A 49823-nucleotide genomic window follows, 5' to 3' on the forward strand; every position below is an offset into this window, starting at 1 on the left:
GGGGCAGCATGTGCGCCGGGTGGCGGAAAGCTCCCGATTGCTGTCTCCTCGGAAAACTATCCTCACTTGAGGCCATGCCTTGCGGAGCCGTGAAACCAACCACTTCAGCATGGCACCAGCATGTTTGGCTGCGTCGATGTTGGCCGGGCGCAAGTAGGACACCAAAGGTTGGTCGCCACAAAAAACGTACAGAGGCAAAAAGCAATAATGGTCGTAATAGCCGTGAAAAAACCGACGATCCTGTTTCCCGTGAACAGGGTCGTCGGTGGCATCAAAATCCAGAACCAACTCTTTGGGAGATTCTTTGAATGAGGAAATAAACTGATCCGCCATCACGTTGTGAAAGGCCCAAAATATCTCCCGGTCCGCTTTGTTTTCCCAGCGGCACAAGGTCGAACTGCTGGCCAATCGTTCATCCCGGTCAACCCCAGTCTGAAATCCAGGATCATCACGAAGGGTCAGATGATCATTCAAATCCTCGTAACCCAAAGCAATTCCAAAAACCCTTTGCCGAACCAAATCATGAACGGTGTGAATGACCTTGTCAGGATCCCGATAATCTTTCAAACAACTGGCTACGGCAGCCGTCAAACCCAAAAGCCGATCCGTTTGCCTCAAAAGCAAAACCCCACCATCGCTGGTGACATCTCCTCCACTAAATTCACCCTCCACCTTGCGCCGTTTGCAGGCTGGAAATCCAAACAATTGTCCGGTACGATCTGTCATGGTGAAACCTCCCCTTTGATATGGTGTAAGCAACTAAATTATAAGGGATTATACGAGGTTTCACCACTTTTATAATGCAATATCCGGGCTAGTTCTTTCCGGGTGGGAGAGGGCGTTTTGTGGATTCTTTTTTTGGCAGGTACTATATGATTGAATGTTTTTTAGATAAAGCGGAGCGATCCGGCAGGCAGTTCATCTGGTTGCGCTGATCCTCTCCCTGGTTGTTGGTTACAGCGACCCCTTGATTTGGCGGATGGGAACATCATCCTGACCAGATGTTACCAAACGTATGAGCTGTTTATTGTGGTCCAGAGGTGTCTCTTTTTGTTGGATCTTTTTTTCCCCCACACCTGTAAGAAGAGATGCCCCCACTCTTCCCGGGTCGGATCGACCAAGCCCTTTTTTGTGAGATGGCCATTTCCGCGTAGAGGTTGAACGGTTGCCCTTCAAACCCCATCCATCAGCTGTTTCCAGGCGTAGAAAACCCGGGTACCGCCGCGCCTTCTGGCAGCTGTCGGTGGGGTTGCTCTGTCTGTTGGTGGCAGGAGAAGCTTTCCCCCGGGACGAGCGTCAGGTGGCTTATGCCGTCAAGGCAGCCCTCATCTTCAAGCTGGCCAAATTTATCGACTGGCCAAAAAACGTGGTTCAGAGTGAGACCCTCCATTTTTGCCTGGTCGGACCTGATCGTTTCGGCACCTCTCTTAAAACCTTGGTACGTAAGCCGGTTAAGGGGATGCAGGTGATCAATCTGGGGGGGCGGGGGGAGGAAACGGGTCTGGATGGTTGCCAGATTGTTTTTTTCAGTGACGATAATCCAGAGAAGCAGCAGACGTTGCTTTTACAATATGGTCGCCACCCCATGATGACCATCAGTGATCAGCCCGGTTTTTTGCAACGGGGGGGGATGCTCTATCTGGGCCGTAAAGGCAAAAAAATGGCCATCACCATTAATCGATCCGCCGTGCAAAGATCCGGCCTGCAAGTGAGTGCTCTGCTGTTTCAGTTGTCCCTGGTGGTGACGGATGATCTGCCGGGGAGAGACCGATGAGATGGGGGCGTAAGGGGATGTTTAAAAGCTATTCACAGCTCTCTTTGGCGGACAAACTGCGCGCTCTGGTGTTGATCACCACCACCAACGCATTGCTCTTTTCTTCCCTCATTCTGGTTTCAGTGGAAGTCTATTCTTTTGTGAAAGAGTCCCGGGAGCAAACGGCGGCACTCTCCCGGATTATCGGCCAGAATACCAGCGCCGCTTTGACCTTTGACGATGGGACGTTGGCGATCTCGGTTTTGGATAGCCTGGATGCGGTCCCCGGCATTCTTTCAGCCCGACTCTTTAACGCCCAGGGGGAGATTTTTGCCGATTATCTGCGGCCCGGTTCCTCCAGAGCCCCACTCAACCAACCTTATCAAGGGTGGAAACCCCTGAAGGGAGAGAAGGGGCGGCAGGCCTACTATCGCTATCAACTGGACAGAATGTTTATCGAAAGTCCGGTGGTTTTTGATGGGGAGGTCATCGGCCATCTTTCCCTGAGTGCGGATTTGACCCCGCTCTTTAGCAATGTACTGATTTATCTGGCCATCGTTTTTACCGTGGTGTTGATCACCCTGTGGCTGGCAGCTTTTCTTTCCCGCCGACAGCAAAATCGCATGATCGAACCCATCCTGGTTTTGTCCAAGGGGATGGCGGATGTCTCCACCCGAAAGGATTTTTCCATTCGGGTGGAGCACGATGCCCAGGATGAACTGGGGGGGTTGATTACCGGCTTTAACTTTATGCTGGAGACCATCAGCGAGCGTGATCAGGAACTGGAACGTTACCGCTCGGAGTTGGAACTCCAGGTGGACAAGCGCACCCGGGAGTTGACCAATCTCAACCTGGATCTCAAGGAGGCGGTCGCCCAGGCGCTACAGAGCAAGGAGCAGGCTGAAACGGCCAACCAGGCTAAAAGCGACTTTTTGGCCAAAGTGAGTCATGAGGTCCGCACCCCCATGAATGCCATCATCGGCATGGCTGAATTGATGATGACCCAACGGCAGGATTTGACGGAAAAGCATCAGCATTATGTGAAAACCGTCCTGCGTTCCGGCCGGTTGCTGCTGATTATCATCAACGATATTTTGGACTTTTCCAAGATTGAAGCAGGCCGCTTGACCCTGGACCGGCAGGCCTTTGATCTCAAGCTGTTGCTGGCGGATCTGGCCGATCTGTTCCGGGAGCGCATCGAAAGTTTGGGGCTCCAGTTTGAATTGACCACCGACAACGCCCTTCCCAGCCACTATTGGGGCGATCCCAACCGTTTAAGCCAGATTTTGATCAATCTTTTGGGCAACGCCCTTAAATTTACCGAAGAGGGGTCCATTATTTTGCGGGTGGGGGTGATGCGTCCCAGCACCACCACCCCGATGATCCGTTTTGAGGTTCAGGATACCGGTATCGGCATCTCCGGGGAGGTCAAGGAGAGCATATTCGGCGCTTTCAGGCAGGCGGACGACTCCATCAATCGGCGCTTCGGCGGCACCGGGCTGGGCTTGGCCATCTGTAGCGGTCTGGTGGAGCAGATGCATGGTCGCATCGGTGTTGAAAGCGAAGAGGGGGAAGGGGCGCGTTTTTGGTTTACCGTGCCCCTGGAACGCTCTACCCGGGAGCAACTCCCCCAGGAACGCCGGACCACCCCCACCGCTTCTGCCGATGATCTGGAAGCGTTTGCCCAATACAGCGCCAAAGTGCTCCTGGTCGAAGACAACATGGTCAATCAGGAGGTGGCCAAGGGGACTTTTACCCTTTATGGCTGCCAGGTGGTGACCGCCAACGATGGTCGCCAAGGGTTGGAGGCCTTTGGCAAGGAGTCCTTCGATCTGGTTTTTATGGATTGCGGCATGCCGGTGATGGATGGTTTTGAGGCAACGCGACAGATGCGCGCCTTGGAAGAGAAGAGCGGGCGCACGCGCACTCCCATCATCGCCCTCACCGCCCATGCGGTGCAGGGTACCCGGGAATCCTGCACCCGGGCGGGTATGGATGATTTTGTCACCAAGCCTTTCCATCTGGGTCAAATTCGTGCGGTATTGGATCACTGGCTGCCCGACTCCACCCACAGGCCTCCCCTGCCTCCGGCATCCCTGGCCACCTCTGACCAAACCGGCCTCCCGGCGGCCTCTTCCCAAGAGAGCCCGGCCCCTGAGCTGGATTTGGAAATCATTCAGCGTTTGCGCGCCATGGGAGAGCGGACCGGCAGCGATATTCTCGGCAAGATGATCCAGCTGTTTATCGATCAAGTGCCCAGCCAGATGGAAAAGATCCAGCTGGCCTCAGCGGAAAAAAATTGGGAAGTGGTTTGGACCACGGCCCACAGCTTGAAATCAGCCAGTGGGAATTTGGGGGCGGGGGGGCTGTCGGACCTTTTCCGCCAGTTGGAGCACGATGCCAAGGGGGAAAAAGAGGTGGAAAATCTCCTGCAACGCATCACCGAGCAGATCCCGGGGGTGGTGGCGGCGTTGAAAACGCAACGTGAGACCTGATTCATTCAGGCCGTTTTTTTTAATATATGGATGTTTTTCCGACAGAACGAATGGAATACCCAAAGGTTGGTCCCATGACAAACAGACCCAAGCCCCTTTCAGGCTCCCGCATTTTGATTGTGGATGACGAGTTTGCCGAGCGACTCCCCATGCGCGCCACCCTGGAAGGGGAAGGATTTGAGATCGAGGAGGTTGAAAACGGGCAGCAGGCCTTGGATATACTGGAAAAAGAACATTTCGATGGCATTGTGCTCGATGTGGTGATGCCCGGCATGAACGGTTTTGAGGTGTGCCAACGGATCCGCCGGTTAGCTACGTGTCGCCTGCTGCCGATCCTCATGGTGACCGGTCTGGATGATCACGGCTCCATCAATCAAGCCTATCAGGCGGGGGCGACCGATTTTTTGACCAAGCCGGTCAACTGGGATCTGGTAGGGCATCGGGTACGCTACCTCCTGCGTTCCAGCCGCGCCGCCCGGGAGTTGGACGATAGCCGGCGGGATCTGGAGGAAAAACAGAAACTGATCGACTCCTTTGTTGAAAATTCACCCTCTGCCATCAGCATCAAGGGGTTGGACAGGGTCTACCAGATGGTTAACCCGGAGTTCGAGCGCTCCTGTGTCAAGTCGGTTGCAAGTGTCCCGGGAAGTGTGGATGGGGAACTGTTCCACGCTGAGTATGCTGAAATAATTCAGAAAAATGACCAGACAGTCCTGGAAAAAGAGAGCCCCATGCGTTTTGAGGAGTTCTGCCGCAAGGGGGGCTGCGACAAAATTCAACTCTCGGTGCGCTTTCCCATCGTCGGCTCCAATGGCCAACCCACCGGCATCGGTTGCATCTCCACCGACATTACCGAACTCAAAAGAGCCCGGGAAAGTTTGCTTTTGGCCAGAAATGTGATCGAAAGCACCCATGAAGCCATTGTCATTACCGATGAAAATGCCAATGTTCTGGATGTTAACAGCGCCTTTGTAACCATGCACGGCTACTCCCGGGAAGAGGTGCTGGGCAAAAATCCGAAAATGTTGCAGTCCGGTCGCCACGACGAGACCTTTTTTCAGGAGATGTGGCAGGGGCTGGCCAAGGAGGGCCTCTGGTCGGGGGAGGTGTGGGACCGGCGGAAAAACGGCGAGATTTTTCCCAAACAGCTGACCATCTCTTCCGTGGCCAATCGCCAGGGTCAAATCCAATATTATGTCGGCATCTCCAGGGATATTACCCGACAAAAGGCCACCGAGGAAAAACTCCATCAGTTGGCTTTTTACGATCCACTGACCAACCTGCCCAACCGCACGCTGTTTCGGGATCGATTGATGCACGAAATCGACCTGGCCGCCCGGCGGGGAGATGAGTTTGCGGTGCTCTTCATCGATCTGGATCGTTTCAAAAACGTCAACGATTCCCTGGGCCATGAGGTGGGGGATGAGCTGTTGGTTCAGGTGGCCCAGCGTATCCAGAGCTGTCTGCGCAAGAGTGATACTGTCGCGCGTATAGGCGGGGATGAATTTACGGTGATTCTGGCCACGGAAATGGGCTCCCACGGCTATGGCCAGGTGGCGGACAAGATTATTCAAAAGCTGCGTGAGCCTTTCATGTTGCGGGATCGGCAGTTTTTTATCGGTGCCAGTATCGGCATCGTGCTCTTTCCGGGGGATGCCGATAGCTTTGAGCTGCTCACCCGCCATGCCGACACCGCCATGTATCGCGCCAAGGCCTCCGGTGGGGGCAATTATCGCTATTTTTCGCCGGAGATGGATGCAGAAAACATGTTTCGGCTCTCCCTGGAGGAGGAGTTGCACCAGGCTTTGGAAAAAAACCAGTTGGCGCTTCACTATCAACCCAAGATCGATCTTGCCTCCAATCGGGTGGCGGGGGTAGAGGCGCTGGTGCGTTGGCAGCATCCCGAGCGGGGCATGATCTCCCCCGCTGATTTTATTCCCCTGGCTGAAGAGACCGGTTTGATCGTGCCTATGGGAATTTGGGTTCTCAAGACCGCCTGCCAACAAGCCAAGGCCTGGATCGACCAGGGATTTGAAAATATTCGGGTGGCGGTTAATCTATCCGGTCGCCAATTTCAGGACCCGGAACTGTTGGCCAAAATCCGTAATCTCCTGGAAATTCATCAGCTGCCTCCCGGAGCCATTGAGCTGGAAGTGACCGAGAGTGTGGCCATGGATGATGTGGAAAAAACCGTGGCCATTCTGGATGATTTTCGTAAGCTGGGGCTGCACATTTCAGTGGATGATTTTGGCACCGGCTACTCTTCGTTGAGCTATCTGAAGCGGCTGCCTCTGGACAGCCTCAAGGTGGACCAATCCTTTGTTCGGGATTTGACCCGCAACTCCGACGATGCCGCCATTGTCGACTCCATCATCTCCCTGGCTCGGGCCATGGATCTCAAGGTGGTGGCCGAAGGGGTGGAAACAGCCCTGCAATTGGAATTTTTACGGGAAAAACTGTGCAGTGAGATCCAGGGGTTTTATTTTTCCCGTCCCCTGCCGGCACAGGATGTGAGTCTATTGTTTGATCAATTGTTCGATAGCGGGAGTTGATCTGATCTTGGGCATGAAGCGGCTGAAACAGATTTGGCCATAAAGTCTGTTCAACGGGTAGGGTGATCCAAAAGCCGGTAACCTTACCGGCGTTGGAGAGCGAGGGGAAAGTAGACCATGGCGCAAGCCGAAAAGCCGCGTATTTTGATTGTCGATGACATGGTCATCAACATCAAAGTGCTGTCGGACCATTTGAAACCCCACTATCAGGTTCAGGTAGCCACCAACGGCCCCAAAGCCCTGGAGATTGCGGCGGAGGAGCCCCGGCCCGACATGATCCTCCTGGATATCATGATGCCTCAGATGGATGGCTATACTGTTTTGACCCGTTTGCAGGCCGATCCCGGTACTCGAGACATTCCAGTGATTTTTTTGACCGCCAAGGATGCCGAGGAGGATGAAACCCGGGGGTTGGCCATGGGGGCGGTGGATTATATCACCAAGCCCTTCTCTCCCCCCATCGTCAAAGCCCGAATCAAAACCCACCTCTCTTTGCAGCAGAGCATCCGGGAGATGATGCGGGCCCAGCTGAAAGCCCAATCCCTGCAAAAGCAGGTGGGGGCGCTCAACAGCAACCTGGTGAAGGAAGCGCTGAAAAACCCGGAGGCTTTTGCTGAAATCGTCACCATCAGTCCCCAGATGCGGACCATTTTTCACTACATGGAGGCGATTTGCGATTCCGGGGAGCCGGTGTTGGTGACGGGGGAGACCGGAGCAGGCAAGGAGTTGATCGCCCGGGGGTTGCACCGTCTGGGAGGAAGAGCTGGCAAGCTGGTCTCGGTGAATCTGGCTGGCCTTGATGACGAAACCTTTTCCGATACCCTGTTCGGCCACACCAAGGGGGCCTTTACCGGGGCCAATCAGGATCGCAAGGGGTTTATCAGCCAGGCCGAGGGGGGAACGCTTTTTCTGGATGAAATCGGCGATCTGCTACCCGCCTCCCAAATCAAGCTGTTGCGACTTTTGCAGGAAAAACTCTACTACCCGTTGGGGGCGGATACCCCCAGCCGAATGGACGTGCAGATCATTGCCGCCACCCACCGGGATCTTCAGGCCCGGATGAATGAAGGCCATTTTCGTCAGGATCTCTTTTTTCGACTTTCAGCGCATCATATTCGCATACCGGCTCTGCGGGATCGTCGGGAGGATATTCCACCTCTCACCTTTCATTTTTTGGAGGAGGCGGGCAAAGCCATGGATCGTCCCCCTCTGGACCCCCCACCGGAGCTGCTCCAGCTGTTGGAGACCTACCATTTTCCCGGCAATGTGCGGGAGTTGCGCGCCATCGTTTTTGATGCCGTGGCCCAGCATCGAACGGGGGCGATCCTCTCCATGAAAAGCATCCAAAAAACCATCGAGGAGCGCCGCTCTGGTCACCATGGCGCCACTCGGTCGATCTTGAGCAGCACGCCCGATCACTCCTCTTTCCAGATTGAAGGCTCTCTACCCACCCTGGAGGAGGCTGAAAATGTGTTGGTGAGCGAAGCGATGCGCCAAGCCAAAAACAATCAGGGGATTGCCGCCTCCCTCCTGGGGATCTCCCGTTCCGCTTTGAACCGCCGTTTGAATCGTCGTCTGAGGCATCTGCTCGATACCCAAGAGTGACCCGAATCCTCTCTTCCCCCACCCGCCCCTTGAGGCTTCTGTTCGACACCCACAATCCAATCCAGTCCCTTCGGGAGCGCTCCCTTTCAGGGGGGTGCACCAAAGTGAACCTGTGCACACGCTGTGGTTGACCTGAATGATTGTCGTAACTTGATGAAAATCAAATCTATTTGATCATCTGTCCCTATTTCTGGCAGGCCCCCCCTGTGCAAAATGGTCTACCCATTTCCGGGGTCGGAATCACTTCTTTGGTGAAGGATATCTGGCTGTTTTGTAAGGTTATCTTCAGGTTTGTGTGGGTTTGGTCCGGTTCTTGTTCTGTAAGGGGCAGGGGAAGAGAGCCCATCCGGGGTGTTCCAAGCCTGGATCCGGGTAACCTCTGGCACTTGGAAAGTGGGTCTATCTCGATGGTGGGTAAGGAGACGATGCTCAGGCAGGCCTGTTTTTACATTTTAAGAGTGTTTTTGTTGCATGGATAAAATATGGCAGAGAAAACAAAAAACGTGATACCGTGGAGAATTAGGCGTTAAATGCCACATTTCGCTCATAGGTTCCTTCCAGGTCAATTTGCCAAGCCGGTTTGAGTGCGGTTTGAGAGGCTTGCTTCACTTCTGCTGAAGGGCAATCGATCTGATCTTTTCAGTTTCAGGTTTGCCCAAGCAGGGGTTCCACTGGATGGTACAGCTGGATACAAAAATAACGGTACGAAGGGGAGGATCATGAATCAAGTTGGCAGGAAGAGTAGCAAAGGTTGGATCCCGAAGGGCGTTTTGGGGCTGTTGGCGGGCTTTTCCCTGATCGCCAGCGCCCAGGCCGAAACCTTCGACGATGTGTCGAGTGATCGCTGGGGGTATGAATATATTGAAACCCTGGCTGAAAATGCCATCACCAGCGGCTGTGACAGCTCCAACTATTGCCCGGACAGTGATCTGCAACGGGCGGAGATGGCGATTTTTCTGCTGCGGGCGCAATATGGCTCGGACTATTCTCCTGATACTGCCACCGGCAGTGAATTTGACGATGTCTCTTCAAGTTTTTGGGCGGCCAGCTATGTGGAGCGGCTGGCGGAACTGGGTATCACCGCTGGTTGTGACGACAGCAACTTTTGCCCCAGCCGGGACATCACCCGCTCGGAGATGGCGATCTTTCTGCTGCGCACCAAATATGGCTCGGATTATTCCCCCCCCACAGCCACCGGGACTGTTTTTGGGGATATCTCTTCGGACTATTGGGCGGCTTCATTTATCGAGCAGCTGGAGACCGAAGGGTGGGCGGACGACACCCTGGATACCACCCGGGAGTGCGACGACGGTGATTTTTGCCCCAGCCTCACCATCAACCGCGCTGAAATGGCGGTTTTTTTGGTTCGGGTCTTTGAGCTGACCGGCAGCAGTGATACCGGCTCCGGCTCCGATGTTGAATTCAGCGCCTCCCCCACTTCCGCCGCCATGGCTGCGGATGGCACCTCCCAGCAGGCGTTTGTCCTCTCCGGTGGTGACGAGGACCGCACCTACACCTTCACAGTTGCCAATTCCGGCGGTGGTTTTGCTTCCACCGACAACAGCACCGACACCATCACCTATACCGCCGGTTCCAGCAGCCAGACCAGCGACATTCTCACCGTCACCTGGATCGATGATCAGAATGCCACCGGCACCGTTTCCATTCCCATCTATCTGGGTGAGGAGGCGGGAGCGGGCAGTGGCAACTCCGTGATCTATGTCGATGACTCCGCCACCGGCAACAACAGCGGTGTCGCCTGGGCCCACGCTTTTACCGACCTCTCCGATGCCTTGGACAGCGCCTCATCCGGTGATCAAATCTGGGTGGCAGCGGGTACTTATACCCCGTCCAGCATTCCTTCCACCGTTCCGGATGAGGGGACGGGCAGTCGTTACTACGCCTTTGAGATGAAGGAGGGGGTTTCCATTTATGGTGGTTTTGCTGGCAGCGAAATTTCCCGGGAGGCCCGGGATTGGGAGGCCAATGAGACCATTTTGAGTGGGGATCTGGGTACCCTGGATGACACCAGCGACAATGCCCATCATGTGGTTTACGGTGCCACGGATGCCCTGCTTGATGGCTTCATCATTGAGGATGGCTACGCGATCCTGGAGGATGGCGAAGTGAGTGTGGGCGGCCCGGAAGAGATTTTCGGGCTCAGTTCCGATGAGTATACCCTGCTGCGCATCCTGAATGGGGTCTGGAGCGTCGCCGGTGGCGGCATGCTCAACATCCAGGTGGATCCCACGGTCCGCAACGCCACCTTCCGCAACAACACCGCTCAGAAGGGCGGGGCAGCCTACAACATGGTGCGGGATGTCTATCCCGACACACCTGGTGATGACCTTCAAGCACCGCGTTTTGAAAACGTCCTCTGGGAGGATAACTATGGCACAACCCGGGGTGGCGCCATCAACAACGACTTCAACACCGACAGCGTTCATGTCAACAACATTTTCCGTGGCAACGAATGTCCGGCCAAGGGTGGGGCGATCTACTCGGATGCAGGCAACCAACCCGAGATCGTCAACTCCCTCTTCTACGACAACGACTCTGAGCGGGGGGGCGGGATTGTCAACGACGGCACCACCTCCAGCAAGATGATCTACGTCACCATCGCCGAAAACAATTCCGACGATATCGGTGCCGCTCTCTATCAGGGAACCTATTCCGCCGGGGGATCCACCAACGATCCCCAAGCGGTGGAGAGCTTGATTCTCGGCAACACCACCGGCTCCTCGCCATCCTCCATCAGCAACTGGCACGATGATGCGGTGATCAACACCGACTCCATCATCGAAGAGACCGATGGCACCTACACCCTGACCGAGGTGTTTAACGATCCGGACAACGACGATTATGAGCCCATCGGCGACTATGCCGACAAGGGATGGAGCTTTACCCGGGTGGTGGATGGGGCTTTCGATACGCTGGATAACTTGACCAGCCGCGAATCCTCTGTCGATGCCGGTAACGATGCTTTTGACTCCTTATATCCCACCTTTGCGCCGGAGGCTGGGCCGAATGATTCAGCGGTGCTCCATGTAGACGCGGGTGTCTCTGCCAGTGGCGATGGCTCCAGTTGGGATTCTGCCTACCAGGGGCTGGATGAAGCGTTGGAAAATGCCCGGGAAGGTCAGGAGATCTGGGTGGCTGAGGGAACCTATAAACCCACCAGCGACAGCGACCGTTCCGCCGCATTTGTGATGTTGGAGGATATCAACGTCTATGGTGGTTTCTGCGGCACCGAGAGCAGCACCGATGAGCGGGGCGACAGCTGTCCGTCCGTGCTCTCCGGTGATATCGGCACCGAGGATGACAGCAGCGACAACTCCTACCATGTGGTGGTGGCTGCTCCTTCGGGTACATTGGATGGTTTCACCATTGAGGAGGGTAAAGCTGACGGTGACTATTGGCACGCCAGAGGGGCCGGGATGTTGGTCTATTTTGGCAGCTCGCCCACCTTGAACGACATCACCTTCCAGAACAACGAAGCCATCGAAGGGGCCGGGCTCGCCGCTTATGACGATGCCATGCCGACTTTGACCGACGTTGTTTTTATCGACAACACCGCTGAACGGGCGGGTGGGGCGCTCCTTCGGGATGGTTCAAATGCGACGCTTACCAACGTTACCTTCACCGATAACACCGCCACCGACCGGGGTGGGGCGCTCTATATCGACTATGGCGCAAGTCCCACGGTGACCTCCTCCACCTTCACCGGCAATGTCAGTACGGGCAATGGCGGCGCAGTCTATATCGACGACAACGCCTCCCAGGTGGGGAGCACTTCCCCTTCCTTTGATAGTTGCACCTTCAGCAACAACGTCACCTCCATCCGGGGCGGAGCCATGGCGGTTTATAACGAAGTGACCGAAGTGACCCTTGTCGACTCCACCTTCACCGGCAACCAAGCGGTCTCCGGCGGTGGCGCGATCTCCATGGACTATTCCGCGACGCTCTACTACGAAAACAACACCTTCACCTCCAACACCTCTACGACAGGTGAGGCGGATGTGGATGTGAGTGATGATTCCACCTACGCCGAATCCGGTTCTGAAGGGACCGGTGATGGGCCTCCGGATGGCGAAGGGCCTCCGGATGGTGAGCCGCCCACCAAATCATAAACCCCTCCTGGTTGGCTGCGTTGGTTGGATCGGCGCAGCCAGCCAGTTTTTTCCCTTGATCGTGAGTTCCTGGTCATACCGGCCTTTCTGCTAAGCTGAAGAGTATGATCAAAGGCTTTTCAACGATCATCTTGCACACCTGAAATTTTAATTCACTTCAAAATCAAGGTTTTCCAGAAAAATTGGGTATAGGAGACATGGCGATGAAGATCAGGATCAACAACACCTTTACAGCGTTTCTTCTGGCGGGTGCACTGGTCAGCCTGGCCAGCGCCAGTGAAACCCACGCGGCACAATATGTCGCTGTCGATACCGGCCAAACCGACTGCTACAGCATGCAGGGGGAAGTGATCACCTGTCGTGCTGAAGGTGAAATGCTTTATGGTCAAGATGCCCAATACGATACCAATGCCCCCAGCTTTACGCTGACGGATGATGAACTCGTCACCGACAACAATACCGGGCTCATGTGGCAGAAGGCCCACAACGAAACCAGACTCAACTATGACGCTGCTACCACCGCCTGTAGCGAGTTGGTGTTGGGGGGCTACAGCGATTGGCGGCTGCCCAACATCAAGGAGTTGATGACCATCGTCGATTTTTCCGGTACGGTTTCTGATAATGATGCGACTGAGCCGGATGATCCCTATGTTTTTGAGGACTATTTCGACATCGGTTATGACGAAACCCTGGCGCTGGATGGTACCCACGTCACCCAGATGATGGGGCAAACCTGGTCTTCTACAGCCAGGCCGGACCTCTCCACCTATAACTATTTTTACAATTTTCTGGATGGCCACCTGAAGAGCGACTCCAATTCCGATGAACTCGCCACCATGTTCTACCGCTGCGTGCGGGGGGATGAGATCGGCACGACTGGAGATTATACCGATAACGGCGACGCCACCATCACCGACAACAACACCGGAATGATGTGGCAGGAGTCCAATGGTGAGGAGTCGGATGGGGATTATCAGTTTACCTGGGCCAATGCCCTGGATTATTGCGAGAATCTGGAGCTGGCCGGGCACACCGATTGGCGACTGCCCAACGTCAAAACCCTGCACACCATCGTCGATTATACCAACGCTGATGAAGCCATCGACACCGACACTTTTATCCATAATGTGGATACCCAGAACACCGGTCCCTTTTTCTGGTCCAGCACCAACGATGAATATTTTGTCGACTATGCCAACTATATCTGCTTCGGGCCGTGTTGGAACTACACCTTTACCATGGATGTCCACGGTCCCGGGGCGCAACGTTCCGAATATCGGCGGGATAACGGCAATCTGCCTGAATCCATGGGCGATCAGGAAGATTTGATCCAGGCCGACAACTATGTCCGCTGTGTCCGGGACGCCTCAGGGGATGATGCTGGCACCAGCAGTGGGGAAGAGACCTTCGCCGACGTATCAAGTGATCGTTGGGGGTATGAATATATCGAGATACTCGCCGCCAACAGCATCACCAGCGGTTGTGACGCGGAAAACTATTGCCCGGAGAATGAACTCCAACGCTCGGAAATGGCTATTTTCCTGCTGCGCTCCAAAAATGGCTCCAGCTATGTGCCGTCATCGGCTACGGGGACGGTGTTTGACGATGTCTCCGCTGATTATTGGGCTGGAAATTTTGTCGAGGATCTGGCCGATCAGGGGATCACCAGCGGCTGTGACGACAGCAACTTTTGTCCAAGCCGGGAGATCACCCGCTCGGAAATGGCGATCTTTCTTCTCCGGACCAAATATGGCTCCGACTATACACCCTCCACGGCGACAGGGACGGTTTATGGCGATATCTCCTCCGACTATTGGGCGGCTTCGTTCATCGAGCAGCTCTATAATGAAGGTTTCGCCACCGACACGCTGGATACCACCCGGGAGTGCGACGAAGGCAACTTTTGCCCCAGCCTCGCCATCAACCGGGCGGAGATGGCCGTCTTTTTGGTAAAGACCTTCGGGCTTGAATAAAGGGATTTTAGGGGAAAGAGGGGCTGGGGCAGCCATGACAAAACCGTTTGGTCGAAATGAGATGGATCGTCATTCAAATTTACTTCTTATGATCTGGATGTCAGAGATCAAAATAAGAAAAGGGGAAATATCATGAATCGAAAGAGTCATCGGCGCCTCACCGGGGGGATTGCCAAGGGTATTTTAGGGTTGGCCGCTGGTTTTTCCTTGATGGCCAGCGCCCAGGCGCAAACTTTCACGGATGTCGCCACCGACCGCTGGGGCTATGAATATATCGAGGTTTTGGCTGAAGCCGCGGTGACCAGCGGTTGCGGTACGGATCTTTATTGTCCGGACAGCGATCTGCAACGGGCGGAGATGGCGATCTTTCTTCTGCGCTCCCTCTATGGTTCCGACCACGCCCCGGATACCGCCTCCGGTACTGAATTTGACGATGTGTCCAGCAGCTTTTGGGCAGCCAGCTTTGTGGAGGAGTTGAGCGAACTGGGGATTACCAGCGGTTGCGACGCCAGCAACTTTTGCCCCAGCCGGGATATCACCCGCTCGGAGATGGCGATCTTTCTGTTGCGCACCAAATATGGCTCGGACTATTCCCCTCCCAGCGCAACTGGAACGGTGTTTGGCGATATCTCCTCCGACTATTGGGCGGGGGCTTTTATCGAACAGCTGGATACCGAAGGGTGGGCGGATGACACTCTGGACACCACCCGGGAGTGTGACGACGGCAATTTTTGTCCCAGCCTGTCGGTCAACCGGGCGGAGATGGCGGTTTTTCTGGTGCGGGTCTTTGAGTTGGGAGAGGTCTCCGGCGATACCAGCGGCTCTTCCGATCCTCTGGCTGACGGCATCATCGCCGTGGATGAAGATGCTTCGGGATCTGGTGACGGCTCTTCCTGGGCCGACGCTTACACCTCTCTCTCTGATGCCATCGATGCTGCCAGCAGCGGGGATGAAATCTGGATTGCAGATGGCACCTACTATCCCACCGATGGCAGCGACCGCAGCGTTTCGTTCAACATGAAGGAGGGGGTCGATATCTACGGGGGGTTCGACGGGGCCGAGTCGAGTCGGGATGAGCAGGACGCTGCCACCAACATCACCATCCTGAGTGGGGATATCGGTACTTCGGGGGATAGCAGCGACAACAGCTATCACGTGCTGGTGGCTGCGGATGATGCGATCCTGGATGGCGTTACCGTCTCCGGTGGCAACGCCGATGCTTCGGTCACCGAAGGGGATAGCGACACCAACAGCTGGGAGCCCCTCAACGGCATGGGCGGCGGGATGTACATGGAGGATTCCATCTCACCCACCCTGAACAACGTCATCTTCACCGACAATACCGCTCTCGAAGGGGGCGCGATCTACGCCTATGACTATGCCCAGCCCCTGATCAGCAACTGCACCTTCAGCGACAACACCGCCGAGCGGGGTGGGGCGATCTTAAGCCGCAAGGGCTCCAATATTTATGTGGAGAACTCGGCCTTCAGTGGCAACGCCGCTGAATATCGCGGCGGGGCGATCCACCTGGACTACGGTACTGCCACCGATGAGGATGACTATTATCAGTGGGATCTCACCATCACCGGCTCCAGCTTTAGCGGCAACACCACCAACGGCAACGGCGGGGCGATCTATGCGGACAACACCTCCACCCAGCTGAATGAAACCATGGTCAACATTTCCAGTTCGACCTTCACCAGCAACACCGCACAATATTTGGGTGGGGCCATTTCCATCTTCAACAGTGCCCGGATCTCCGCCTCTGACAATACCTTCACCACCAATACGGCGGAACTGGGGGGTGGGGCGGTTTCTCTGGATTACAATGTGACCAATGCCACTCTGAGCAGCAACACCTACACGAGCAACACCGCCACTTCGGGAGAGGGCAGCATCGATACCCGCAACGACTCCTCTTATTCCGGGAGCGATGGGATTTGAGGCGATCCAGCTAACGGCAAGGGGGGGCGCAATCAGGTTTTACCCCTCTTTGGCAATCCAAGGATCGAACCCGGCATTGGCCCTGTACGACAAGATCTATTCAGAGGAGATAGCTCCGATGATCAAGGCAAAATCAAACCACCTTGGGTGGTTTAAATGTAGTGTGTGGTTGGGGGTGGCGCTTTTTTCCGGCGCAGCCCAGGCCAGCGTGATTTATGTGGATACGGATAACAACTCCGGCACCGAGACCGGCACCTCCTGGTCCACCGCCTATACCGAGCTTTCCACGGCTCTCGCCAGCGCTGTCAATGGCGATGAGATTTGGGTGGCCCAGGGAACCTACTATCCTTCCCAGGATGACGACCGTTCCGATACCTTCCAGATGATCGAGGGGGTCGATATTTATGGCGGCTTCCAGGGCAGCGAAGCGTCGGTGGATGAGCGGGATTGGGAAACCTACGAGACCATTCTTTCCGGTGCGATTGGGGAAAGCCGTCAGGCTGACAACTCCTATCACATCTTGAAAGGCGCCAACGACGCCACCATCGATGGCTTTTTCGTCGAGTATGCCAACGCCCGGGGCGAGAGTTCTTCCAAAACCACCACCAGCACCACCCAGGCGACCACCGCCAGCACCGTGCTTGAAAGCGAGGGGCTGACCTATGGCGGGGGCATGCTCAACTTTCAGACTGCGCCCACCGTTAAAAACATGGTGTTCCGCTACAACTGGTCCATGAAGGGGGGGGCTGTCTATAACATGGCGGCGACCTCCATCCAGTCGGGGGACTATACCGCTCCCAGTTTTTATAACGTCACTTTCCAGGAAAACTATGCCGTCAGCCGGGGGGGAGGGGTGGCCAACGATCTCTACACCCACCCCTATATGGAGCGGGTCACCTTTATCGACAACTATACCGACGCCAAGGGCGGGGGCATGTATAACGACTGGGCCTGCTCTCCCACCCTGGTCAACTGCCTCTTTTCCGGTAACGATGCTTTTCGAGCCGGAGCCATGGGCAATGATGGCACCTCGTCACCGGTGATGATCAACTGCACCATCGCCGACAATACCGCCTATGAGATGGGAGCCGGGCTCTACCAGGGCTCCTTCAACCAGAACGTCAACGCGCCGGTCCTCATCAACTCCATTATCTGGAACAACACCCTGGATATCGCCGGTTACGGCAACATCAGCAACTGGCACACCAATGAACCCTTGCTGGTCAACTCCATCGTTGAAAATGGCTATTGGGGCGTGGATATGGTGGCCAGTGATGATTCCGGATTCAGCGACTCGGACAACGACGACTATTCCCTGTCGAGCGCCACCTCTCCGGCAGTGGATGGGGGGGTCTCCAGCTACACCTATGATGGCACCACCTATACCGCCCCCACCGAAGACAGGGATGGCAATCCCCGGGACAGTGTCATTGATATTGGCGCTTACGAATATCAATAGGATCTTTCGGGAGAAACAACGTGAAAAAATCAAATAATCTCCGGAAGCCTGGTCAGCCGCCGACCCAACTGGCGCGGGTGGCCACACCTGATGCAGACGGGATGGGTCTGTTCTGGGGAGCCTCCCTGGCCGCATTGGCCATGGCACTCACCCTGGGTACTAGCGGCACCGCCTGGGGGGAAAACACCGTCGGGGTGATCACCGATACCGGTTCTGCATCGGAAGGGGTGACCCTCATTGCCCCCATGGCTTCCGGTTCCACTTTCCTGATCGATAGCGCAGGCCAGGTGGTCAACTCCTGGACCAGCGACTACACCCCGGCTTTTTCCGCCTATATTCTGCCGGATGGGGATCTGCTGCGTACCGGTGAATGGGATGGGGGAACCACCGATATCAGCGCCAACGGTGCAGGGGGGATCATCGAGCGGATGGACTGGGATGGCGACGTGGTTTGGAGCTATACCCTGGCAGGCACCCTGAATGGGGCTGAATACCGTCCTCACCATGACATTGAATATATCGACTGCAATGGCTGCGAGAGTGACGGCAACGTGCTGCTCATCGCCTGGGAAAAAAAGAGCAGCGACGAAGCTGAGACCGCCGGACGCAATCCCAACCGGATGAGTGATACCGAAATCTGGTCGGAAGCGGTGCTTGAGATCGATCCGGATACCGACACGGTGGTGTGGGAGTGGCACGCCTGGGATCACCTGGTGCAGCAGTACAGCTCCAGCCAGGACAACTATGTCACCTCCACTTCCGACTATCCCCACAAGATCAATATCAACTTTGTCGGCAACTCCAACACCTACACCGGCGACGACTGGCTCCACTTTAACGCCATCGACTATAACGCCGACCTGGATCAGATCATTCTTTCCAGCCGCAACTTCAGCGAAGTGTGGATCATCGACCACTCCACCACCACCGCCCAGGCGGCTACGGGCAGTGGCGGAAATTCAGGCGCGGGTGGGGATCTCCTCTACCGCTGGGGCAATCCCAAGGCTTACGGTCAGGGGACCGACGACGATCGGGTTCTCTACGGCCAGCATGATTCCCAGTGGATTGGCTCCGGGCTCTCCGGGGAAGGGGATATCATCATGTACAATAACGGCGAGGGCCGGGATGGGGACTATAGCGACATCATACAGGTCACCACCCCCTGGAACGACGCCACCGGGGAATACACCCTCTCAAACGGTGCCTGGGAAGAGAATTCCACCATCAGCTGGAGCTACAACAGCGATGCGTCGGACGCTGACTTTTTTTCCGATTCCATCTCCGGAACCCAGCGTCTTGAGAACGGCAACACCCTGATCTGCGAGGGAGAGGATGGCCATATTTTTGAAGTGGATTCAAGCGGCAACACCGTCTGGTCCTATATCAATCCGGTATCCAACTCCGGCATTGCCGCTCAGGGTGAGACTGCAAGTGTCAACATTGTCTTTCGCGCCACCCGATACAGCTCTGATTATGAAGGCTTTGACGGCCGTGTGCTGACCGGGGACACCACCATCGAGGGTGGTCAGCCCGATAGCGGCGATATCGTCTATGTGGATGCCGACGCCAGTGGCAGCAACAACGGCAACAGCTGGACCAACGCCTACAGCAGTTTGGGGCTGGCCCTCAATAACGTGACCAGCGGTGATGAGATCTGGGTCGCAGAGGGAACCTACTATCCCGCACCAAACGGCTCCCGGACCCGTTCCTTCACGATGGTGGAGGGGGTTGGGGTTTATGGTGGTTTCGATGGTCGGGAGAGCAGCCGGGCGGAACAAAAATGGACCGCCAACGAGACCATCCTTTCCGGGGATGTGGATTTTGACGGCGTGCTCAACTCCGGCAACAGCTATCACGTGGTCAAGGGAGCCAATAACGCGATCCTGAGGGGCTTTTTTGTGGAGCAGGGATACGCTTCGGGTGAAACCGCCAGCGGCTCGTGTAGCTCCGATGGCTCCATCACCGACATTCTCTGTCAGGAAGGGGTGAATCGTGGCGGCGGCCTGCTCAACTTCCAGGTGGCACCCACCATCAACAAGGTCAACTTCCGCAATAACTACGCTGAAGTGGGCGGCGGGGTTTATAACATGGTGGCGACTTCCACCGGGGATGCCCCGGAAGGGGGGTATGACGCTCCCAGCTTTACCGATGTCACCTTCGAAGAGAATGAATCCCGGGGCGAGGGCGGGGCTGTGGTGAATGAGGTCCATACCCATTCCACTTTCACCAACGCCACATTCAGCAATAATACCGCTGCCAGCAAGGGGGGGGCGATCTTCAACGATTGGTCCAGCTCACCAGTTCTCACCAACTGTCTCATGAGCGGCAACCAAGCAGACCTGCGGGGGGGAGCCATGGCCAATGAGAGCGCTTCTCACCCGGTGCTGACCAACTGCACTATCATCGCCAACAACGCCTATGACGCAGGCGGCGGAATCTACCAGGGAGGCTACACCGACACTCCCAACCAGCCGATCCTGATCAACACCATCCTCTGGAACAACACCACGAGCCTGAATGGGGATGCCAACCAGTCCAACTGGCACGCCAGTGAGCCGTTGCTGGTCAACTCCATCGTTGGGGGGGGGGCGTTCGGGGTGGATATGGTCACCACCAGCGATATCCAGTTTGTCAGCACCACGGAGGGGAGTGAGGATTATTCTCCGGACAGCGGCTCTCTGGCTATCGATGCGGGTGTGGAGAGCTATACCGCCTATAGTGTTGAGGATCCTCTGGACGATACCGTGCAGGTCACCTACAGCGCCCCGGAGGGGGATGTGGATGGCAACAGCCGGGATGATGGCGCGGTGGATATCGGTGCGTACGAGTTTCAGGAGTGAGTGCAAAGAGAAGGTAGCTCTCGATCCATCATTTCTGAACAGAGGCCATAGGCCAACCATCAATGAGGGGCTCTGCAACAGCTGTAGAGCCCCTCATTTATAAACGCCATCCAGTACATTTTTTGCATCAGAGTTATGATTGATCGAGCATGATCTCCTCGTAGCGAAACCGACTCCACATCGCCCCATAGCCCACAGCGGTTTTGGCACCAATGCCCAGGAGATCCAGGCCGCTTTCCAAAAGTTCTTCCACCCGCTCCAGCCGCGCTTCATCCCCATCCCGACAGGCAAATCGAAACACAAATTCGCTCTTTTCCGCTACAGCGAGGAAAAAGATCGGGACCGGATTTTCATTTTCCAGGGGGTTGGGGAGAGCGTGTTTTTGATCACCCTCACTCTGGCCATAATAGTCGGGATGGTGGCAGTTCATCACCTCCACCCGTAGCCCAGGCCAGCGGGCGGGAAAGGCGTCGTAAAATATCAGCGCGCCACGACCCGTGGTAGATTCATCGGCTTTGACGGTTTCAGGGCCGAAGAGCTGTTCGATCTCCCCGGGATCCACCCCCTCCAATTTAGCCGCCTGGCGACAAACTCCCTTGATCGCGGATCCGGTGAGGTAGGGCACACCCATAACGGCATCAAAGGAAAAACCATTTTCTGTGGGGTGGGCAGCCCCCAATCCGCTCACCAGCCGCCACTGAACCACAAAGCTGGCAAGCTTGAGTCCCAACGGTTGGGTCAAGCGATCCCAGCGTTGGTGATAGTGACTCAATAGATCCTGATGGCGCTTATCTTTTTGGCGTTTGTTGAAGGCATCGGCAAACTCTTTCAGGCGGGGTTGCAGCTCCTCGACCCGTTTGGGCTTGGGTTGGGGAGGGTGGCCCCACGCCTCCCCTTCCCAGATGGGCAGGTAGCGGTCAAACACCAGCCCGGCGTGGGCCAGAGTGGGCAGGGGATGTTTAAAGAGGGGGGTGACCTGGGAGAGGCTGGGGGAAAAAACAAGTCCGTCACCCATGGTCTTTTTCCTGCTTGGGTTCTTCCGGGTTGCTGTAGAGGGCATCGGCCAAAAGCTTGACCTGGGAGGCCATGGCGATGGCTTCCCGCTGGACCACCAGATAGTCGGGCCGCTTGGCTTGAATGATGGCCTTCAGGACGGTTAATCCCTCCTCACCGTTTTTAATCTGGGTGACATAGGGTTTGAGTGGCTGCCCCGGCATCTCCTGCAACAGCCAGTTGGAGAAAAAAACCAGCAGTTTTTTATGGTGTTGCTGGCCCTGGTTGAGAAGGGTCGCCCACTGCACTGAAAGCCCCAGCCTACGCAGATTGACCGGTAGCTCCCGGGAGAGAGAGAGGGCTTCCTTTTGCCAGGGACGCTTGTTCCAGCTGAGCACTTCATCCAAGGCGGCCCGGGCTCTCAAGCGGATTAGATTGTTTTCTCCATCAGGCATCATTTGGATATCCCCCATGGATTGCCATGGAGGTTCCAAAAGCAGACCCCTTGCCCCACGGTTTCGTTGCCACCAATCTGGATTACCCGGATGAGATCACTCTCTTGCCGGAAGAGATCGAGCCCGAGAACCCTTGCCGGAGGGGACTCCCCTTGATTCCCTTCAGCCGATTTTTTTTGATTGGCGCCACACACCTGGCGGCGCTCACCAATAAAGGAGACAAAAAGCGTCTCAGCAGGCAGATGCTCCTCATACCAGAGATTGCCCGACTCGTCGGTATCACCGGTGACGGGATCTTTATAGGGGGTAGTGGTTTTGCCTTGGGTGAGTTTGATGCGGGCTGCCACCGGAACGGCCCGCTGGATCAAATCATGAAAGTCCTGGTCCGGAATCACCACCAGTCCCTTTTGTAGCCGCTCTTGGGTGGCCTTTTCGCTCCTGGGAAGCAGTGCCGCCAACCCTTGGGCCAGCTGGGTGAGTTCAGGTGAGGTGTTCACTTCTTCCTTGGCATACACCAGATCCTCCACCACCAGGCTCTCCCCGAGGAGATCCTTATCCGCCACCAGCACTTTATGACTGGAGTGGCTTATGGATGGATGGGGAAAGGGGAATCCTTTAAAACCGAGAGCCCTCATGTCCCGCTCCAGTCGCTCCAGAATCAGGGGGCAGGTGACGTGGAGAAAGGGGCGGTTGATGGCGCGGGCGGGATAGGCCACCAGACGCCCTTCGGTGAAAGCCAGTCGCCCGGCCTTCAGCCCCACTTCTGTTTCATCCTTGGATGGGTCCGGGCCGAAGAGTTCGGTCACCGGCTCCTCTTTGGGGTGGGTGGATTGAACATTTCCCTTCTCCCAGGCCTCCCTGGCGACCCCTTTCAGAGAGGTGGCCGGGAGCACCGGAAAACCGCTCCCCGCTTCTCTGGCGATGGGTAGATCGATGGCGCCCGAGGTGGAGCCGGTGCCGCAATGGGTGGGGGTGAGGGTGTAGATGGCCGAGAGGGCCACATCTTGCCAGACAGTCATAATGGCCTCATTCCTTCCAAGATGTTGGGCCGATGCCGACCACGGTGTGACCAAATCCAAAAGCCTGCTCTTGGGGGTCGCCGATCAGGTGGGCGTCGTTGAGCTGCTGCAAAACCTCCCTCCGCTCCCGATCTTCTCCCCCTTCCAGGCGAAAGAGCCAGGCGCTGCCAGCAGGGACAAACTGCCGGTTGGCGTGGCTTTGGGCTTTACTCATGTAAAATCCGCCCAACACCTGGAGTTTTCCCAGCATCGCCCCTAAAAAACGAATTCGCACCTGGGGGGAGAGGGCATCTTCGGTGAGGGGATGATTGAGATCCTGCAACCGCACGGGATTGAGCGTGAGCAGCCAAAAGGTGTGGTTTTTTTCCACCTGCCTGGGCAGATGTTGGCCGGAAAAAATCCGCTGCCAGCTGGGATGAAAGGGGGCTGGTTTTTCAAATTGTACCACCCGGTTGCGATTCCCCATCCCCCCCACCCCTTGGATCAGGGGGTGGGGTTTGATCCGGTGGTGATCCAACAGGCCGGAAAAGCTCCCCACAAAGCCGCTTTTGGAATCAAACCGCAGGGTGTTCAGGGTGTAGAGCATGCCAGGAGAAACGGTGCCGGTTTGAGAATCGATTTGGATGCCGGGGCGCACCTCCTCGTGGACAAAAGGGGGTCTTTGGGCACGCTGTTGATCGGGATCCCAGCGGTGATTGCCCTTTGGGTCCAAAGCCAAGGCCAGATTGTCAGGACCGATCCAGCCGTGGAGGGGTTTGGCATCCGGTCTGTCGGGTCTTCCCAGAGAGAGCGGTTTATCTTCCCCCCGATCATCCAGTCCAGGATGGCTGGAGGAGATGATCCGGGCTGGTTCAGGTCTGTTTTCCTGGCTACTTTGCAGCATAAACCGGGGAGCGGGCACCCACGGGGCGAGCCATTCCCGGCTTTCTCCGGAAATGTGGACTTTCTGGGCGGGATAGGGGCCTTGCAGCTGCCAGGTCTCGGGCAATTTTCCGGGAGGGCCGATCAACTTTTCCCGTTCCGCTTTGGCTGTTTTGGACCAATCATCCAGATTGAGCACCGGGTTGGTTACCGAGCGCAGCAGGTGGCTTCGTACCAGGCCCTGAAAGGTAAAGGGGGTGGGGGGAAATTGGGAGCGGCCACTGTGAGACTCACCCGCACTGAAGGAGCGGGCTTGGCCAAAATAGAGAGGCTCGATGGGTTGAATGAAAAAAGGATCCCCTTGCATCACGTCTCCTCCCTTTCCCGGGAGAGCAATCGGCAAAGGAGCAAGCCATCCACCCCCTTGTCCACTTTCTCATCATGGAGTGCCAGCCCCCTCTCCCAAAGGGTCAAAATCTGATCCAGAGCTTGCGGTTTTTTGCCATCCAGGGCCAGCTTCAACAATCCCAGCAGCAGGGGCCGACAATGATTTTGCCACTCTTTCTCCCCCACCTTGGGCATTTCCCCTCTGTTTTCATCCCGGACACGCTGGAAAAGCGCATCGATCTGGCTGGAATATCCCCGGAGCTTGTAAGGCAGCCGGTTGGGGATTTGACCATCGCCAAACCCTTTGCTGACATCCCCCATAATGTGATGGGCGTTGGGGCGCTCTTCTCCTTCACGATGCCATTTGAGGGCAAACTCGGTCTTGACGCCATTGCGGGAGTTGTGGCCCAGGGCGATGGATTTGCGTCCGGACTTATCTTTGGCCAGATCGTTGAGGAGCGATTTCGATTGTACCAGCAGGGTGGAGAGGGGGGTTTTATAGTGACCGATGGCGATTCCGGCGGAGAGGCTTTGGTGCCTGCCCAGCATCGGAATGAGCAGCCCATCCACCGGCATGTCGGGATTTAGGACCGATTCCCTGCCGACCACATGCTCTTCCAGCAGATCCACCTCTGTCACCGGCAGGCGAATGGCTGGGATGTTTTCCTCATCAGAACAGTTCTGCGGCATCTTGGGGATCTGGAACCGCTGGCGATTTTTCTTGGGATCATGGGGTTCTTTCGATCCCTGTTTGCGCCACTCCCAAAGTTCGATGTCGGGATCCGTATCGATCACCCAGGGGGCGGAAAAGAGCTGCTGCAAGCGGGCGGTCAGGGGCAGGGCATCGGCGACGGGTGCGAGGCAGAGCAGATCATCCCCACCGGCATAGATCAAACGACCGGAAAACTCCCGCTCCACCACCCAGGGAACGATGCGGTTGGCAAATTCCGCCAACGCCCGGCTGATGAAAGCGTGGAGGGAAGGCCCCATCAAACGTTGCTCCCCCAACAACTCCTTCCAGCCCGCTTTTTCCATCTGCGGATGGCCATGCACCTTTTTAACTGCTTCAGGGTGGATGATATCCTGCCAACACGCCCCGATCTTGCCCTCTTCCCCCAAAAGCAGCTTGCCCATGGAATCCCCATCCATCCGGATCACCGCAAAGCGGGTGGCAGGAGGGCGAATGTTCTGTTTGGCGGCTGCGTTTTGCAGCTTTCGGACGGCTTGTTCAAGTTTATCCAGAGAGGTCAGGGAAGGCTGATTTTTTCGGGTCTCTTCGTCAACTTTGCGCCGCGCCAATGAATCCCTCAATCCCCGCAGCGCATCGGGAAAGACCACGAGCTGGGTATCCATTTTCAGATAGTGCCGGCCATTGTCGGTGGCATTTTCCAAGGCCATGGCCAATCGGGGGAGGGCGCGGGGGAAGGTGGTGAGAGGTAGCCTGGTATCCAAATAAGCCTGACAGACCCCTGCCAGCAGGATTTCCAGATTGGGCTCCCCAACAATTTTTTCCATATACACTTGTGCAGCCACTGCCGGGGCGGGGGGAAACGGGACTCGGGGTTTGCTGCTCTCTCCCAGATCACCCAAGGTTACCTTAGAGCCTGCCCAGAGGGGGTTGAGCCCGATGAGTTTGTTTTCATGAGTCACCCCAGCTTCTACGATAAACCGCTTGACGGAACACACCCCGCAGAGCCGTTCGGAACCCGACTGATCCGGGTCGAGCAGTGGGTGGGTCCAAAATTTTCGGGTCAAAGCCCGCTGGCCATCCATGGTGCCTTCGGTTTCGTTGCGCAGCGCCTCTCGCTTGCCACAGAGCGTACACTTTTCCCCCGGCTCAGCCTCTCCCAGGGTGTAGGGGGGCGATTGATTGCGGAGTTGATGGCGCATTCGCAGTTGATGATGGGTCAGGGCATAGTCGAATCCCCGCTCACTGTGGAGCAAGGTCGAGTTGGTCTGATCAAAGACCTCGCGGTTTTTTTCATACTGGTTCCAGACCTCATCAGCCAGCCAGGGTTTGAGCCGCTCTTCCCGGGTTTGATCCAGTGGTAGCCAAGGCACCGCAACCCAGGTGGTGTGCAGGGGCATGGTTTTGAGTTGGCGCTTCCAGATCTGCTGCCAATTGCCTTCACCCTTCACCGATAGCAGCCAGTTTTCGACCAGGTTTGCCAACGCCTGCCATCGGGCCTCTACCTGTTCCCGGGATTTTTCCGCCAGCTTTTCGAGTCTCTCCAAATGTTCGCTTTCCTGATCACCCCTTGGAACCAAGACCACGAAGGCGTTGGGCAGCAGGGAGGCGAAGCTGGCGGTTTGGGCGCCTTCCGGTAAAGTTTCGGGGATTATTTCCTGCAAGCCGAAGTCCGCCCGGGGGTTGCCGTTGAGATCGGGATAGACGATGGCGTCCGGGCCATATTTTTCCACAAAGGGCTTCATGGCGTGCCAGGCGAGATCGGAGATCAAAAAGGAACCCACCCACAAATCCCGGCTGGAGCGGGCTTCTTCCAGATATTCCCCCACCGGGCCGATGGCAAACCGCAACATCCAGGGGGTGCGGGCCTCGGATGAATCCTTGCGCTTCATGAAGGAGAGCGCGGAAGTCACCTTCAAATGATCCCAGATGGTGTGATCCGGATCCCTGGAATCCGCAGGCATGTGCCGCCACATGGAGGCGTGGATTTTATCCCTGTCGCTCTGGGCGACAATATTGTTCCGATTATCGCTGTCGCTGCGGGAGACGATTTTATCCCGATAGTTTCTCCATACCTGAAAAAAAGCTGTTTTGGCTGAGATCGATTGATCCCACTCCGGGGTGGGGGAGGCGATACATTTGGCTGCTTCGTCAGCATCTTTCCACAGGGCTTCCCGGGTCGCCTTTCTCTCCTTGGCCGCTTGATTCTTGCTCTGGATTTTTTGGGAGCCAAAATCGATGGGGGCGTTATCCAGAGGGTGGGTCAGGATGGGGGAGGAGGGCCAGTGGAGATCAAAGGGTTTGGCGCCTTTTTGTTTCCAGGTATAGATGGTCAGCATGGGCCGATCAGCGCCGGTGGCGGCGACATCGGCAGCGGTATCATTCAGCTTTTTTGGCGGCTTGGCACCCTCTTTCAGACCTAAAAAGGCGGCAAAATGTTCAGCCGCCACCTTGCCGTGGCCCCCCTTGGTCTTGAGAAAAAACAGCTTGTCCGGGGAGTCGTGGAAATATTGCTGGAGCTTGCGTTGCCAAAATTCAGCTTCGGTCATTTCCAACCCCCTTTGGCAAAGGTCATGAATTGATCCAGGAGGTTATCGGAGATGGGCAGAAGGGGGGTGCCCGGTCGATCCATGGTGACCGCCACCCCCGCATCCCCCGGAACCGCCCCTCCCATGCGCAGGTAGAGAGGGTAGAGGTTGCCATTGAGCAAAATCAGCCGCAGGTGTAGCAGGGAGGCGTGCCTGCCGGATTTTTGTGGACCTGATTTTTGGCGAGTGCTCCCCGGGGATTTTTGTTCCGGGGGGAAAAATTGCAGGCGCCTGCGGTCCTTGGGAAGAGAGCTGTATTGAAAAGCCAGAGGCAAGCCAAATGCCACCCGTTCAGGAGGATGGCGCAGATTTTTGTCCCCCTCGATATGATCTTTGACATTTTGGTAATCGGGCTGGTGACGTACGCGATAATCCTGAAGCCTGCGCCCCATTTCATTTAATCCATGGGGCCAATCCTTTTGATCGAAAAATCGCTGTTTATCATTACGAAACTTCAGAGAGAGAGTGGACGTGAATTTTTCACCGATATGAGGGTGCATAGGCGTGCTGGAGTCCCATTTTTTGGGGAACCAGTTTCTAATCATCTCTCTTGTATCTTTGGAGGTTTTCCCCCACTCCCGAGGCGTTATTGCCTTGTGAAGAAGTGGCAACTCCTCAAGTTCCGGCCATTCCCCTCTGACGCCTTTCCATTCCAGGAGGGCAATGCTGCCAAAACCTCTGCGGGAACGGCTTCCCAGCCCCCCATAATGACCCAGCAGCCAAAAGGAAGCGGCAATGGCCTTCCGATATTTTTCCTGATCCCCAAACCGGGGCAAAATACAGCGCACCTTGAAACGGGTGCCGACATCAATAGCTTGGGGGGGAGGGGAGACCACCCCCTTTTTTTTGCGCATCTGAAAGGGATAGCCCAGATAGATCAAACCATTTTTCCGGTGGGTGCCGTGGCCTGCGTGAAAGCTGTTGGCGAGTCGATCATCCCAGGTAAAAAAGCGGAGGGGTTTCAGGGGTTCGATACGCAGATTAAACAGGCTCTGCCCTGAGCCCTGGTCGGCGTTGCTGGCCGTGCCAAAGAGGATCGGTTCGTTGCGGCGAAAATCGGGATCCACCGCCCGATACCAAAAACGCAAGGCCCCTTTGAGGGAGGGGGGCCTCAGGTCGGGGCTATATCGGGGTTCGCTGCCGTGGAGAAACATCGGCGTCAAAACCTGAAACGTCAGCTCCAACTCCCCGATCATCGGTTTTCACCCGGATGGTTGAGGGGGCTTGGTTGGGCTGTTATTGCTTTTTCAAGGAGGCCGGAGCTGGCGGCAGGGATGAGGAAGCCAGGAAAAAAGCTTCTCCTCTTCGATTGCAATAAATCAGGGCTGGCAAAATCAGGCATGGAGCGGATCCGATCTGAAAATGGGCGTGGGTTCCGGCCTGCGGACAAAATAAAATCTTAACTCATTCAGATCCTAGCGCATCCCCCTTTCCAACACAACCAGTTATTTCCCCCATCACCACACGTCCCCAGCAACTGTTTTTCCTGGTAGGGGCGGATGATAAATGATAGTTCTTTTTGGCTTTGATGAAAAGAAAATGGGCAAAAGGGTGGTGAGCGTTTGGGAAGGGGAGAAGATGGACGTTGATTTGACAGGGTGTCGGGGTCGATTCAGCCTGGGTGTGCACCTTGACTGAAACGTGGATTCCCCATCAGCGTTTGCAGCTGCATTTTCAAGCCCCGGAACCCATCCCCCTGTTCGGCTACAAAGGGTCGGCCTTTCGGGGGCTTTTTGGCAGGGCTTTGCGGGATCTGGTCTGCCCGGATAAATCCACCCCCTGCTCCAAATGTCTGCTTCAGCAACAGTGCCTCTATCTGACGATTTATGAATCCCCCACCCAGCCCCACACTGAAACCTATCGCAAAGGCCCCAACCACACCCCCCATCCCTTTATCCTCACCCCGCCGTTGAGCCTGGAAAAAGAGCTGCCCCCCCACGAAACTTTCAGCGCCGAGCTGATCCTCATGGGGTCAGCCCTCAAAGCTCTGCCCCATCTGGTGCTTGCTTGCGCCAAAATGGGGCAGCTGGGGCTGGGCTATCATCGGGTTCGGTTTCAACTCCATCAAGTCACGCTCCTGGTTGGGGAATCGAGTCACACCCTCTATGAGTTACAGGAAAATCGCTTGCAGCCGGTGAATAAAATCAGCGACTTTCCTAAGCCTTCCTGTGCTCCCCAACCCCTGCCAAGCCCCGTTATTCTGGAGGCCCTCACCCCTCTGCGCTTTAAGTCCCGGGGAAAGTATGTCACCACATTTTCCTTTGAAAGCTTTTTCCGCTCCCTGCTCTTTCGCCTGGACGACCTCTCCCGCCTCTACGGCCACGGCCCCCTGCCAGCAGAAATCCCCCAGCTGATCCAGCAGGCCAAGCAGATCCAGAGCTGTCACGAGGGGATGCGCTGGGTGGAATATCGCCGCTACTCCTCCCGGCAAAAAAAATATTTGATTCTGGGTGGGCTCTTCGGCACGGCTTCCTTTGACGGTGATCTGACCCCTTTTACCCCCTGGTTGCGCCTGGGAGAAATCCTCCACACAGGCAAAGCGACCGGTTTCGGCTTTGGCAAATATCGTCTTCTTTCCACGCCAACCCCACCATCTTCCGGCTCTTGATGGGGGGGGTGCTGGATTCAGGGGGAGGTGGGGGAGATCATATCGGTGTGTCGGCAGAGAATATTCCCCTTGCCATCAGCCACCAGGAGATAGTGCCCATCAAATTTCCAGGAAAAAGACCCGTGGGAGAGGGGCGAAAGAAACCCGGCTGTTTTGGCTGGGGAGGGCTGGGGGCTTCGGGGTTTACGGTTCATCACCGAGATTTCGGGGGAAGGCCCACGATTGCAGTCGGTCCAGGCGGCTGGTATCGATGACGTGGTAGTTTTTGTACTGAAACTGGGAGAGGCGTTTGAGATGGTGGGGGAGGAAAAAGCGGTGGCGGTTATCCTCTATGCGCTTTCGAATAAAATCGTTGAAGGGATTGAAATAAAAGCGCTTGCGGTCCAAAAGCTTGAAATCCTCACTATCCACCACCAGATAGTCCACCTGATATTTATCCCGAAAGGCGATGATATCGGTGAGACGGCTGGCATAGTAGGCGGCATAAAAATCTTCGGTTCGTTCTTTCACCGTGGCCCAATGGTTGACGAACCAGGGGCTCGCCAGCTCAAAATTGATCAACACCTTGCGGGCGGCAAAGAGGGGGAAATCATCCGCCAGATAAGGTTTGGCGGCAATCAGGGCATCCTTGGGCAGGGTGTGGAGATAGTCATAGAGGGGCACTTTTTCCCGATAGTCGTCATAATTCCCCCCACGCTTCAGTTGATCGCCATAATAGTGGTAGCCAAAAAAGGCAATCACCACCAACCCCGCCAAGCGGGCCGGGTGGTTGGGAAGGGCGTTCAACAGTCGCCCAAACCCCAGACTGATGATGAAAAACATAATGAAAACAAATGAATATCGGAAATATTTATAAGGAAAATAGAGGGTCAGCAGCATCTGATAGGCGAGCTCATAAAGCAGCCAGCCCGAAGCGATGGTGAGCCAAAATTCCAGGGGCACTGAGAGGGGTTTTCGGTCCAAAAAAAAGAAAATCACCAAAAAAGAGAGAATGATAAAAGGCTCATCCAGCGCATCCAGAATTTTTTCGTCATAGGGCTCCTTGGGGAGAATTTTGTTGCGGCCATTTTTGTAACTCCCCGGATGGTTGACGGTCTCCTCATAATTCATCAGCCGCCCAAAGCGGTCGTCCGGGGTGAGATATTTGGGAATCACACAGGGGGCGGAGAGGAGCATCCCGGCGATGAATACAGTGATCAAGCGTTTGGGTGCGATGCCGACGGGTCGCCACTTGAGGCGAATCACCACCCAGAAAAACCAAGTGGTGGAGTTGATCAAAAAAACGATGGGATAGAAAAGCGCCATCAGGGGGGAGAGCCACATCATGTGAACGATGCGGCGGGTGGTGAGAAAATAGACCCCGAGTATCACGCCGGGATAGGCAAATGTACGGGAATAACCGGCGTTAAAAAGCTCCAGATGGCTGGGAAAACAGACAAAGGTAAAGGTGAAGAGAAATCCGCTCCAGGGGCCTGCCAGATGGTGGCCCAGGCGATAGAGAATCCAGCCGGTCAAGGTGTGGAGAAAAATAGGCACCAGCTTTTCCAAGAGGAACGGATCCATCAAATAGCTGGCCCAGGTGTAAAAATATTTGGGGCCCAGGGCTTCTAAAAAAATGGCATAATCGGTCAGCAGGTCATTCTGAAACAGCTCCGGATCCAGGAGCCGGTGAAACCAAAAAATATTGGCCCGGGCGTCGTCGGTTTTGAGATAGTCGTTGATGAAGGCGGGATAGTTGCCCCAAACAGCGATGCCGAAGCTCAAAAGCACAGCACTCCACTGGAGCAAAAAGTCGGGGGTACGATATTTGGCGGAGGTTTTGATCATCTCCCTTGATCTTGTATCATGGATGCTCCATCCACGCCTCTTTTTCACTTTGACGAAAGGGCCTTTTCTTGGCTTGTGAATGCCCCCCCCACGCCGACCTGAAAGTTCAGGAAACCCTGTCCATGGGCTTGATGATTCGGGAATCTCTCACCTATGGCAGCGTTTATTTTTTTTTGGCCCTGATCAATCTGCGGCTCAAGCTTATTCTGACCGACGATTATTTTAACGGCAGCCTGGAGAGCAATCATGAGCTGTTGATGAAATTCCAATATATCAATAACGAGCAATCCCGACTGTTTCAATTTTTGATTCCGGAATCTTTTCATAATCTCTTGGGGTTTACCATCCGGGAGGCTTACATTTTACAGAGAGGGCTGTTTATCTTTTTGGTTTTTCTGGCCTTTCATCTCTATCTCCGGCATTGGTTCCGGGCGGGGGGGGCGTTTTCGGGAGTGCTGTTTTTGGCGGCCATCATGCCTCTGAGCTATTTTAACGACCTCCAGGAGTCCACTCCCCTGCTGTTGCTGACTTTTTTGTTGGGGCTTTGGGCCATTCGGGAGGAGGAAACTATTGGATTCATGGTGGCCCTGGCCTTGGGAAGCCTGAACAACGAGACCATGCTTTTTTTGCCGGGGGTCTATTTTTTGTTTCATTTTCGCGGCTTTGCCCGGAGTGCTCTCCTGGGACTGGTCAGCCGCACGGCGATGGTGGCTTTGCCTGGATTTTTGGTGGTGGGATTGATTCGCTACCACAACCGCCACCTGCCGGTGGTGGCCGCCTTCGAGGAGCTGGAGGTCTCCCCCTGGGTTGAAAATACCACCCAACTGATGAGCCAGCTTTCCCTGCCATTTATTTACTACTGGTGGGGAGGGTTTCTCAGTTTTTTGTTTCTTTTCGGGGCGTTCTGGATATTTTCCTTTCGCAAAATGGCCGATAAACCCCGATTTGTGCGCCGAAGCATGTGGATCGTGCCCATTTTTGTCTGGCTGCACTTTATGATGGCGGAAGTCGACGAAGTTCGCCTCTTCCTGCCCTTGGCCTTCGTGATCATTCCCAGTGCCCTCTTTTTTCTGATGCCCATGGATGGCGTCATTCAGGATGGGGAGAATCACGATGGGGATGATTCTTCACCAGCCAAGCCTGAAACCATCTCTGGGACCGCGTCGGGTAGCTCTGGGGTGGGTTCATCCTCCCTTTCGGATTCAGGTTGAACCCGTGGCGTTTGGTGGTCTGACAAAGGGGGAGAGATGGCGAAAAACTCAGCCCTGCTGTTGATCTCACTTCTCTTTGGTCTGGTGGTGCTTGAGGTAGGTCTGAGGCTGTTTACCCCTTTTCCCATCCATGGGGAGATGGCCAATCGGGCGCGCCACACGGTGTTGGGCTACACCTTGAATCCAGAGCTGCCAGGGGTGGATCGGCAAGGATTTCGCAATCCCCGGGTGCCCTCCAGCTATGAGATCGCCGCCATTGGGGATTCCCACACCTATGGGGTGAATGTCGCCTCCCGGGAGAGTTGGCCGGCTCTTCTTTCCCGGTTATCAGGCCAAAGCGTCTATAACCTGGGGGTAAGCGGCTACAATGTGCTGCAATATCACTATCTGGTGCAGAAGGCTTTAAGCGACGGCGCCAAGACCATCCTCATCGGGCTCTATCCGGCCAACGATCTGATCGATACCTGCCATCTTCTGGCCAAGCCCCACTATCAAAAGCTTTCCCAGCGGTTGAGGCTGCTGGGGCCGGACCATTGCCAAAGCTCTTCTCCGGATTCCAAAAGCCAAAAAAAACCAGCTGACTCAGCGGCGAAGAGCCCGACAGCCAAAAGCGGGTGGTCAAAATCAATCGAAGCTTTTGCGCCGGGGCGGATGGTGAAGGTTATCACCGGGAGTGCCACGGTGAGTGCCCTGGACTATTGGATCTGGACGCCGCTCCAGGAGCGATTTTCAGGCATGGATGATGAACAACGCCCCCGGGTGTATGCCTTTCCATCCGCTGCTGGCAGCATCGACGTGGCGGAAAAAAGGGTGCGTCGCCACTTTCAATATACTGATTTGACCCAGACCCGGATCTGGCACAACCATCTGGATAGCCTGGTTCTATTGCAGGATATCCAGGAGATGATTGCACGTTGGGGAGGAAAGCTCCTGGTGATGATCATTCCCTCCCGGGAGCAGGTGGTCCATCATTGGGCTTTGGCTCAGGGGCTGGATATTCCCCCGGAGTATGCCCGCCACATCGCCAGCCAGGTGGATCTGGTGAGTCGCTATCTGACCTTTTTTGCTGAAAATAACATTCCCGCCAAAAGTGCCTTGCCCTCTGTGAGCACCGCCCTGGATCGGGTGGTGGGGGAGGGGGGGCGGTTTTATCCGGCTGGCAACGACGGCCACCCGTTTCAGGCAGGGTATCGGGCTTATGCCGAGGTGGCCTGGGATCTGTTGCGGGAGGAAAGCCCATGAAGCCCATCCCTCTTCAGAGCGGATTGGTTGTGATCTTTATTCTGTTCGGGGCGCTCTTTACCTGGCAGCAGCGAGAATTACCCCTCGTTCGCAACAGCCTGTTTTATGGGGATGTGGCCCACGCCATTCACACCGAGGGGGTTTTTTCCCGGGAGGCTGCCAGGCGTACCTTTAATAAACCCATGGGATTTTCGGTGCTGGCGGCGCCCTTGGTGGCCTGGCTGGGGGTGGATGGGGGGTTGAAAGCCGCTTCTGTGGTGGCGACCGCCTTCTGGTCTCTGATGGTGCTGCTTTTTTTGCGCCGCTATGCCAAGGATCCAGCCATCGTCGGGTTGGGGCTGCTCTTCACCTTTCTAAATCCCCTTGTCATCTATCAATTTACCTCCGCCTATCCCGATACGCTGTTCGCTGGATTTTTTCTCCTGGGCATTCTGTTTTTGGATCGCGCCCTCTCCCGGGAGGCCAAAGCGTGGGACGGTTCTCTGGGGGCGTTGGCGGTGTTGGTGGGGATCTGGGTCAAGCATCACGGTTTTGTGCTGTTGCCGATCTGGGGGGTGCTTGGATTGATCCGGCGCAGTGATCTTCAGTGGCAGTGGCGGGAAAGCCGGGGGCGTTTATGGGGATGGCTCGGGCCACTGCTGGGGCTTTTGGGGATATTGCTCGCCGCCCAAAAGGGGTGGGTGCCTACCTTCAATCTTTCCCACAATCAGGATAATTTTTTGGGGGGGCAGGAGCGTTCGGCCATCGTTTGGGAAAACCTCCAGTGTCTGGGGGTTTATCTGTGGATTTTATGGGGGGGCTTGCTGCCGATTTTTTTTCTGGGGCGGCCACCCTGGCGGGGACGATCCGGATGGCTTTGGGGGGGGCAGCTGGGCATATTTATCTCGACGGTGCTCTTCTACCAGGGGGCAGCCTACAACATCCGCTATTTTCTCCCCATCACCCCTCTTTTGGCTTGGTGGGGGGCGGTCCGTTTATCTCGACTGGGACCAGGGGGGCGGCAGGGGCTTTTGGGGCTGTTTTTGTTGTGGAACGGCTTCACCATCCTTTACTACAACGTGCCGGTTTTTCAGCGCTGGGTTCACCCCCACATTTCCTTGCCCCAGGTGGATAATCTGCGACTGGTGAGTGAGCAGCAGCGGGCCCGGGAAAATCTCGCCTGGATGGACCATTTTACGCCAAGTCACGACCAAACGGTGATATTCCTCAGCCGCTACTACGATGGCAACACCCCCAGGGGATGGGAGCGGGCGGGTTATTTTGCCGATGGCACCATCCTCCACTATGCCCCCTACTGGGAGCATGAGTTGATTGAGAGATGGCACCTGCGGCGGGCGGTGATTTATGAATATGTCGGCGTGGGGCCTGAGCGAAATCGCCTGCAGCGGGATCCCGACATTCAAGACGCCCTGCAAAAGGTCAACGACCGGCTCTATCTATTGAACCTGGACAGGCCACCCCCTGGTGTGGAATGGAGGGGGCCTTGACCGTTGGCTGACAGAGCCTTGATGGATCAATGGGTTCTGTCACCCTGCTTGCCAGGATTGAGCCGATGGGGGGGTTACTCTTTTTTGGCGACCATCTGAAACCAGATCGGCACGGTCAGAAGCATCAGCACGATCATCATCATGCCGATGGCCAAGAGATCCCGCTGTACCTTGCGAATGGCCTCCTGCATGGGTTTCAGGTCGGAGATGATTTCAAAAGCGCCATGCTGCTCGCCCCGCTCCCATCCTTCCATCTTGATGCCCAGGGGATCCAGACCCTGGCCTTCAGGATAGTCTTTGACGCTGCCGTGGCACAGCATACACTCTTTTTTCATGACGATGGGTCGCATATAGCGTAAGGCGTTGATCTCTTCATCGATCTGCCAATATTCATCCACCCCGTCCCGGTCGATCTTGTCGAGCATCTGCCGCTCGATGGGGGTGGCCTCATGTTTGGAGCTACGGGCATTGACCCGAACCACCCGGAAGGTGTAGAGGGCGTCATGGGCGATTCCCTGACCAACGGTCCAGCTGGCCACAATGGGAATGGTGCGATAGTAGCGTGTCAGCCGGGCCACCTTAAGGATTTCCTCTTTGGAGGTGGCTCCTTTACGGCCAATATATTTTTGCGCCTCGGCCAGCAGTGATGGATCGAACACCTCGTCGGCGACCATCTCCGAAACATAGCGGCGGGTGGCTTCGGCCTGGACGGTGATGGCCCGGGCCTGTTGAATCATATGATTCTTGGCCTCCTGCTCAATCACCCCCTTGACCAGGGAAAAGATCAACACATAACTTCCCAGCAGAATCAGCAGACTGACTGCGATGATTCTGGCCACAAGGCGTTTGCTGGATGCGTCTTCCACGGCGGATTTCCCAAAGATTTGAGAGTTGATGATACAATTCAAGCCGACACTATGCCCCGAATTGAGCTTGGGGGGAAGGTGTGGCACGCTGGATGATATCAGGCACAATCCATAGATGCGGTTTTGGTGGAAGAGGTTCAATGTGACGATTTTTTTTGCCAAGGGGGGGCTGAATGTGAAAAATGACCTCTGTTCCCTGAGGAGAGAATGGTTGCCAGAATGTTTGTGTGGCAGGGTTTCTTTCGGCAGGGTCTCTATTGGCTGCGGATAGGAAAGGGTGGACCGAAGTGAACGTAACCATCATCGGTAGTGGCTTTGCGGCTTTGGCAGCGATTCATCGGCTGCGCAATTTGGACTCGGGACGCCGTATCGGCATCACCGTCATCGCTCCCCAGGCCTCATTCACCTATCTTCCCAGCCTGATCTGGATACCTTCCGGATTGCGTCAAAAAGAGGATATCACCTTCTCTCTCAAGCCTTTTTTTGAGTGGATGGGGGTCGATTGGCATGCTGGCAGCGCCGTGGGGGTGAAGGATAACGGTCGCACAGTTATAACCACCTCCGGTGAGGTCCAAAACGACGCCCTGCTCATCGCTTCCGGTGGCCAATATATCCGTAAGCTGCCCGGGATTGATCACACCCTGAATCCCTGCTCGGGGGTTTCGGATGTGGCGGAATTTCGGGACCGGATTGAGACCATGCCGGGGGGGAAGGTGGTGATGGGGTTTGCCGGAAACCCCAAGGAGCCCACAGCGGTGCGGGGGGGGCCGATGTTTGAATTTTTGTTCGGTCTGCACACCCAACTCAGACGCCAGGGGCGGCTGAAAAATTTTGATCTCGCCTTTTTTTCCCCCATGGCCGAACCGGGCAAGCGTTTGGGGCCGAAAGCGGTCAAGGGGTTGCTCCACACCATGAAAAAACGTCAGATCACGACCCATCTGGGCCACAAGATGGTGGGTTTTGGAGCCGATTATGTGGAGACCGAAGGGGGCAGGATTGCCTCTGATCTGACCCTCTTTATCCCCGGCATGACCGGCCAGGGGTGGTTTAAAAACACCGGTTTGGCTCTCTCTGACGGGGGTTTTTTCAAGGCGGATGTTCATGGTCGGGTCGAGGGGGGGGAGCGGGTCTATGTGGCTGGGGATGCGGGGAGTTTTCCGGGGCCGGAGTGGCGCGCCAAGCAGGCTCATATGGCGGAACTTCAAGCGGTCGCAGCCATCAATAACATCTATCGGGAGCTGAAAGGCTTGCCCCCCCGGGCCACCTTCCGTACCGAGCTGATCTGCATTGTCGATACGTTGGATTCAGGGATTTGGGTCTCCCGCTTCAAAAAAATGGGCCTCATCCTCCCCCCCCTGTTGCCGATGCACTGGGTGAAGATCCTGCTGGAGTGGAAGAGCGTCCACCCCTATCGGTAAGTGGGAATGGAAAAATGTAGGATGTGGTGAGCGAAGCGAACCGCATCACTCAAGGGTGATGCGCCTTCTATAGCCATTCGATTCAAGATTTGGACATATGCCGTTGCACTATTTTTGTCATTCCCGCGAATGCGGGAATCCAGGGCATCTGGCACGAAACTTTCCAAATCTTGCTTCACTTTCAGCAAAACACCAGCTTTGCTGAAGATTTGGTTTTTTCTTGAGGGGCATGATTCTCTCTTGGTCCCCGCCTTTGCGGGGATAACGAGTCAGAGAAGAGTGTCCAATTCTGAGGTAGGCCTACTATAGCCTGGAACGATTATATCCCTCGAACGATGCGGTTCGCGCGGCTCACCACATCCTACCCGTATATCTAAATGTTTAGGTGTTCAAGCCTCCCCCTGACTCTCTTGAGGTAGGGAGGGCAGCGGTTGCAGCTCATCAGAGCGGGCCATTTTTTCCAGGATCATGCTGGCCTCCTGATCGCTGTTGCTGACCCAATAGCCGGGGGTTTTTTTGGAGGCGGCTTTGGCTTGATACATCCGTTCATCCGCCGATTTAACCATATCATCCACCGAGAGAAACTGTTCCGGCCCGGTTTGAATCAAGCCAACGCTGAAGGAGACCCCATACTCCCCCGCTTTGGCATCGAATCGATCCACCAGCCTGCGACACACTTCCTGGGCCTCCTGGTCGGTGGAGCCGGGTAGAATAATGCAAAACTCATCCCCGCCATAGCGGCAGCTGGTATCCACATCCCGCACCGTTGCCAGCAGACACTCTCCCACATGGGCCAAAACCAGGTCTCCCACCTGATGTCCCTGTTGATCGTTCAGTTTTTTAAAGCCGTTGAGATCAAAATAGGCCAGGGTCAAAGGCTCCTTGCGACGCTTGACATGGGCCAGGTCGCTGCGCAGATGCTCATAGAAGGCGCGCTGGTTGAGAAGTCCCGTCAAGCCATCCTGGCGGGAGAGATCTTTCAGCTCCTGGGTGCGCAGGGCAACGGTCTGCTCCAGATCTTGGGCATAGCTCTCCAGCTCCTGCTGAGCCACGGTTACTTCCGCCACCAGTGCCCCGGTATAGGTCTCAAAAATCAAGTGGACATCAAACATCAATACTTTGGAGAGGCTCTGTTTGCGGGCTTCCGCCTCAATCCGTGAACAGGCGCCGTCTTTGCACTGATCTTCCAAAACTTGCTGCAACACCTCCAACAAATAACATACGGCAGACATGTAGAGGGAGGGTGGAACCCCAATGCGCTTATGTACCTTGCCTACCCGAAGACGGCTGTTGACGTAGAGGTCGTCGTAGGAGCCGGAAAAAAGCTCTTGGATGTAGTTGCGCAGGGTGTTTTGCAGTCGGAGCAGGGTATCTGCATCTCCGATGACCAGCTGGATGTCAGAAAAAGAGAGCAGTCTGTCGTAAAAAGTAGTGATGATTTGATCCATGCTTTCGGCCACAAAAGCTTTGGCGCTCAGTAGATTGCGCTTGTCTTCCTCCGTAATGTTAAAAAGCTTTCTGCGCTCAGCAATGCGCCGATCAGTCAGTTTTAGTTGTTCTGCAAGGGTTTGATCGGTGAGTTGCATATGGAGCCTCTGTATCCAGGTAATTGGCAGTAAGGTGGTATGAGATGGTGTCGCAGTAGCAAGCAGATAAGGGATCGCTGGGAATTATTGCGTTTCAGGGTTTTTTTAACAACAGAATAATTTGCATCCAGTCAGTCATTCCATAAGATTCCGGGTTCAGGGAGGTGGGTTTGTAGCGTGTGCGGTAGGAGAGGGGAAGGAGGTGGATATGGATTTTTTCAGCCACCAACTTCACCCTTGATCCAAAAAAAAAGGCCTGACCAATTTGGCCAAGCCTTTGATTTTTGAATGGTGCCCAGGAGAAGACTCGAACTTCCACGACCTTGCGATCACTAGAACCTGAATCTAGCGCGTCTACCAATTCCGCCACCTGGGCGATCAAACGAGGCGCAGTATACCCGGAACCGATCCTGGCATCAAGCCGTCTTTCGTATCCAGCCAAAGATCTTTGTCAGGGGGTGAAAAAATGGCTGGAAAATACGGGTTGGAAAAGCCACAAAAGGGGCTCTGCCAGGGTGGGGTCAGTTGATGAAGCCGCCGCCGGTATCCACGAGTTTGGCCAGATCAATGCCCAAAAGATCTATCGCCGCCTGCCAACGTTCGCTGGGGGGGAGGTCGAAAAGAATGCGACGATCCAGATCACACACCAGCCAGGAGTTTTCCTTCAGCTCCATCTCCAGCTGCCCCGCTCCCCAACCTGCATAACCCAGTGCAAACAAAAAGGATTCTGACGTTTCCGATTCTGCCAGATGTTTCAGGATATCCGGGTTGGTGCCCATGAAAAGCTCCGGGGTTACTTCCAGGGAGCCGGGAAAATCGAGGCCTTTTTCGTAGAGGATGAAGCCTCGCTCCAGGGAAACCGGCCCCCCCTGATAGACCACCGGTTTTTGCAGGCGCATCCAATCGAGATCCAGCTGGTCGATCACATCGTCCATGGTGGCCGGGTGGGGTTGATTGACGATAATTCCCAAAGCGCCGTCATCAGAGTGGGCGCAAAGAATCACCACCGTACGGGCAAAATTGGGATCGTTGAGGTTCGGCATGGCGATGAGTAGTTTGCCCGTGAGAGTGCTGCCCTCAGCCGTCATGACCCACCATCCCCGTTGTTTGCTTGGGAGAGGGTGTCGTGGAGCTTGCCCAATATATCGTCAAAGCCGCCATTACTCATCACCACCACCTGATCTCCGGGTTCCAGCTGTTTTTGCAGGATTTCAATCGCCTCTCCGGCATCCTCCACCACCACCGCCGACTGGGTGCCGCCGCTGTTGATGCGATCCGCAACCTCTTCCACATCCAGCAGTTCTTCGTCCGGCAATCCCCGGGCCTTGGGTCTGGCAAGCAACACCCGATCCGCTTGGGCCAGAGCCGGGGCCAGGCGTCCTTGATGCACCCGGCGGCGCATGGTGTTGGAGCGGGGTTCCAATACCGCCCAGATCCGTCCTCGACCCGCAGCACCGATGGCGGCCAGGGTGGTGGCGACCGCTGTGGGATGGTGGGCAAAATCGTCGTAGACCGAGATGCCGTTGATTTCGTAGCGCAATTGAAAACGCCGAGCGACACCCTCAAACAGCTCCAGAGCTGATTTGATTTTTTCCGGAGAAAGACCGTGGGAGAGGGCCGCAGCAGAAGCCGCCAGGGCGTTGATCACATTGTGGCGGCCCAATAATTTCCATTGGACGCTAAAAAGAGGCTCTCCATCCCGAATCAATGTCCAGTGGCTGCCGTCTTCTTTGTCCAAACGGGCGGTAAAGGGGAAATCCCCATCCAGACCATAGCGAACGATGGGGGTGAACGATTCCCGAACCACGCACTCCACTTCGGAATCATCGCCGTTGGCCAGGATCAATCCCGATGGCGGTACGGTGCGCAGCAAAAAACGAAACTGGGTGCAGATCGCCTCCAGATCCGGATAGATGTCGGCGTGGTCAAATTCCAGATTGTGAAAGACCAATGTGCGGGGGCGATAATGGAGAAATTTGGGCCGTTTGTCCCAAAAGGCGGTATCGTATTCATCTCCCTCTACCACCACCCAATCCCGTTTGGGATAGCGCACCCCCTGACCAAAATTGAGGGGAATGCCACCGATAAAAAATCCCGGCTCCTCCCCCGCATGCTCCCACAGCCAGGCGATGATGCTGGTGGTGGTGGTTTTGCCGTGGGTGCCAGCGACCACGATGGGGTGGCGTCCCTCCAGCAGATGCTGAAACAGCCACTCGGCTCCAGAGCGGTAGGGAATGTCCAGGTCCATCAGGGCTTCCAGCTCCGGGTTGCCCCGGGAGATGGCGTTGCCTACCAGAACCAGATCGGGCACGGGGTTGAGGTTTTCCGGTCGAAAGCCTTCGTAGGTGGTGATGCCCCGCTCTTGGAGGAAGGTGCTCATGGGGGGGTAGACCCCGGCATCGGAACCGGTCACCTGCCAGCCGCCGTCCCGGGCCAGAGAGGCCAGGCCCGCCATGGCTGTGCCACAGATACCGATGATGTGCAGATGTCTGGATTCGGTCATCTCCAAACCAGTTCCCCCTCCCACCCTGGTTGGGCAGTTTTATAAATGTGCTTGAAGTGATCCCAGTCAAAACCGGGGCCCGGATCCCATTTGCGTTCCGGCGCAATGTGCTGATGACCGGTGATATGGTCTTCCTTGAGTTCGGGCAGACCCTTTTGCAAGCTGCGGGTGAGTGCCCCAAGCCCTTGATATTGGGCCTCTTCAAAGGGGGTGTGTTCATCCCCCATCAGCTCTACCCCCACCGAAAAATCATTGCAGCGGTTTTGGTTTTGCCAGGAACTGACCCCGGCATGCCAAGCGCGTTTTTCGATGGGGACATATTGGGTAAGCCCCCCGTTGCGGTCCAGTAGAAAATGGGCCGAGACCTTCAGATGGGCGATTTCCTGAAAAAAAGGATCCTCTTGGGGGTTGATTCGCCCGAGAAAAAGATCGTCCACATGTCGGGTGCTGTCAAAATCACCTGGGGGCAGGCTGATAGCATGCACCACCAGGAGTTTAACAGCCATCCCCGCCGGACGCCCGTCGGCGTGGGGGGATGGCAGATAACGAAAGGCTTTCAGGGGGGAAAGGCCACTCAGGGCACGCTCTCCACGGAAACCACCTCGGGAATCCGCTCCTTCATCAGCCGCTCAATACCACCCTTGAGGGTCTGGATGGCGCCGGGGCAGGTGCCGCAAGCGCCCCGCAGTCGTACATTGACGACATTTTCAGGGGTGATTTCGACAAACTCCACATCCCCTCCATCCCGTTGCAGGAAGGGGCGGACCTCTTCCAAAACTTTCAGCACTTTATCTTGCATCGGTCGATCTCCAGTTTGATCAAGTCGGTCTGAATGGGGGGCCTTTTCCACACGCATTTACAGCCCCACTCTTTTTAAGCCCGTCCCCCTTACCCGGACTGATACCACAAATCCTTTCGAATGTCATTTAGTTCCGTGCAGTTGCCTGATAGATGGCTCTTTCCCGGAGCGGTCTTGGAGAGGTTTTTCTGTTCTTTTTTCAGGCAGCTGAAGGAGGGGGCTGGGCGCTACCTTTGCAACCGGCAGCTCCAGATAATCCTCTCTGCCAACCTCTCATTTGACCCCAATCCGCTGCTGGAAAAGTTTTGAAGCCAAATGATTCTCACTTACTAAGAGAGAGTCCCTATTTCAATCCCAAGTTCCCCCGCATCCAGGCGTCCGATGGATTGTAGCAGGCGATATTGGGAAAAAAGATAGGCATAGCGGCTTTTGGCGAGATCGGTTTCAGCGGAAAAAAGTTCGTTCTGGGCATCGAGCAGGTCCAATGCGGTGCGTGCGCCTACTTGAAACTCCTGCTCCATACCCAACGCCGCATCCCGGGCCGCTTCCACCACCGCTGCGAAGGCGGCCATGGAGGCTTCAGCGGTGCGATAATCGAGAAAGGCCTCTTCCACCTCCCGGGCGGCCTGGCGTAGCAGCCGGTCTTTTTGGGCCTGGGCGGCGTCCCGCTCCGAGCGGGCTTGGGAGATGAAGGATTCGGTCATGCCTCCGGAATAGATGGGCAGTTCCACCCCGACGCCGATGGCAAAGGTATCCACCGGATCACTGCGCCCGCTCACCCGTTGGTTCCAGGAGCGGCTGGCGCTGGTGGAGAAGGAGACCACCGGATGATGACCGGCTTTTTCCATATCGATTTCAAGCTCTGCCACCTGTAAGCGCTTTTGGATGGCGACAATATCGGGGCGTTGGTGGACTTTGGTGAGAAGTTCCGACAAGGGCTGGCCGAGTACGGATTCCGGAACAGGCGGCAGCAGCAATCCATCCTGGGGGGGGGCTCCGACCACCTCTTCAAAGCGGGCGATGCTGACGGCGATATCATTTTTGGCGCTGATCTGATCCGCCACCGCCAGGGCCAGCCGCGCTTTGGCCTGGCTCACATCGGTGCGGGTGATCTCCCCCACCCGAAACCGCGCCTGGGTAGCTGCGAGATGGCGCTTGGTTACCCCATGATTGTTTTCCGCCAGCCGGGCGACCTCTCTGGCCTGCAATAGATCCACTGACACCTGGGCCAGCTCCAGCAAAATCCCCTGATGTACCGCCGCCAGATCGGATTCAAAGGCATCCACATAGGGTTGGACCTGCTTCATCGCCACCCACAGCCCGCCATCGTAGAGGGACTGGCCGAGGCTCAAGCCAATGGTGGCCGGGTCGCTGGTGGAGCGTCCCTCTTCATAGTCGCTGCTGTTGTGGGTTTTGGAGGCGGAAAAGTTGAGATTGGGATAGAGAGCCGCCTTGCTCTGAACAATCCGCTCCCGGGCAGCGCTCAGGTTGGCCTGGGCTTCCTGGGCTTTGGGGTTTTTGGTCAGAGCCGCCTCGGCGGCCGCAGCAAAGGGGGTCAGTTCCTGGGGGGTGGTGGCCAGATCAGAGTGGTCACCAGCACCCCGCATCTCGCCATTTTCATCAGCAAGGCTTGGGGCTTGGGCCAGCACCATCGATTCGTGGGGAGAGTGGTTTGGATCATCCCCATGGTCGACACTCTGTGCTTGGGCTTTGCGTGCGTTGATGGCGTTGCCTTGGGCAGCCATGGTGGTGGAGCCCGTCAGACTGGGGGTAACCTGGACACGGGAAAAATCCTGATTGGCTTCACTCCAACCGGAAGTTGGCAGAAAGCCCCAGGCACACAGGGAAAGGATCGGAAGCAATCGTTTCATGGCTTTTCCTCAATCATGTGGCGGATATAGGCGGGGGTGGACTGGATGAAATCTAGCCATGCTCCCTCTCGCCAAGCCTTGGGAGGCAGTTTTAACCGGTCGGCCATCTCTTGCAACCCCATAAGAAGTTTTTCGATATGTTGGGGGGTGTGGGAGGCGTTGATGGTGACCCGGAGTCGGGACTCCCCCTGGGGTACCAGTGGGGGGGTGGCCGCCACACACAGAAGTCCTTTTTGATAGAGAATGTCCGCAGCCATGGTGGCTTTTTCCTCTGAACCCAAGAGGATGGGGATGATGGGGGAGGGGCGCAAGGGGATGTCGAGTCCCAGGGCCAGCATCCCTTTGAGGGTGGCGAAGGTGTTTTTCCAGAGCTGTTGGCGCAAAGAGGGCTCCTGCTCCATGATGTCAAAGGCGGTGATGATGCCAGCGGCCTGTTCGGCGGGCAGGCTGGAGGTAAAGCGATAGCCGGAAGCGGAGAGCTTGAGAAAGGCGATGATCTCGGGCTCTGCCACGACAAATCCCCCCAGTGCCCCGGCTGCCTTGCTGAGGGTGCCCATATGGATCTGAATGTGATCCTCCACCCCGAAATGTTCCGCCACCCCCCGTCCGTTCGGGCCGAAGAGTCCGGTACCGTGGGCGTCGTCGATCATCACCGTGGCCTGGTAGCGTCCGGCCAGTCGGGTGATCTGGTCGAGTGGCGCCAGATCCCCATCCATGCTGAAAACCGCATCGGTGACGATGAGTATTTTTTGGCCCTGGTTTTCCTCCAGCAGGGCCGCCAAATGATCCATATCCCCATGGCGATAGCGGTGGCAGGGGGTTTTGGCCAGGGTGATGCCCATCTGGATGGAGCGGTGGTTCAGGGCGTCGGAGAGGATGAGCCCGGGTGGGGTTTCATCCGGGGGCTTGTTAAAAAAATGGTGGCTGAAATGTTGGGCCCGCATCAATCCGGGAATGGTGGCGACGTTGGCTAACAGCCCGGTGGCAAACACCATGGCGGCCTTGCCCCCCTTGAAGCGGGCGATGCGCTCTTCCAGCTCCTCCAGCAGCCGGAGATTTCCCCCCAGGCGGCGGGATTCACAGGTGCCCATGGTGTGTCGTCCAATCGCCTCCCGTCCCGATTCAATCACCTCGGGCCGGGTGGAGAGCCCCAGATAGTTGTTGGAGGAGAAGGAGAGAAAGGGGCGGCCCGCAATGGTAAATTCCGGGTTTGGCAGGCGGTCGATGGCTATTTCGGGGGGGGCTTGGCCATGGCTTTTGAGCCAGCTGTGACAGCGCCGGATTTCATCGGTCAGGGGGGTTGAACGATGGCTGGGCATGAAGAGAGGCTCAAATGGCTGGAGCTGGGCGGCTGGTTATTAGACTACCAGGAGGCCCGGATGGGGGCAGCCCAATGGGGAATCGGCTGGCTGAACGACCGGCTCAGATATCCAGATTGCCCTGGGCAAAGGGGGCCTTTTCCTGAATAAACTTAAACCGCTCCGCCGGGCGCTTGCCCATCAGCCGGTCAAAGGTGCCGTCGGTCTCGGCGCTGTCATCGACAAACACCCTGAGCAGTCGCCGGGTTTCGATATTCATGGTGGTCTCCCGCAGCTGCCCCGGGTCCATCTCCCCCAGCCCCTTGAAGCGGGAAATCTGGATTTTTTCCCGGGCCATTTTTCGCTCCATGAGCTTCACCACCCGCTCTTTTTCCGCATCATCCAGGGCATAGGAGCTTTGGGCGCCCGCCTTGATGCGATAGAGGGGGGGTTGGGCCAGAAAAAGATGGCCTTGGGTGACCAGGGGGGGCATGAAGCGATAAAAAAAGGTCAGAAGCAGGCTGGCAATGTGAGCGCCATCCACATCGGCGTCGGTCATGATGATGATCCGATTGTAGCGGATGGCCGAAACGTCGAATTGCTTGCCCGAGCCCGCACCGATAGCGGTGATGAGGGATTGCACCTCGGTGTTTTTCTGGAATTTTTCCAGGTTGGCCTGTTCCACGTTGAGAATTTTTCCCCGCAGGGGCAGCACCGCTTGGGTGTGGCGGTCCCGGGCCTGCTTGGCGGAGCCCCCGGCGCTATCTCCCTCAACGATAAACAGCTCGGATTTGGCCGGATCCGTATGGATACAGTCCGTGAGCTTCCCCGGCAGGGTGAGGCGGGCCGTGGCGGATTTGCGCTTGACCTGGGTGGAGGCTTTTTTCCGACGCAGGCGCTCCTGCCCCCGCTCCACCACTGCTTCCGCCAGTCGGGTGGCCTGCTCCGGGCTGCCGTGAAGCCAGTGATCCAGATGATCCTTGACCACCGCTTCCACTTGCCTGGCAAGCCCGGTATTGGTGAGGCGTTCTTTGGTTTGACCGGCAAACTGGGGGTTGGAGATGAAGACGGAAAAGAGGGCGTAGAGCCCCCCAAAGACATCTTCAGCGGTGATGGTGAGCCCTTTGGGGAGGAGATTGCGGGACTCCATATATTCCCGAAAGCCCTTCACCAGCGCCGAGCGCAGGCCCGCTTCGTGGGTGCCGCCACCGGTGGTGGGGACCGAGTTGCAGTGGGAGAGGAGTTCCCCTTCCTCTTTCAGGGTCCAGGACATGGCCCATTCCAGCTTGCCTTTGCGCCCCTGACCAAACTGCTCCACGCTGCCTGCAAAGGGTTCGGTGGTGAGGGTCTCCTGGCCGGTCAACGCCTCCCTGAGATAGTCCACCAGGCCGTTGGGGAAGAAAAAAACATGTTCCTCTCCCTTCTCCTCCAGATTGACCCGGATGGAGACCCCTTTGTTGAGGTAGGCCTTGGAGCGGCACATCTCCAAAATCCGCTCCGGGCGAAAAATCGTGTCGGTGAATATTTCGGGATCGGGCATAAAGGCGATCTGGGTGCCTTTGCGCCGGGAGTTGTCGAGCCGCTCCAGGGTGCCTTTGGGCAGGCCCTGTTCGAAGCGATGTTTAAATTTTCCCCCGTCCCGCTCCACAACCACTTCGGTCCAGGAGGAGAGGGCGTTGACCACGGAGATGCCGACGCCGTTCAATCCCCCGGAGGTGGCGTAGGCTTTGTTGTCAAATTTGCCCCCGGCGTGGAGGGTGGTGAGGATCACCTCCAGGGCGGAGCGATCCGGATAGCGGGGCATGGGATCCACGGGGATGCCCCGGCCATTGTCCCGCACGGTGATGGAGCCGTCCCGACCCATGGTGACCCAGATGCGGTCGGCGTGTCCGGCGGAGGCTTCGTCGGTGGCGTTGTCGAGGATTTCGGTGACCAGATGGTGCAGGGCACGGCTATCCACCCCCCCGATATACATGCCCGGGCGGCGGCGGACCCCTTCCAGTCCTTCCAATACCTCAATCTGTGAAGCGTCGTAGGTCATGGCGGATTAAGTGGCAGCGGCTGTTTTCCCCGGGTTACTCAACAGGCCATGGCGGCGCGAGCCCCATCGGAGAGGGTCGCCGGGGAAGTGGGTTGTGCTGGATGACCATGTGGGGAACGGCCCGGATGAAGCAAGGGGCGGTGGGCCGGGGGAGACGGGATTATTTGTGACGGTAGGAAATACGGCCCTTGGTGAGGTCGTAGGGGGTCAGTTGTACCGTCACTTTGTCTCCCGGCAAAATCCGGATGTAGTGCTTACGCATCCGTCCGGAAATGTGGCACAGGAGTTTATGCTCGTTTTCCAGCTCCACCCGGAACATGGCGTTGGGCAGGTTTTCGAGAACCGTCCCTTCCATTTCCAAAACATCTTCTTTACTCAAAGCCTCATCCTCTTGGCTTTTGGGAAGGATCGGTCAGCGTTTATCGCCAAGGCAGACCACTCCCAAGAAAAAAGGATACAGGGTAGCCGTTTTTTTGGCGAAGTCAATGTAAATGCACCCCTCACGCCGTTGCTTCCCTCCTGGAGAGGGGATTCCCATTCTTTATTCACGTCCCATTCCTGATCCAACCCAGTGGAGGGATCTGTTTCAGGGAGGGCGCTTTTTTTCGGGGGCAATCACAGGCAATCCCAACCGGCAATCGATTCTTTTGGTGGGTATTGAACCGATTGTTATTCCAGATAAAAATGGTGGGATACAACCGGCAATCCCCACCGGCAATGATTCACAGCTGAATGTAGGGGCCGTAGAGATAGGTGAGGAAGGCAAGCCAGCTTGGCAGGGTCTCAGGATCGATGCGTTGCAGGGCGAGGACGGCATAGCCGAAGGCCATGATGGCAAATAATATGGTGCAGCCACTCCGCAGCCGGGTCAGGTGATAGAGCCATTGTGTCTGTGCTTTTGGGGGTGGGGCTTGTTCGTCCTGTTTTTTTCGATGGTTCCAGATAATCGTCGTTTTGTCGCTCAGGATGAAAACAGTTGCCGTTACCAAAGCACTTGCCAAGCTCAGCCACTGCCAGGGGGCCAGGTTGAAAAAATCGAAGGCCCATAGATAGAGCAGGGAGGGCGCATGTAAAAGCGTCCCACTCTCCTTGATCACAATGATTTTTTCGGGAGACACGGTGAGATAGGCCGTAGCGGCCACCACGAAGAGAGCCACCCCCCTACGCAGCCATTCCGACCGCCCACCATGGAGTTCCGTCACCAGACACGCCCCCCACTCATTTTCATCCATTTGACGCTTTTTGGGGTAGGTGAAGAGATAAACCAGCGGGAAATAGAGCCAGCAGGTGGATTTCAGGCTCCAGCGGTAGAGGAGAGCGGGGA

34 protein-coding genes and 1 tRNA gene are annotated in these 49823 nt (G+C 56.1%); 14 read left to right on the forward strand and 21 right to left on the reverse strand.

Going from position 1 to position 49823, the window contains the following annotated elements; translation table 11 throughout:
* Positions 1-726 (reverse strand): IS1380 family transposase (locus HQL52_10425; protein MBF0369862.1); only part of this gene is annotated, 726 nt, incomplete at its 3' end.
* 439 nt (positions 727-1165) lie between these two features.
* On the opposite strand from HQL52_10425, the gene HQL52_10430 reads away from it, so the two are divergent.
* From HQL52_10430 to HQL52_10470, 9 genes are all read left to right on the forward strand, one after another.
* Entirely contained in the window at positions 1166-1774 is a 609-nt protein-coding gene (locus HQL52_10430) for a YfiR family protein (GenBank protein ID MBF0369863.1), read from the forward strand.
* Entirely contained in the window at positions 1771-4248 is a 2478-nt protein-coding gene (locus HQL52_10435; GenBank protein ID MBF0369864.1) for a response regulator, read from the forward strand. Before HQL52_10430 ends, HQL52_10435 begins: the two co-directional genes overlap by 4 nt.
* Before the next feature lie 74 nt (positions 4249-4322).
* The gene (locus HQL52_10440; GenBank protein MBF0369865.1) at positions 4323-6800 is read left to right on the forward strand and encodes an EAL domain-containing protein; all 2478 of its coding nucleotides are present in this window, start codon (positions 4323-4325) and stop codon (positions 6798-6800) included.
* A gap of 117 nt (positions 6801-6917) precedes the next feature.
* On the forward strand, positions 6918-8405 hold the full coding sequence (locus HQL52_10445; protein MBF0369866.1) for a sigma-54-dependent Fis family transcriptional regulator: 1488 nt from the start codon (positions 6918-6920) through the stop codon (positions 8403-8405).
* Positions 8406-9124: 719 nt separating this feature from the next.
* A complete protein-coding gene (locus tag HQL52_10450) occupies positions 9125-12535 on the forward strand; it encodes an S-layer homology domain-containing protein (GenBank protein MBF0369867.1) in 3411 nt (1136 codons plus the stop codon).
* Positions 12536-12738: 203 nt separating this feature from the next.
* Positions 12739-14508 carry a DUF1566 domain-containing protein gene (locus tag HQL52_10455; protein MBF0369868.1) on the forward strand — a complete coding sequence of 590 codons (1770 nt, stop codon included), beginning with the start codon at positions 12739-12741 and terminating at the stop codon, positions 14506-14508.
* Between the two features lie 132 nt (positions 14509-14640).
* The gene (locus HQL52_10460; protein ID MBF0369869.1) at positions 14641-16452 is read left to right on the forward strand and encodes an S-layer homology domain-containing protein; all 1812 of its coding nucleotides are present in this window, start codon (positions 14641-14643) and stop codon (positions 16450-16452) included.
* Positions 16453-16570: 118 nt separating this feature from the next.
* On the forward strand, positions 16571-17911 hold the full coding sequence (locus tag HQL52_10465; protein ID MBF0369870.1) for a hypothetical protein: 1341 nt from the start codon (positions 16571-16573) through the stop codon (positions 17909-17911).
* Positions 17912-17931: 20 nt separating this feature from the next.
* Positions 17932-20751: an aryl-sulfate sulfotransferase gene (locus tag HQL52_10470; GenBank protein MBF0369871.1), complete on the forward strand. Its 2820-nt coding sequence runs from the start codon at positions 17932-17934 to the stop codon at positions 20749-20751.
* Positions 20752-20884: 133 nt separating this feature from the next.
* On the opposite strand, the gene cmr6 is transcribed toward HQL52_10470, so the two are convergent.
* The 6 genes from cmr6 to HQL52_10500 are packed head-to-tail and all read right to left on the reverse strand — an operon-like array spanning position 20885 to position 28938.
* Complete coding sequence (gene cmr6 / locus HQL52_10475) at positions 20885-21766, reverse strand: type III-B CRISPR module RAMP protein Cmr6 (protein ID MBF0369872.1); 882 nt, start codon at positions 21764-21766, stop codon at positions 20885-20887.
* On the reverse strand, positions 21759-22202 hold the full coding sequence (locus HQL52_10480; GenBank protein ID MBF0369873.1) for a hypothetical protein: 444 nt from the start codon (positions 22200-22202) through the stop codon (positions 21759-21761). Before HQL52_10480 ends, cmr6 begins: the two co-directional genes overlap by 8 nt.
* Positions 22199-23218, reverse strand: coding sequence for a type III-B CRISPR module RAMP protein Cmr4 (cmr4, locus tag HQL52_10485; protein MBF0369874.1), 1020 nt, complete (start codon positions 23216-23218; stop codon positions 22199-22201). Before cmr4 ends, HQL52_10480 begins: the two co-directional genes overlap by 4 nt.
* Positions 23219-23225: 7 nt before the next feature.
* Positions 23226-24446 (reverse strand): hypothetical protein, encoded by a 1221-nt coding sequence (locus HQL52_10490; protein MBF0369875.1) that lies wholly within the window; start codon positions 24444-24446, stop codon positions 23226-23228.
* Positions 24446-27703 (reverse strand): type III-B CRISPR-associated protein Cas10/Cmr2, encoded by a 3258-nt coding sequence (gene cas10 / locus HQL52_10495; protein ID MBF0369876.1) that lies wholly within the window; start codon positions 27701-27703, stop codon positions 24446-24448. The genes HQL52_10490 and cas10 overlap by 1 nt, the downstream gene beginning before the upstream one ends.
* Positions 27700-28938 (reverse strand): hypothetical protein, encoded by a 1239-nt coding sequence (locus tag HQL52_10500; protein ID MBF0369877.1) that lies wholly within the window; start codon positions 28936-28938, stop codon positions 27700-27702. Before HQL52_10500 ends, cas10 begins: the two co-directional genes overlap by 4 nt.
* A 434-nt stretch (positions 28939-29372) precedes the next feature.
* Between HQL52_10500 and cas6 the strand changes: the two genes are divergently transcribed.
* On the forward strand, positions 29373-30350 hold the full coding sequence (gene cas6 / locus HQL52_10505) for a CRISPR system precrRNA processing endoribonuclease RAMP protein Cas6 (GenBank protein ID MBF0369878.1): 978 nt from the start codon (positions 29373-29375) through the stop codon (positions 30348-30350).
* A gap of 17 nt (positions 30351-30367) precedes the next feature.
* Here the strand turns inward: cas6 and HQL52_10510 are convergent, their stop codons facing one another.
* Together HQL52_10510 and HQL52_10515 are read right to left on the reverse strand one after the other, a co-directional pair.
* Positions 30368-30544, reverse strand: coding sequence for a hypothetical protein (locus tag HQL52_10510; GenBank protein MBF0369879.1), 177 nt, complete (start codon positions 30542-30544; stop codon positions 30368-30370).
* Complete coding sequence (locus HQL52_10515) at positions 30534-32177, reverse strand: hypothetical protein (protein MBF0369880.1); 1644 nt, start codon at positions 32175-32177, stop codon at positions 30534-30536. Before HQL52_10515 ends, HQL52_10510 begins: the two co-directional genes overlap by 11 nt.
* A gap of 122 nt (positions 32178-32299) precedes the next feature.
* On the opposite strand from HQL52_10515, the gene HQL52_10520 reads away from it, so the two are divergent.
* Genes HQL52_10520 through HQL52_10530 form a run of 3 tightly spaced genes read left to right on the forward strand, consistent with a single transcriptional unit; the run spans position 32300 to position 36117 of the window.
* Complete coding sequence (locus tag HQL52_10520) at positions 32300-33388, forward strand: hypothetical protein (GenBank protein ID MBF0369881.1); 1089 nt, start codon at positions 32300-32302, stop codon at positions 33386-33388.
* A gap of 36 nt (positions 33389-33424) precedes the next feature.
* The gene (locus HQL52_10525) at positions 33425-34630 is read left to right on the forward strand and encodes a hypothetical protein (protein ID MBF0369882.1); all 1206 of its coding nucleotides are present in this window, start codon (positions 33425-33427) and stop codon (positions 34628-34630) included.
* A complete protein-coding gene (locus HQL52_10530; GenBank protein ID MBF0369883.1) occupies positions 34627-36117 on the forward strand; it encodes a hypothetical protein in 1491 nt (496 codons plus the stop codon). The genes HQL52_10525 and HQL52_10530 overlap by 4 nt, the downstream gene beginning before the upstream one ends.
* A gap of 74 nt (positions 36118-36191) precedes the next feature.
* On the opposite strand, the gene HQL52_10535 is transcribed toward HQL52_10530, so the two are convergent.
* On the reverse strand, positions 36192-36983 hold the full coding sequence (locus HQL52_10535) for a DUF3365 domain-containing protein (GenBank protein ID MBF0369884.1): 792 nt from the start codon (positions 36981-36983) through the stop codon (positions 36192-36194).
* Positions 36984-37270: 287 nt separating this feature from the next.
* Here HQL52_10535 and HQL52_10540 point away from each other — a divergent pair, with 287 nt between their 5' ends.
* Positions 37271-38401 carry an NAD(P)/FAD-dependent oxidoreductase gene (locus tag HQL52_10540; protein MBF0369885.1) on the forward strand — a complete coding sequence of 377 codons (1131 nt, stop codon included), beginning with the start codon at positions 37271-37273 and terminating at the stop codon, positions 38399-38401.
* A gap of 389 nt (positions 38402-38790) precedes the next feature.
* Here the strand turns inward: HQL52_10540 and HQL52_10545 are convergent, their stop codons facing one another.
* The 11 genes from HQL52_10545 to HQL52_10595 all read right to left on the reverse strand — a co-directional run.
* On the reverse strand, positions 38791-39987 hold the full coding sequence (locus tag HQL52_10545) for a GGDEF domain-containing protein (GenBank protein MBF0369886.1): 1197 nt from the start codon (positions 39985-39987) through the stop codon (positions 38791-38793).
* Between the two features lie 289 nt (positions 39988-40276).
* Positions 40277-40363: transfer RNA gene (locus HQL52_10550), tRNA-Leu, on the reverse strand.
* A 145-nt stretch (positions 40364-40508) separates the two neighbouring features.
* Positions 40509-41075, reverse strand: coding sequence for a YqgE/AlgH family protein (locus HQL52_10555; protein ID MBF0369887.1), 567 nt, complete (start codon positions 41073-41075; stop codon positions 40509-40511).
* Positions 41072-42490, reverse strand: coding sequence for a UDP-N-acetylmuramate:L-alanyl-gamma-D-glutamyl-meso-diaminopimelate ligase (mpl, locus tag HQL52_10560; protein ID MBF0369888.1), 1419 nt, complete (start codon positions 42488-42490; stop codon positions 41072-41074). The genes HQL52_10555 and mpl overlap by 4 nt, the downstream gene beginning before the upstream one ends.
* Complete coding sequence (ampD, locus tag HQL52_10565) at positions 42487-43068, reverse strand: 1,6-anhydro-N-acetylmuramyl-L-alanine amidase AmpD (protein MBF0369889.1); 582 nt, start codon at positions 43066-43068, stop codon at positions 42487-42489. Before ampD ends, mpl begins: the two co-directional genes overlap by 4 nt.
* The gene (locus HQL52_10570; protein ID MBF0369890.1) at positions 43065-43289 is read right to left on the reverse strand and encodes a NifU family protein; all 225 of its coding nucleotides are present in this window, start codon (positions 43287-43289) and stop codon (positions 43065-43067) included. The genes ampD and HQL52_10570 overlap by 4 nt, the downstream gene beginning before the upstream one ends.
* 329 nt (positions 43290-43618) lie before the next feature.
* Positions 43619-45160, reverse strand: a complete 1542-nt coding sequence (locus tag HQL52_10575) for a TolC family outer membrane protein (protein MBF0369891.1) — start codon at positions 45158-45160, stop codon at positions 43619-43621.
* Positions 45157-46479 carry an aminotransferase class I/II-fold pyridoxal phosphate-dependent enzyme gene (locus HQL52_10580; GenBank protein ID MBF0369892.1) on the reverse strand — a complete coding sequence of 441 codons (1323 nt, stop codon included), beginning with the start codon at positions 46477-46479 and terminating at the stop codon, positions 45157-45159. Before HQL52_10580 ends, HQL52_10575 begins: the two co-directional genes overlap by 4 nt.
* 103 nt (positions 46480-46582) lie before the next feature.
* Positions 46583-48499 carry a DNA topoisomerase IV subunit B gene (gene parE, locus HQL52_10585; GenBank protein ID MBF0369893.1) on the reverse strand — a complete coding sequence of 639 codons (1917 nt, stop codon included), beginning with the start codon at positions 48497-48499 and terminating at the stop codon, positions 46583-46585.
* A gap of 160 nt (positions 48500-48659) precedes the next feature.
* A complete protein-coding gene (gene infA / locus HQL52_10590; protein ID MBF0369894.1) occupies positions 48660-48878 on the reverse strand; it encodes a translation initiation factor IF-1 in 219 nt (72 codons plus the stop codon).
* Positions 48879-49221: 343 nt separating this feature from the next.
* Positions 49222-49823, reverse strand: a 602-nt coding sequence (locus HQL52_10595; GenBank protein MBF0369895.1) for a hypothetical protein, incomplete at its 5' end; no start/stop codon positions are given.

The organism is Magnetococcales bacterium, from assembly GCA_015232395.1.
Taxonomy (GTDB): Bacteria; Pseudomonadota; Magnetococcia; order Magnetococcales; family JADFZT01; genus JADFZT01.

Coding starts and splice junctions, on each gene's coding strand:
- HQL52_10435 (MBF0369864.1), top strand. CDS start 1,771: ATGAGATGGGGGCGTAAGGGGATGTTTAAAAGCTATTCACAGCTCTCT.
- HQL52_10440 (MBF0369865.1), top strand. CDS start 4,323: ATGACAAACAGACCCAAGCCCCTTTCAGGCTCCCGCATTTTGATTGTG.
- HQL52_10445 (MBF0369866.1), top strand. CDS start 6,918: ATGGCGCAAGCCGAAAAGCCGCGTATTTTGATTGTCGATGACATGGTC.
- HQL52_10450 (MBF0369867.1), top strand. CDS start 9,125: ATGAATCAAGTTGGCAGGAAGAGTAGCAAAGGTTGGATCCCGAAGGGC.
- HQL52_10455 (MBF0369868.1), top strand. CDS start 12,739: ATGAAGATCAGGATCAACAACACCTTTACAGCGTTTCTTCTGGCGGGT.
- HQL52_10460 (MBF0369869.1), top strand. CDS start 14,641: ATGAATCGAAAGAGTCATCGGCGCCTCACCGGGGGGATTGCCAAGGGT.
- HQL52_10465 (MBF0369870.1), top strand. CDS start 16,571: ATGATCAAGGCAAAATCAAACCACCTTGGGTGGTTTAAATGTAGTGTG.
- cmr6 (MBF0369872.1), bottom strand. CDS start 21,766: ATGGGTGACGGACTTGTTTTTTCCCCCAGCCTCTCCCAGGTCACCCCC.
- HQL52_10480 (MBF0369873.1), bottom strand. CDS start 22,202: ATGATGCCTGATGGAGAAAACAATCTAATCCGCTTGAGAGCCCGGGCC.
- cmr4 (MBF0369874.1), bottom strand. CDS start 23,218: ATGACTGTCTGGCAAGATGTGGCCCTCTCGGCCATCTACACCCTCACC.
- HQL52_10490 (MBF0369875.1), bottom strand. CDS start 24,446: ATGCAAGGGGATCCTTTTTTCATTCAACCCATCGAGCCTCTCTATTTT.
- cas10 (MBF0369876.1), bottom strand. CDS start 27,703: ATGACCGAAGCTGAATTTTGGCAACGCAAGCTCCAGCAATATTTCCAC.
- HQL52_10500 (MBF0369877.1), bottom strand. CDS start 28,938: ATGATCGGGGAGTTGGAGCTGACGTTTCAGGTTTTGACGCCGATGTTT.
- HQL52_10510 (MBF0369879.1), bottom strand. CDS start 30,544: ATGAACCGTAAACCCCGAAGCCCCCAGCCCTCCCCAGCCAAAACAGCC.
- HQL52_10515 (MBF0369880.1), bottom strand. CDS start 32,177: ATGATCAAAACCTCCGCCAAATATCGTACCCCCGACTTTTTGCTCCAG.
- HQL52_10520 (MBF0369881.1), top strand. CDS start 32,300: ATGGGCTTGATGATTCGGGAATCTCTCACCTATGGCAGCGTTTATTTT.
- HQL52_10525 (MBF0369882.1), top strand. CDS start 33,425: ATGGCGAAAAACTCAGCCCTGCTGTTGATCTCACTTCTCTTTGGTCTG.
- HQL52_10530 (MBF0369883.1), top strand. CDS start 34,627: ATGAAGCCCATCCCTCTTCAGAGCGGATTGGTTGTGATCTTTATTCTG.
- HQL52_10545 (MBF0369886.1), bottom strand. CDS start 39,987: ATGCAACTCACCGATCAAACCCTTGCAGAACAACTAAAACTGACTGAT.
- HQL52_10555 (MBF0369887.1), bottom strand. CDS start 41,075: ATGACGGCTGAGGGCAGCACTCTCACGGGCAAACTACTCATCGCCATG.
- mpl (MBF0369888.1), bottom strand. CDS start 42,490: ATGACCGAATCCAGACATCTGCACATCATCGGTATCTGTGGCACAGCC.
- HQL52_10570 (MBF0369890.1), bottom strand. CDS start 43,289: ATGCAAGATAAAGTGCTGAAAGTTTTGGAAGAGGTCCGCCCCTTCCTG.
- HQL52_10575 (MBF0369891.1), bottom strand. CDS start 45,160: ATGAAACGATTGCTTCCGATCCTTTCCCTGTGTGCCTGGGGCTTTCTG.
- HQL52_10580 (MBF0369892.1), bottom strand. CDS start 46,479: ATGCCCAGCCATCGTTCAACCCCCCTGACCGATGAAATCCGGCGCTGT.
- parE (MBF0369893.1), bottom strand. CDS start 48,499: ATGACCTACGACGCTTCACAGATTGAGGTATTGGAAGGACTGGAAGGG.